General features: G+C 70.9%; 52 protein-coding genes (1 of these 52 running past the window's edge). 33 read left to right on the forward strand and 19 right to left on the reverse strand.

Translation table 11 applies throughout. The features are described from left to right. The 11 genes from EV139_RS06030 to EV139_RS06080 form a co-directional block, all read left to right on the forward strand. Positions 1 to 868 (forward strand): SdrD B-like domain-containing protein (locus EV139_RS06030; RefSeq protein WP_198677467.1); only part of this gene is annotated, 868 nt, incomplete at its 5' end. A gap of 277 nt (positions 869 to 1,145) precedes the next feature. Further along, a complete protein-coding gene (locus tag EV139_RS06035) occupies positions 1,146 to 8,501 on the forward strand; it encodes a DUF5979 domain-containing protein (RefSeq protein ID WP_130453398.1) in 7,356 nt (2,451 codons plus the stop codon). A 314-nt stretch (positions 8,502 to 8,815) separates the two neighbouring features. Beyond that, positions 8,816 to 8,905 (forward strand): potassium-transporting ATPase subunit F, encoded by a 90-nt coding sequence (locus EV139_RS06040; protein ID WP_130453399.1) that lies wholly within the window; start codon positions 8,816 to 8,818, stop codon positions 8,903 to 8,905. Beyond that, the gene (gene kdpA, locus EV139_RS06045; protein ID WP_130453400.1) at positions 8,905 to 10,578 is read left to right on the forward strand and encodes a potassium-transporting ATPase subunit KdpA; all 1,674 of its coding nucleotides are present in this window, start codon (positions 8,905 to 8,907) and stop codon (positions 10,576 to 10,578) included. Before EV139_RS06040 ends, kdpA begins: the two co-directional genes overlap by 1 nt. A 2-nt stretch (positions 10,579 to 10,580) precedes the next feature. Further along, a complete protein-coding gene (gene kdpB, locus EV139_RS06050) occupies positions 10,581 to 12,761 on the forward strand; it encodes a potassium-transporting ATPase subunit KdpB (protein ID WP_130453401.1) in 2,181 nt (726 codons plus the stop codon). 71 nt (positions 12,762 to 12,832) lie between these two features. Next, complete coding sequence (gene kdpC / locus EV139_RS06055) at positions 12,833 to 13,453, forward strand: potassium-transporting ATPase subunit KdpC (RefSeq protein WP_130453402.1); 621 nt, start codon at positions 12,833 to 12,835, stop codon at positions 13,451 to 13,453. Further along, positions 13,450 to 16,005 (forward strand): sensor histidine kinase, encoded by a 2,556-nt coding sequence (locus EV139_RS06060; RefSeq protein WP_130453403.1) that lies wholly within the window; start codon positions 13,450 to 13,452, stop codon positions 16,003 to 16,005. Before kdpC ends, EV139_RS06060 begins: the two co-directional genes overlap by 4 nt. Next, on the forward strand, positions 16,002 to 16,718 hold the full coding sequence (locus tag EV139_RS06065; RefSeq protein ID WP_130453404.1) for a response regulator: 717 nt from the start codon (positions 16,002 to 16,004) through the stop codon (positions 16,716 to 16,718). The genes EV139_RS06060 and EV139_RS06065 overlap by 4 nt, the downstream gene beginning before the upstream one ends. Before the next feature lie 192 nt (positions 16,719 to 16,910). Beyond that, on the forward strand, positions 16,911 to 17,804 hold the full coding sequence (locus tag EV139_RS06070; RefSeq protein WP_130453405.1) for an ABC transporter substrate-binding protein: 894 nt from the start codon (positions 16,911 to 16,913) through the stop codon (positions 17,802 to 17,804). An 18-nt stretch (positions 17,805 to 17,822) separates the two neighbouring features. Next, complete coding sequence (locus EV139_RS06075; RefSeq protein ID WP_130453406.1) at positions 17,823 to 18,833, forward strand: amino acid ABC transporter permease; 1,011 nt, start codon at positions 17,823 to 17,825, stop codon at positions 18,831 to 18,833. After that, positions 18,830 to 19,603 (forward strand): amino acid ABC transporter ATP-binding protein, encoded by a 774-nt coding sequence (locus tag EV139_RS06080; RefSeq protein WP_130453407.1) that lies wholly within the window; start codon positions 18,830 to 18,832, stop codon positions 19,601 to 19,603. Before EV139_RS06075 ends, EV139_RS06080 begins: the two co-directional genes overlap by 4 nt. Positions 19,604 to 19,678: 75 nt before the next feature. On the opposite strand, the gene tagD is transcribed toward EV139_RS06080, so the two are convergent. Further along, entirely contained in the window at positions 19,679 to 20,077 is a 399-nt protein-coding gene (tagD, locus tag EV139_RS06085) for a glycerol-3-phosphate cytidylyltransferase (protein WP_130453408.1), read from the reverse strand. Between the two features lie 141 nt (positions 20,078 to 20,218). Here tagD and EV139_RS06090 point away from each other — a divergent pair, with 141 nt between their 5' ends. Beyond that, the gene (locus EV139_RS06090; protein WP_130453409.1) at positions 20,219 to 20,422 is read left to right on the forward strand and encodes a hypothetical protein; all 204 of its coding nucleotides are present in this window, start codon (positions 20,219 to 20,221) and stop codon (positions 20,420 to 20,422) included. Positions 20,423 to 20,565: 143 nt separating this feature from the next. Here EV139_RS06090 and EV139_RS06095 read toward each other — a convergent pair whose 3' ends face one another. The 3 genes from EV139_RS06095 to EV139_RS06105 are packed head-to-tail and all read right to left on the reverse strand — an operon-like array spanning position 20,566 to position 22,648. After that, positions 20,566 to 20,784 (reverse strand): SCO4848 family membrane protein, encoded by a 219-nt coding sequence (locus EV139_RS06095; RefSeq protein ID WP_130453410.1) that lies wholly within the window; start codon positions 20,782 to 20,784, stop codon positions 20,566 to 20,568. 9 nt (positions 20,785 to 20,793) lie between these two features. Continuing rightward, positions 20,794 to 21,975 carry an MFS transporter gene (locus tag EV139_RS06100; RefSeq protein ID WP_130453411.1) on the reverse strand — a complete coding sequence of 394 codons (1,182 nt, stop codon included), beginning with the start codon at positions 21,973 to 21,975 and terminating at the stop codon, positions 20,794 to 20,796. Further along, the gene (locus EV139_RS06105; protein WP_198677468.1) at positions 21,962 to 22,648 is read right to left on the reverse strand and encodes a FadR/GntR family transcriptional regulator; all 687 of its coding nucleotides are present in this window, start codon (positions 22,646 to 22,648) and stop codon (positions 21,962 to 21,964) included. Before EV139_RS06105 ends, EV139_RS06100 begins: the two co-directional genes overlap by 14 nt. A 113-nt stretch (positions 22,649 to 22,761) precedes the next feature. On the opposite strand from EV139_RS06105, the gene EV139_RS06110 reads away from it, so the two are divergent. The 7 genes from EV139_RS06110 (at position 22,762) to EV139_RS06140 (ending at position 30,822) form a co-directional block, all read left to right on the forward strand. Continuing rightward, on the forward strand, positions 22,762 to 23,820 hold the full coding sequence (locus EV139_RS06110) for an amidohydrolase family protein (RefSeq protein ID WP_130453413.1): 1,059 nt from the start codon (positions 22,762 to 22,764) through the stop codon (positions 23,818 to 23,820). A gap of 154 nt (positions 23,821 to 23,974) precedes the next feature. Continuing rightward, positions 23,975 to 25,624 carry an ABC transporter substrate-binding protein gene (locus EV139_RS06115; protein WP_130453414.1) on the forward strand — a complete coding sequence of 550 codons (1,650 nt, stop codon included), beginning with the start codon at positions 23,975 to 23,977 and terminating at the stop codon, positions 25,622 to 25,624. A 3-nt stretch (positions 25,625 to 25,627) separates the two neighbouring features. Continuing rightward, complete coding sequence (locus EV139_RS06120) at positions 25,628 to 26,578, forward strand: ABC transporter permease (RefSeq protein ID WP_241988975.1); 951 nt, start codon at positions 25,628 to 25,630, stop codon at positions 26,576 to 26,578. Further along, complete coding sequence (locus EV139_RS06125) at positions 26,575 to 27,459, forward strand: ABC transporter permease (protein ID WP_130453415.1); 885 nt, start codon at positions 26,575 to 26,577, stop codon at positions 27,457 to 27,459. Before EV139_RS06120 ends, EV139_RS06125 begins: the two co-directional genes overlap by 4 nt. Next, positions 27,456 to 28,313 (forward strand): ABC transporter ATP-binding protein, encoded by an 858-nt coding sequence (locus EV139_RS06130; protein WP_237464583.1) that lies wholly within the window; start codon positions 27,456 to 27,458, stop codon positions 28,311 to 28,313. Before EV139_RS06125 ends, EV139_RS06130 begins: the two co-directional genes overlap by 4 nt. Then, positions 28,310 to 29,236: an ATP-binding cassette domain-containing protein gene (locus tag EV139_RS06135; protein ID WP_241988976.1), complete on the forward strand. Its 927-nt coding sequence runs from the start codon at positions 28,310 to 28,312 to the stop codon at positions 29,234 to 29,236. Before EV139_RS06130 ends, EV139_RS06135 begins: the two co-directional genes overlap by 4 nt. Positions 29,237 to 29,250: 14 nt before the next feature. Next, the gene (locus tag EV139_RS06140; protein ID WP_241988977.1) at positions 29,251 to 30,822 is read left to right on the forward strand and encodes a chlorohydrolase family protein; all 1,572 of its coding nucleotides are present in this window, start codon (positions 29,251 to 29,253) and stop codon (positions 30,820 to 30,822) included. Between the two features lie 250 nt (positions 30,823 to 31,072). Here EV139_RS06140 and EV139_RS06145 read toward each other — a convergent pair whose 3' ends face one another. Next, positions 31,073 to 32,458 (reverse strand): APC family permease, encoded by a 1,386-nt coding sequence (locus tag EV139_RS06145; protein ID WP_130453416.1) that lies wholly within the window; start codon positions 32,456 to 32,458, stop codon positions 31,073 to 31,075. Between the two features lie 244 nt (positions 32,459 to 32,702). Here EV139_RS06145 and EV139_RS06150 point away from each other — a divergent pair, with 244 nt between their 5' ends. After that, positions 32,703 to 33,437, forward strand: a complete 735-nt coding sequence (locus EV139_RS06150; protein ID WP_130453417.1) for a GntR family transcriptional regulator — start codon at positions 32,703 to 32,705, stop codon at positions 33,435 to 33,437. A 95-nt stretch (positions 33,438 to 33,532) separates the two neighbouring features. Then, positions 33,533 to 33,931 carry an acyl-CoA thioesterase gene (locus tag EV139_RS06155; protein WP_130453418.1) on the forward strand — a complete coding sequence of 133 codons (399 nt, stop codon included), beginning with the start codon at positions 33,533 to 33,535 and terminating at the stop codon, positions 33,929 to 33,931. A 240-nt stretch (positions 33,932 to 34,171) separates the two neighbouring features. On the opposite strand, the gene EV139_RS06160 is transcribed toward EV139_RS06155, so the two are convergent. Both EV139_RS06160 and EV139_RS06165 read right to left on the reverse strand, forming a co-directional pair. Beyond that, positions 34,172 to 34,624 carry a GNAT family N-acetyltransferase gene (locus EV139_RS06160; protein WP_130453419.1) on the reverse strand — a complete coding sequence of 151 codons (453 nt, stop codon included), beginning with the start codon at positions 34,622 to 34,624 and terminating at the stop codon, positions 34,172 to 34,174. After that, positions 34,621 to 34,911, reverse strand: a complete 291-nt coding sequence (locus EV139_RS06165) for a cupin domain-containing protein (protein ID WP_130453420.1) — start codon at positions 34,909 to 34,911, stop codon at positions 34,621 to 34,623. The genes EV139_RS06160 and EV139_RS06165 overlap by 4 nt, the downstream gene beginning before the upstream one ends. Before the next feature lie 204 nt (positions 34,912 to 35,115). Here EV139_RS06165 and EV139_RS06170 point away from each other — a divergent pair, with 204 nt between their 5' ends. Then, on the forward strand, positions 35,116 to 35,721 hold the full coding sequence (locus tag EV139_RS06170) for an HdeD family acid-resistance protein (RefSeq protein WP_130453421.1): 606 nt from the start codon (positions 35,116 to 35,118) through the stop codon (positions 35,719 to 35,721). Between the two features lie 146 nt (positions 35,722 to 35,867). Here the strand turns inward: EV139_RS06170 and EV139_RS06175 are convergent, their stop codons facing one another. Genes EV139_RS06175 through EV139_RS06190 form a run of 4 tightly spaced genes read right to left on the reverse strand, consistent with a single transcriptional unit; the run spans position 35,868 to position 38,537 of the window. Continuing rightward, complete coding sequence (locus tag EV139_RS06175) at positions 35,868 to 36,326, reverse strand: SseB family protein (protein WP_130453422.1); 459 nt, start codon at positions 36,324 to 36,326, stop codon at positions 35,868 to 35,870. A gap of 10 nt (positions 36,327 to 36,336) precedes the next feature. Next, entirely contained in the window at positions 36,337 to 36,993 is a 657-nt protein-coding gene (locus EV139_RS06180; RefSeq protein WP_130453423.1) for an energy-coupling factor transporter transmembrane component T family protein, read from the reverse strand. Further along, positions 36,990 to 37,838, reverse strand: a complete 849-nt coding sequence (locus EV139_RS06185) for an energy-coupling factor ABC transporter ATP-binding protein (protein WP_130453424.1) — start codon at positions 37,836 to 37,838, stop codon at positions 36,990 to 36,992. The genes EV139_RS06180 and EV139_RS06185 overlap by 4 nt, the downstream gene beginning before the upstream one ends. A gap of 9 nt (positions 37,839 to 37,847) precedes the next feature. Further along, on the reverse strand, positions 37,848 to 38,537 hold the full coding sequence (locus EV139_RS06190; protein WP_130453425.1) for a biotin transporter BioY: 690 nt from the start codon (positions 38,535 to 38,537) through the stop codon (positions 37,848 to 37,850). A gap of 88 nt (positions 38,538 to 38,625) precedes the next feature. On the opposite strand from EV139_RS06190, the gene EV139_RS06195 reads away from it, so the two are divergent. Next, complete coding sequence (locus tag EV139_RS06195; RefSeq protein WP_130453426.1) at positions 38,626 to 39,279, forward strand: TetR/AcrR family transcriptional regulator; 654 nt, start codon at positions 38,626 to 38,628, stop codon at positions 39,277 to 39,279. A gap of 101 nt (positions 39,280 to 39,380) precedes the next feature. Continuing rightward, the gene (locus EV139_RS06200; RefSeq protein ID WP_130453427.1) at positions 39,381 to 39,578 is read left to right on the forward strand and encodes a hypothetical protein; all 198 of its coding nucleotides are present in this window, start codon (positions 39,381 to 39,383) and stop codon (positions 39,576 to 39,578) included. Between the two features lie 78 nt (positions 39,579 to 39,656). Here EV139_RS06200 and nucS read toward each other — a convergent pair whose 3' ends face one another. The 3 genes from nucS to EV139_RS06215 all read right to left on the reverse strand — a co-directional run bounded on the left by nucS (position 39,657) and on the right by EV139_RS06215 (position 43,409). Next, positions 39,657 to 40,349, reverse strand: coding sequence for an endonuclease NucS (gene nucS, locus EV139_RS06205; protein WP_130453428.1), 693 nt, complete (start codon positions 40,347 to 40,349; stop codon positions 39,657 to 39,659). A gap of 175 nt (positions 40,350 to 40,524) precedes the next feature. Then, on the reverse strand, positions 40,525 to 41,802 hold the full coding sequence (locus EV139_RS06210) for an MFS transporter (protein WP_130453429.1): 1,278 nt from the start codon (positions 41,800 to 41,802) through the stop codon (positions 40,525 to 40,527). A 200-nt stretch (positions 41,803 to 42,002) separates the two neighbouring features. Further along, on the reverse strand, positions 42,003 to 43,409 hold the full coding sequence (locus tag EV139_RS06215; RefSeq protein ID WP_130453430.1) for an MATE family efflux transporter: 1,407 nt from the start codon (positions 43,407 to 43,409) through the stop codon (positions 42,003 to 42,005). Between the two features lie 81 nt (positions 43,410 to 43,490). Between EV139_RS06215 and EV139_RS06220 the strand changes: the two genes are divergently transcribed. Next, on the forward strand, positions 43,491 to 45,467 hold the full coding sequence (locus EV139_RS06220; RefSeq protein WP_130453431.1) for a M13 family metallopeptidase: 1,977 nt from the start codon (positions 43,491 to 43,493) through the stop codon (positions 45,465 to 45,467). Between the two features lie 13 nt (positions 45,468 to 45,480). Next, positions 45,481 to 46,881: a CoA transferase gene (locus EV139_RS06225; protein WP_130453432.1), complete on the forward strand. Its 1,401-nt coding sequence runs from the start codon at positions 45,481 to 45,483 to the stop codon at positions 46,879 to 46,881. On the opposite strand, the gene EV139_RS06230 is transcribed toward EV139_RS06225, so the two are convergent. Next, positions 46,878 to 47,771, reverse strand: a complete 894-nt coding sequence (locus EV139_RS06230) for a hypothetical protein (protein ID WP_130453433.1) — start codon at positions 47,769 to 47,771, stop codon at positions 46,878 to 46,880. The genes EV139_RS06225 and EV139_RS06230 overlap by 4 nt on opposite strands. A 144-nt stretch (positions 47,772 to 47,915) precedes the next feature. Beyond that, entirely contained in the window at positions 47,916 to 48,560 is a 645-nt protein-coding gene (locus EV139_RS06235; RefSeq protein WP_130453434.1) for an NAD(P)H-dependent oxidoreductase, read from the reverse strand. 65 nt (positions 48,561 to 48,625) lie between these two features. Here EV139_RS06235 and EV139_RS06240 point away from each other — a divergent pair, with 65 nt between their 5' ends. Further along, positions 48,626 to 49,195: a TetR/AcrR family transcriptional regulator gene (locus EV139_RS06240; RefSeq protein WP_130453435.1), complete on the forward strand. Its 570-nt coding sequence runs from the start codon at positions 48,626 to 48,628 to the stop codon at positions 49,193 to 49,195. Positions 49,196 to 49,201: 6 nt separating this feature from the next. Here EV139_RS06240 and EV139_RS06245 read toward each other — a convergent pair whose 3' ends face one another. Beyond that, positions 49,202 to 50,140: a tRNA uridine(34) hydroxylase gene (locus EV139_RS06245; protein ID WP_130453436.1), complete on the reverse strand. Its 939-nt coding sequence runs from the start codon at positions 50,138 to 50,140 to the stop codon at positions 49,202 to 49,204. 117 nt (positions 50,141 to 50,257) lie between these two features. Between EV139_RS06245 and EV139_RS06250 the strand changes: the two genes are divergently transcribed. Next, complete coding sequence (locus tag EV139_RS06250; RefSeq protein ID WP_130453437.1) at positions 50,258 to 51,076, forward strand: MerR family transcriptional regulator; 819 nt, start codon at positions 50,258 to 50,260, stop codon at positions 51,074 to 51,076. A gap of 70 nt (positions 51,077 to 51,146) precedes the next feature. Here EV139_RS06250 and EV139_RS06255 read toward each other — a convergent pair whose 3' ends face one another. Further along, on the reverse strand, positions 51,147 to 51,926 hold the full coding sequence (locus tag EV139_RS06255) for a FadR/GntR family transcriptional regulator (RefSeq protein WP_130453438.1): 780 nt from the start codon (positions 51,924 to 51,926) through the stop codon (positions 51,147 to 51,149). 169 nt (positions 51,927 to 52,095) lie between these two features. Here EV139_RS06255 and EV139_RS06260 point away from each other — a divergent pair, with 169 nt between their 5' ends. Beyond that, positions 52,096 to 52,665, forward strand: coding sequence for a YbhB/YbcL family Raf kinase inhibitor-like protein (locus EV139_RS06260; protein WP_130453439.1), 570 nt, complete (start codon positions 52,096 to 52,098; stop codon positions 52,663 to 52,665). A gap of 67 nt (positions 52,666 to 52,732) precedes the next feature. On the opposite strand, the gene EV139_RS06265 is transcribed toward EV139_RS06260, so the two are convergent. Then, a complete protein-coding gene (locus tag EV139_RS06265) occupies positions 52,733 to 53,239 on the reverse strand; it encodes an Lrp/AsnC family transcriptional regulator (RefSeq protein WP_130453440.1) in 507 nt (168 codons plus the stop codon). Between the two features lie 198 nt (positions 53,240 to 53,437). Here EV139_RS06265 and hisC point away from each other — a divergent pair, with 198 nt between their 5' ends. The 4 genes from hisC to EV139_RS06285 form a co-directional block, all read left to right on the forward strand. Next, positions 53,438 to 54,532 (forward strand): histidinol-phosphate transaminase, encoded by a 1,095-nt coding sequence (gene hisC / locus EV139_RS06270; protein WP_130453441.1) that lies wholly within the window; start codon positions 53,438 to 53,440, stop codon positions 54,530 to 54,532. Positions 54,533 to 54,822: 290 nt separating this feature from the next. After that, positions 54,823 to 55,779, forward strand: a complete 957-nt coding sequence (locus EV139_RS06275) for an ABC transporter permease (protein WP_130453442.1) — start codon at positions 54,823 to 54,825, stop codon at positions 55,777 to 55,779. A 9-nt stretch (positions 55,780 to 55,788) separates the two neighbouring features. After that, complete coding sequence (locus EV139_RS06280; protein ID WP_130453443.1) at positions 55,789 to 56,580, forward strand: ABC transporter ATP-binding protein; 792 nt, start codon at positions 55,789 to 55,791, stop codon at positions 56,578 to 56,580. Between the two features lie 205 nt (positions 56,581 to 56,785). Next, positions 56,786 to 57,233, forward strand: partial view of an ABC transporter substrate-binding protein gene (locus tag EV139_RS06285; RefSeq protein ID WP_130453444.1) — the beginning only. It continues 575 nt past the right edge of the window; 448 of the gene's 1,023 nt are visible here — the first part of the coding sequence; the start codon lies at positions 56,786 to 56,788; its stop codon lies off the right edge, out of view.

Consider the following 57,233-nt stretch of genomic DNA (forward strand, 5'->3'; position numbering starts at 1 on the left):
CGATCTGCCGGCGCTCCAGCCGGGCGAGACCTACACGGTGTCGATCGATCGCGAGGACGAGGGCACGCTTGCAGCGCTTGAGGGCCTGATCCCCACGACGACCGAGGCCGGCGATGACCGTGCAACTGACTCTTCGGAGTGGGTGGCGGTGTCGCGTGACGATCTCGTCAATGACGGGGATCGCGACCCGACGCTCGACTTCGGGTTCACCCCGAAGACGTACGCGATCGGCGACGTGGTGTGGATCGACACGAACAAGGACGGGCTCCAGGGCGACACCGAGTACACGCTGAAGGGCGTGATCGTGCGACTCTTCGACGCGAACGGCACGCAGATCGCGGAGACGAAGACCGATGCGAACGGCCTCTACGTGTTCGACGAGCTGCGCGCAGGCACGTACCGCGTACAGTTCGAGCTCACCCCGGCGCAGGCGAAGATCTACAGCTTCACCAAGACGGGCGGCGGCAACACCGCACTCGACTCGAACGCCGGGAAGAACGGCTTCAGCACCTGGATCACCCTCGACGACACCAACCCCGATCTGACGCTCGACTACGAGTACTCGGATCTGGTCGGTGGCATCACGGCGACCCAGGGGATCGACCCGACGTGGGACGCCGGCGTGATCGTGCTCGATACGCCGGTCGACCCGGGCCCCAAGCCCGAGAAGCCGACCCCGGGCACGCCCGGCAGCCCGGATCCGGAGGGTACGCCGGGGCACCCGACCGACGCCGTGACCCTGGGCGGCCTGCCCGTCACGGGCGGCTCGTTCGAGTGGGGCTTCGCCGCTGGCGGCGTCGCGCTGCTGCTGCTCGGCGCTGGCGCGCTGCTGCTGCAGGGCCGCCGCCGGAAGGCGCGGCACGCCTAACCGCGAACCGCGGGGCGCGCGGGTGACACACACCCGCCGCTGACCGAGGGGGTCCACGCCGAGCGCGTGGGCCCCCTCGCGTGCGTGTGGGCGCCAGTCGCGGCGCCTCGCCACGCGCCGCGGCGCGCCGCGCCGCGTGCCAGCCGCCCTGATGCCAAAGTGTGACGGAAGAAACACACAGGTGATGCGCAACACGTGCACATCGCATATCCTTGGAGCACATCGCACTGCCGCGTTTAGCATGTGGGGGTGTGCGACACCGATGATGGGATGTAGCGTGGGGCGCTTTCGGGATGTAAAGAAGTCAGGACTGCGGGGGATCGCGCTGGCGCTGGGGGCTGCCCTCGCGCTCGGCTTGGCGGTTGCTGCGCCTCAGGCGGCTGTGGCCGCGGAGGACACCGCGCTCCTTGAGGTGCACAAGTTTGCCTCCGAGGAGACGCTCGCCCCCGGCGAGACCATGGAGTATCGCATCGAGGTGGGCTGTTCCTCCATCAGCGACCTCGGGTGCCGCGGCGCCACGCTCTCAGACCTCATCCCGGCCGAGTTCGAGATCGTGCCGGGCAGCGTGACGGTCACGAACGCGACCTCACTCCCGCCCACCGTTGACGGCAACCAGGTCACCATCGAGTTCACCGACGACCTCGGGGACGGCACCGTCGGCCTGCTCGAGAACGCCGACGCGGTCATCACGATCCAGGTGCGGCTCCGCGAGGACCTGCCGCACGAGGCGAACGGCACGCCGATCGTCAACACCGCGGTCGCCAATGCGGAGAACGCGGGCGAGGTCTCTGACCAGGTCGCCGTGACCCCAAACGTCGAGCTCAAGCTCGGCACTGAGGTGACCAAGGAGTACAGCCCCAAGGTAGGCCAGGCGAACCCCGGCACCCCGGTGCAGCTCACCGTTGACGGCTCGAACGCATCAAACGCGGGCGTCGACACGCTGACCCTCACGGATCCGGCAGACCCGAACGCGAGCCCAAATCCGTTCGAGTGGCTCGAGATCACGGGCTTCGACGCGCTCACCTTCCCCGACGGCGCCGACACCGCGACCGTTGAGTACTTCATCGACGGCGCCTGGGTCGCGGTCGAGGTTCCCGCCGGCTCCGTCCCGCCCGCCCCGAGCGGCGACGCGAAGGGCGTGCGGGTCACGTTCACCGCCGCAGATGGGTCGAAGATTCCCGCCGGCGCCGGCGGCGGCTTCGTGCTCAACCTCGAGCAGCGGCCCGGTGTCGCCGACCTCGAGGAGAGCGTCACCGTGCACAACACCGTCGAGAGCGAGGTCGCGCTCGGCGAGGAGACTGACACCGCGGGCGACTCCGACGACTACACGATCGTCACCGAGCCGATTTCGGTCGGAGCGACGAAACAGTTCGATCCGAACGTGCTGATTGAGGGCCAGGAAACCACGGTCACGCTCACGGGCACGAACAACAGCCTCACCGATCTCGACACGCTCAGCGTGCGCGAGCCGGTTGCGCCGAACACCTTCGCGGAGGAGCTCGACTTCACGGGCTTCACCGGAAGCGTGCAGTTCCCGAACGCGGCCACCGCCGGCACAATCACCATCGTCTACCTCGACACGAACGGGGCCGAGCAGACGTTCGGCCCGGTCACGCTGACCGATGGCGGCGCCTACCCCGCGCTGCCGGGCGACTTCGGCTCGCTGCAGTATTTCACCGCCGACTTCACCGGACCGATCACGCCGGGTGGCTCAACGGAGATCCAGTTCACCGCCGAGGCGAACGATCAGGCCACGGCCGGGTCCTCGCACACGAACGTGGTGGGGGTCGAGGGCGTCAAGGACGGCGACAGCGCGACCGACGAGGCCGACGACACCGTCTCCTTCGACGAGAAGAAGCTCGAGATCGTCACCGAGAAGAAGCTGAGTCCGGAGGAGATCTGGGGCTTCGAGGGTGAGGGCGTGCTCGTGCAGCTGCCGACCACCGTCGTGAAGCCCGGGTCAAACGTTCCCGCCACGGAGATCGTGGTGAGCGACCCCGAGCTGAGCGACCCGGCGAACCCGGACAGCGCCCCCGCGAATTCCGGTTTCTGGGACGCGTTCACGCCGCAGGCGATCACCAACACCGACGTGCCCGCGGGCGCCACGCTCACCGTCCGCTACTGGGACACCGAGGCGAACGAGTGGAAGGTGATCCCCGGCTTCGACGGGCTGACCGGCACCGTGAACCAGGAACTCCCCGCCGACATTCTCGACAAGATCGGCGGCATTCAGTTCGTATTCGAGAACCCGAACCCCGGCTTCGAGCCGCACGAGGTTGGCGAGTTCAACGTGAACCCCAGCTTCACCGCGACGCTTACCGAGAGCCGCCCGGTCGGGTCCGACCCGATCGACATCGCCAACTGCGCCTCGGCGTCCGGCGTGGCAGAGATCGGGGGCACCCCCGTCGCCGACGACCAGACCGATGCTCCGGCCTGCGACAGCGTCACGGTGAAGGCCCCCACCCCCGGTGAGTACGACCTGTTCTGGAAGTCGTGGGAGGGTGCGGGGAACCCCGCGCAGATCGTGCAGCGCTCGGGCGACCACGCCACCACGCGCCTCCACTGGGCCACCGATGGCCTCACCTTCGACCGCATGACGATCGCGGACACGCGCCTGGGAACGAACGTGGCCGCGGGCCCGATCGACCCGGTCGCGCAGACCAGCTTCGAGGCCTTCGATCTCGTCGCGATCAAGGCGGTCACCGAGGACGCGGCGTTCGTTGCCGGCTGGGACCGCATCGCGGCAATTGACCTGTGGATCGGCGGCGCCTGGGTGCCGGCGACCAACGCGACGGGCCTGCCCTACACGCAGACGATGACCGACATTGCGCTCACCGCATCCGAGCAGCGCGACGCCACCGCCGTGCGGCTCGTGTTCGAGGAGAACCCGGCCGGCCGCACCGGCGCCGGGGCCCCCGCGATCGGCAGCGGTATCACCAAGTCGGCGAACCGCGACCGCAAGATCGACCTCGAGTGGGAGCTGCGCGATGTGCGCCGCAGCGACCCGGGCACCGCGGTGATCGCCAGCGAGGTGTTCAACGTTGCGGGCCAGGAGGGCCTGGTGAAGAACTGGGGCAGCGCGACGGGCTCCCAGCCCGGCGGTGATGTGCAGAACGATCAGGACGACGACGACATTACGATTGTTCCGCGCCCGCTCGGCGTGAGCGTGAACAAGGGCTGGACCGGTGGCCCGCTGGGCGTCCCCCCGGCCGACGTTCCCGAGACCTCGTACCCCACGAGCCGCGCCACCATCACGGCGACGAATACCTCGCTGCAGAAGGTGGACGAGCTGTCGATCGCTGAACCGGGCGACGGCAAGGCGAGCCCGTTCGAGATCTTCAACCTGTACCGAATCGTGAGCGTGCCGAACGCCGTGGCCGGGGCCGATCCGGCCAGCACGACCGTGGTACTCACCAAGAGCGACGGCACGAGCGCCACCGTGACGCCGAGCGCCGCGACGGCGCTCAGCGCGAGCGAGCTCGCCGACGTGGTGAAGGTCGAGCTCCACCACTTCGGCCGCATCGAGTCGGACGCGAAGGCAACGCTGCAGCTCGACTTCCAGCTGCGCAAGACTCACCGCAGCGACCCGAGCACGGCCGTCTCGGTCGTCGACTCGCCGATCAAGAACGAGGCGACCGGCACCGTGTCCGACCTGGTGGGGCTCGCGCAAGAGCACTCCGTCGACGAGGACGCCGGCGCGCAGATCCAGCTCGACACGTTCGACCTCGCGGTTGCGACCACAAAGAGCTTCACTCCCGACCATCAGCGCGTCGAGTGGCTGCCCGGTGACGCGGAGCACACGGCCGAGCAGTGGGAGCCGATCCGCATGGATCTCACCGCGCGCCCGTCCGGGACCGCGCGCAGCTCGAAGCTCGTGGTCACCGACTCCGGTGAGAACCGGGTCGCGGGAGAGGCCTCGGCGAAGAGCTTCTGGAACGCGTACCGCTTCGTCGGGTTCTCCGAGGACACCCTCGCGGTCGCCACTCCGATCAACCGGGTGCAGGCAGAGGTGCTGTACGGCGATTTCACTGGCAACCTGCCCGGGAACCGGCTCGATTTCACCCCGGACGCCAGCACGCCGGACGGGGACGGGTGGGTGCCGGGAACGGCCGCGCCGGTCGCCGTGAGCGGCGGCAAGATCGAGAACGCTGCGGCGACGCTGCTCGCGCTCATCCCCGCGGGTGACTACGACAAGATCCGTGGCATTCGTCTCACGTACACCCGCGTGGACGGCTCCGGCGGGGAGCTCGCGTTCGAGAACCCCGCGAACCCACAGGCGAAGATCTCGCTTGATGTGAAGCGCCGTGCGTACCTCGTCTCAGACCCGAGCGAGCCGGTCCCCGACTCGAACGCCGCGATTAGCGCGCCGGGAGAGTCAGTGCTGGCGCCCGGCGGCCTGTTCACGAACACCGTCGATGCCGATGCCGAGAGCTTCGTGAAGCTGCCCGTCGAGGGCTCCGACGATCCGCTGCCGCTCGTGGTCTCCGACGACGCGAGCGCGCGCGTGACCTACCTGGCCGAGGGCATCGAGGTGGCGGTCGAGAAGACGCCCGTCGGCGCGCAGCAGCCGGGCGCGGTGATCCCGTTCAAGCTGAAGACCACGAACACGGCCAAGCGCTCGACGGTCGCGAGCGAGAACGAGGAGCTGGCGATCGCCGATCCGGTGATTCTTGACTACCTGCCCATGGCGAACGGCAAGCCGCAGCTGGTGTTCGACCCGGACATGGACGTGGACAAGCGTTTCAGCTACGAGCTCAGCAATGAGCTGAGCGACAACCTGAGCCCGATGCCCATCGACCCCAGCAAGGTCACGGTCACCTACCTCGACGAGAGCATGAACCCGATCACCGACGGCTCGGACCCGGCCGCGATTGAGTTCCGGTTCCCGGACAACACGGTGCTGTACCCGCAGGAGTCGTACACCGTCACGGTGAACATGATGTTCCGGCCCGGCGTGCTCGCCGGTTCGGAGAACGAGCTCACGAACCGCTTCGGCGTGACGAGCGACCAGGTGTTCAACGGCTGCAACTTCGAGGCAGACGTTGAGGTGCGCGACTGCTTCGCGGACACCTCCGTGTACCCCACCGAGTCGGGAGCCCTGCGCGGCAAGAAGTACGTGCGCGCCAACGACACCGAGCTGGGGCTCGCCGACGTGCCCAACCCGAACTCGGGCCGCACCTGCGTGCCGCAGTTTGGCGACGCGGCCTCCGGCTACTCCGTGAGCAACTGCGTGCCGATCACGAAGCCGCTCGGCGTCGAGACCTGGCGCGAGGAGCTGCAGAACACCGGAACGCTCGCCATGGAGAAGGTCGTGACGATCGACTCGCTCCCGAAGGTCGACGACCAGGGCGCGCTTGTGCTCCTGCCCCGGCAGTCGCAGTGGCAGCCCAGCTGGATCGGCAACACCGAGCTCGTCACGGCCACCGGGCCGGACGGCGAGGCGTACCGCGACAGCGTGCCGTTCGAGCTGTTCTACTCGAGCTCGGACGGGGCCGCGTGCACCGCTGACCTCAAGCCGACGGAGCAGCAGTGCGCCGGCTTCTGGCTCCCGCTGACCGCCGATGTGGATCCGACCACGGTGCGCCACGTAAAGACGGTGTTCGACTTCTCCGCGGCGCCGCTGGCGCCGGGCGAGCGGCTTGCGTACACCTTCGAGACGCGTACCCCCGCGCAGTCGAGCAAGATGACCGCCGACACGGTTGCGTGGAACTCGGTCGCTGTGGGGGCCCAGACGGTCACGTCCGACGGCCGCACGAAGTCGAGCGTGATCCCCACCGAGGGGCTCCGCGTCGGCGTCGCGCTCGCGACCGGTCCGCTGGCCGTGCAGAAGACGGTCGCTGGCTCCGGCGCAGAGTTCGCGCCGGACGAGTTTGAGCTCGAGGTGCTCTGCACCGTTGAGGCGCCCGACGGCTCGGGCCTGAGCGAGCAGCTCGATCCCGTCACCGTGACGGTGCCCGCCGGCGAACCGGTGACGCTCGACGAGCAGTTCCCGTGGGGCGCGAAGTGCACCGTGGCTGACGTTGCCGGTGCCAACGGCGAGACGAGCTCCGTCTCCGGTGATCCGGTGACGATCGGGCGCGACGGGGATCCGGTGCCCCTGGCGACACTGACGAACACCTACGAGGTGGGGTCGTTCCAGGTGGCGAAGGCCGTGACCGGTGCGACGAACCAGGACGGTGACCCGGTCGACTACGGGTCGTTCCCCGTCTCTGCGGTCTGCACGTTCCTCGGTGAGGAGCTCCCGCTCGACCCGGCGCAGGCGGAGCTCACCGCGGGCGGCACCGCCTGGCTGGTTGACCAGCTGCCGGTGGGCGCTGAGTGCACGCTGACCGAGGATGACGCGAAGGGCGCGCGTGCTTCACTGACGCTCGACGGCAGCGCGCTCGCCCCCAACGAAGATGGGTCGTGGTCGTTCACGCTCGTCTCGGACGAGTCTGACCTGTCGCTCGTGCTGCAGAACGATTTCCCGCTTGGTGCGATCAGCATTGAGAAGCAGGTGACCGGAGACGGCGCGGCCGCGGTGTCCGACGACACCGTGTTCACGTTCTCGGTGCTCTGCATCCTCGACGGCGCGCCCGTGTGGGACGGCACGGTTGAGCTCACCAAGGGCGACGCGGTCGCGGGCACCTCGAAGCTGATCGACACGCTGCCGTACGGCGCAAGCTGCTCCGTAACCGAGACGGGGACGGGTGGGGCGACCAGCTCCACGCTCACCCCCGACACTTCGGAGGAGCCCATCGCGGTGGGCCCGCAGGAGTTCCCGGTGGCGTTCACCGCAGTCAACACGTACGACGCTGGCGCGCTGCACGTGACCAAGGAGATCACGGGCGCTGGCGCCGAGCTTTGGGGCGCCGGTCCGTTCGAGGTGAGCCTCGCCTGCACCATCGGCGGCGCCCCGGTCGACGTACCGGGCGGCGCGGAGCGCGCGCTCACGAGCGCCGGCGGCCTCGAAGCTGACTACACCGGCCTGCCGGCCGGTGCCGAGTGCGAGCTCACGGAGACGACCACCGGTGGCGCAACCGCCAGTGAGATCGTCGACGCGGCGGGCGACCCGGTCTCCGGGCCGGTTACCGTGGGAGCGGGCGACACGGTCGCGCTGCGCGTGATCAACACCTTCGACATCGGGGCCATCACGGTGACGAAGGAGATCACGGGCGCCGGCGCGAGCCTCGCGGCTGACCGGGTGTTCACGGTGGCGCTTGCCTGCTCGATCGACCGCGACGGCACCCCCACCGAGATCGAGGTCCCGGGCGGCGCAACCCGCGAGCTCTCTCGGGCGGACGGGCTCACCGCGAGCTACGAGCAGCTGCCCGTTGGCGCGGCCTGCGAGCTGCGTGAGACGAAGACCGGCGGCGCCGAGAGCGTCACGATCACGCCGAACACCGGAGACGCCACGGTCGGCACCGTGACCGTTGCGGCCGGGGCTGCGGCCCAGGTCACCGTGGTCAACGAGTTCGCCGCGACGCCGCCCGGGCCGGGTACCCCCGGCACTCCGGGAACGCCGGGCGGCACGGGCCTCCCGACCACCGGCGGCGCGGCCCCCACGGCCTGGCTGCTGGGAGCTGGCGCGCTCGCGCTGCTCGGCGCTGCGCTCCTCGTGCTGCGCGCGCGCCGCCGCGGCGACGCGGCCTAGCCCGGATCTGGTCACGCCAGCGGGCGGCGCTCCCTCGGGGGCGCCGCCCGCTGGCGTTGGTGCGCGCGGCGCTGGTGTGAGCAAACCGTAAGGATTGCGGCTCGCAGCGCCGCCGCCCGCACGGATCCCGTGAGGGGCCCTCCCGCCCGGGTACCCCGCGTGGTGCACTTGCTGCGGTGCCCCTCCCGGGCGCCCCGCGGCAGCCCCGCGGTGGTTCTCTGAACGGAGCTCCTCGTGCTCGACGTCGCCTACATCCTCGGCGCGCTCGCCCTCTTCGCCATCGTCGCGCTGATCGGGAAGGCGGTGGAGCGGCTGTGATCGTCTTCGAAACCGCCGCCGCGCTGCTCGGCCTCGCCGCCGTCGCGTACCTGGTGTTCGCGCTCGTGAAGCCGGAGCGCTTCTGATGCCCTGGGTCAGCTTTCTCGTCACGCTGGCCACCATCGTGCTCGTTCTCGCCGTGACGCACCGCCCGCTCGGCGACTACATCGCCTGGGTCTACACCAGCCGCCGGGACTGGGCCGCTGAGCGCGCGCTGTACCGCGTGATCGGGGTCGATCCGCAGCGCGAGCAGTCCTGGCAGGCGTACCTGCGCGCGGTGCTCGCCTTCTCGCTCGTCGGCGTGCTCGTCCTCTACCTGCTGCAGCGCACGCAGCAGTGGCTGCCCGGCGCGCTCGGGCTCCCCGCGGTGCCGGAGGGGGTCGCGTTCAACACCGCGATCTCGTTCGTGGCGAACACGAACTGGCAGGCGTACGCGCCGGAGGCGACCGTGGGTGCCACGGTGCAGCTCGCGGGCCTCGCGGTGCAGAACTTCGTGTCGGCGGCGGTCGGCATCGCGGTCGCGATCGCGCTCGTGCGCGGCATCGCCGCCCGGCGGTCCGCCACGATCGGCAACTTCTGGGTCGACCTGATCCGCGGCTCATTTCGGATCCTGCTCCCCATCTCGCTCCTCGGCGCGGTCGTGCTGATCGCCGGGGGCGCGGTGCAGAACTTCGCGGGGTTCACTGAGCTGCGCACGCTGGCCGGCGGGACGCAGGTGATCCCCGGCGGGCCCGTGGCGTCGCAGGAGGCGATCAAGCTGCTCGGCACGAACGGCGGCGGCTTCTTCAACGCCAACTCCGCGCACCCGTTCGAGAACCCGACCGGCTGGACCAACGCGGTGCAGATCCTGCTGATCCTGCTCATCCCGTTCGCCCTGCCACGCACCCTCGGCCGCATGGTGGGGGACCGGCGGCAGGGGTACGCGGTGCTCGCCGTGATGGCCCTCATCGCCCTCGTCTCGGTGACCGCGCTCACCGCGATCGAGCTCGCGGGCGCCGGCACGGCGCCGGAACTCGCCGGCGGAGCGCTCGAGGGCAAGGAGCTGCGCTTCGGCGTGGTCGGCTCCGCGATCTTCGGCTCGGCTTCGACACTCACCTCGACGGGCGCGGTCAATTCAATGCACGACTCGTTCACCGCGCTTGGCGGGATGGTGCCGATGCTCAACATGATGCTCGGTGAGATCGCGCCGGGCGGCGTGGGCTCGGGACTGTACGGCATGCTCATCATCGCGATTATCGCGGTGTTTATCGCCGGACTCCTGGTGGGCCGCACGCCCGAATACCTGGGGAAAAAGATCGGACCGCGCGAGATGAAGCTGGCGAGCCTCTATATTCTCGTCATGCCCGTGCTGGTGCTCGTCGGTGTGGCGCTGAGCTTCGCGCTCCCCGGCGTGCGCGAGAGCGTGGCGACTGAATCGATCCTGAACCCCGGGGCGCACGGGCTCTCCGAGGTGATCTATGCGTTCGCCTCGGGCGCGAACAACAACGGGTCCGCGTTCGCGGGGCTCACCGCGAGCACGCCGTGGTTTACGGCGGCGATCGGCGTCGCCATGCTGCTCGGGCGCTTTGTCCCGATCGCGCTCGTGCTCGCGCTTGCGGGCTCCCTCGCCGCCCAGGAGCCGGTACCGGCGACTGCGGGCACCCTGCAGACGCACCGGCCGCTGTTCGTCGGGCTCATGGCGGGTACCGCGGTGCTCGTCACCGCGCTGGTGTTCTTTCCAATTCTCACGCTGGGTCCACTGGCGGAAGGGCTCGTGTAACCATGTCCACCCTCACTCACACCCCCGAGCAGGCGCGCCGCGAGGCCGCGGAGCAGGCGGCAGCCGTGCGCTCGGCGGCGAAGCCGCGCAAAACACTCACCGCAGCCCAGGTGCGCGCCGCGCTCCCGGACGCGTTGCGCAAGCTGCACCCGCGCGCGCAGTGGCGCAATCCGGTGATGCTCATTGTCTGGGTCGGCGCCGCGCTGACCACCGCGCTCGCCGTCGCCGAACCGTTCCTCGGCGGACCGCAGGCGTCTGGTGGCTCCGCGGTGCCCGTATCGTTCACGGCGGCGATCGCCGTGTGGCTGTGGCTCACGGTGGTGTTCGCGAACCTCGCCGAGTCGATCGCCGAGGGCCGGGGGAAGGCGCAGGCTGACTCGCTGCGGCAAACCCGCACGAGCACGACCGCGCACCTGGTCGCCGACTACGACCCGGCCGGCGACCCCGCGGCCGAACGGGCGACGCTCAGGGCAGTGTCCTCGGCGGAGCTGACCCTCGGCGACGTGGTGGTCGTGACCGCGGGGGAGCCGATCCCGGGCGACGGCGACATCGTGTGGGGGATCGCCTCGGTCGACGAGTCGGCGATCACGGGAGAGTCAGCGCCCGTGGTGCGCGAGTCGGGCGGTGATCGCTCGGCGGTGACGGGCGGCACGCGCGTGCTCTCGGACCGGGTCGTGGTGCGAATCACGGCGAAGCCGGGCGAGACGTTCGTGGACCGCATGATCGCGCTCGTCGAGGGCGCAGCGCGCCAGCGCACGCCAAACGAGGTCGCGCTGAACATTCTGCTTGCCGCGCTGTCGATCGTGTTCGTCACGGTGGCGCTCACGCTCGGACCGATCGCGTCGTTCGCCGGGGCGCCCGTGAGCATCACCGTGCTCGTTGCGCTGCTCGTCTGCCTCATCCCGACCACGATCGGCGCGCTGCTGTCGGCAATCGGGATCGCCGGGATGGACCGGCTCGTGCAGCGCAACGTGCTCGCGATGTCTGGCCGCGCGGTTGAGGCCGCCGGTGATGTCACCACGCTGCTGCTCGACAAGACGGGCACCATCACCCACGGCAACCGCCGCGCCAGCGCGTTCGTACCGCTGGGCGGGGTGCCCGAGGCCGAGTTCGCCGCGGCCGCGGCCCGGTCGTCACTCGCCGATCCCACTCCGGAGGGCACCTCGATCGTCGATTTCGCCCGCCTCGCCGGCGTGCAGCTCGAGGCGGACCCCACCGCCGTGGTCGTGCCGTTCACCGCACAGACCCGCATGTCGGGACTCGACCTCCCCGACGGGACGCAGCTGCGCAAGGGAGCCGGTTCGGCCGTGGCTGCCTGGCTCGAGGAGGGTGGGGCGCAGCTCCCCGCCGGCGCCGCTGCGGAGTTGCGCGAGGTGGTGGAGCGGATCTCGCAGTCGGGCGGCACGCCGCTCGTGGTGGCGGAGAAGCGGGCCGCCGGCGCCGCGCGGCTGCTCGGCGTGATCCACCTGAAAGACGTGGTGAAGGAGGGGCTCACCGAGCGCTTCCGCGAGCTGCGCGCGATGGGGATCCGAACCGTCATGGTCACGGGGGACAACCCGCTCACCGCCGCCGCGATCGCCCGGGAAGCGGGCGTCGACGACTTCCTCGCCGAGGCGACGCCCGAGGACAAGCTCGGGTACATCCGGCGCGAACAGGACGGCGGACGGCTCGTCGCAATGACCGGTGACGGCACGAACGACGCCCCGGCGCTCGCGCAGGCGGACGTGGGGGTGGCGATGAACACTGGCACCTCGGCGGCGAAGGAGGCCGGCAACATGGTCGACCTCGACTCGGACCCGACCAAGCTCATCGACATCGTCGCGATCGGCAAGCAACTGCTCATCACCCGCGGCGCGCTCACCACGTTCTCAATCGCCAACGACATCGCCAAGTACTTCGCCATCATCCCGGCGCTGTTCATGGGGGCGTTCCCCGGCCTGGCCGTGCTCAACGTCATGGGGCTGCACTCCCCGGCCTCCGCGGTGCTCTCCGCGGTGATCTTCAACGCGATCGTGATCGTGTTCCTGGTGCCGCTCGCGCTGCGCGGGGTCCGCTACCGCCCGGCGAGCGCCGCCCAGCTGCTGGGCCGAAACCTCGCGATCTACGGTCTCGGCGGAATCGTCACGCCGTTCATCGGGATCTGGCTGATCGACCTCCTCGTGCGCCTGATCCCGGGGTTCTAACTGCCCGCCCGGCCTCGCTCGGCCACCCGCTCGCTCACTCACTCACTCACTCACTCACCAAGGAACACACCATGACCGCAGTTTCGCGCACCGCCGGCCGGCCCCTCTGGGTCGCGGCCCGGGCGCTCCTCGCTTGCACGCTCCTGCTCGGCGTCGGCTACACGGCGCTGGTCACCGGGATCGGCCAGCTGCTGCTCCCCGCGCAGGCGAACGGCTCGCTCGTCGCCGCGGCGTCCGGGGAGCCCGTCGGCTCCGCCCTGATCGGGCAGTCGTTCGCGGCCGGCGACGGGGCCGCGCTGCCCGAGTACTTCCAGCCGCGCCCGTCCGCCGCCGGGGCCGGTTACGACGGGGCCGCGTCCTCCGGCACCAATTGGGGGCCTGAGCACCCCGAGCTCGTCGCGGCAATCGCCGAGCGCCGCGCCGAGATCGCCGCGCGCGAGGGGGTGCCGGAGGACGCGGTGCCCGCCGACGCGGTCACCGCCTCGGCCTCCGGCCTCGACCCGCACATCAGCCCCGCGTACGCCCGGCTGCAGGCGGCGCGGGTCGCCGAGGCGCGCGGCCTGCCGCTCGCCGTGGTCAGCGAGCTTGTCGCCGCTCGCACGGAGGCCCCAGACCTCGGGGTGCTCGGCGAGGCGCGCGTCAACGTTCTACGGCTTAACCTTGAGCTTGACGAACTAGAGGAGACGGCATGACCGTGCGGGGGCGACTGCGAGTGCTGCTCGGCGCCGCCCCCGGCGTGGGCAAAACCTACGCCATGCTGGAGGAGGGGCGCCGGCTCGCCGACGCCGGCACCGACGTGGTGATCGGGATCGTTGAGACGCACGGCCGGGCCGCCACGGCCGCGATGACGGCCGGTCTCCCCGAACTGCCGCGCCGCGCCGTCGGCCACCGCGGCGTCGAGCTCGACGAGCTCGACCTCGCCGGGCTGCTCGCGCGCCGCCCGGCGCTCGCGCTCGTCGACGAGCTGGCGCACACCAACGCGCCGGGCTCGCGCAACGAGAAGCGGTGGCAGGACGTCGCTGAGCTGCTCGAGGCGGGCATCGACGTGTACTCGACCCTCAACGTGCAGCACATCGCCTCGGTGAACGACGTGGTGGAGCAGATCACCGGGGTGCCGCAGCGCGAGACCGTGCCGGACGCGTTCTTGCGCGGCGCCGACCAGATCGAGGTGATCGACCTCGCCCCGCAGGCGCTGCGCGATCGTCTGGCCGGCGGGGTCGTGTACCCGGCCGAGCGAATCGACGCGGCGCTGTCGAACTACTTCCGGCTGGGCAACCTCACGGCGCTGCGGGAGCTCGCGCTGCTGTGGCTGGCCGACGAGGTGGACCAGGCCCTCACCAGCTACCGCAGCGAGCACGGGATTCAGCGCACCTGGGAGGCCAGGGAGCGCGTGGTCGTGGCGCTCACGGGCGGCCCCGAGGGGGAGACCCTGCTGCGCCGCGGCGCTCGGATCGCGGCGCGCGCGGCGGGCGGCGCGCTCGTCGCCGTGCACGTCACCAGCCCCGACGGGCTCCGCAGCGGCAGCCCCGCGGCCCTCGCGCAGCAGCGCGCGCTCGCCGAGCAGCTCGGCGGCAGCTACCACCAGGTGCTCGGCTCCGACGTCCCGGACGCGCTCGTCGACTTCGCGCGCTCGCACAACGCGACGCAGCTCGTGCTCGGCGCGAGCCGCCGCGGCAGGATTGCGACCGCGCTCACGGGGCCCGGGATCGGCGCGACGGTGATTCGGGAGTCCGGCGACATCGACGTGCACATCGTCACGCACGCCGCCGCGGGGTCGAGCCGGTCGCTGCCGCGGCTCGGGGGCGGTCTCACGGCGCGGCGCCGCCTCGCCGGCCTCGGCATCGCCCTCGTCGGCGGCCCGCTCCTCACCTGGCTGCTCTACGCGCTGCGCAGCCCAGAATCGATCACGGGCGACGTGCTCAGCTACCAGCTCCTCGTCGTGCTCGTCGCGCTCGTCGGCGGGCTCTGGCCAGCACTGTTTGCCGCGGTCCTGTCGGGGATCACGCTCGACTACCTCTTCATTGCGCCGCTGTTCACCGTGACCATCACCGATCCGCTGCACGTGGTGGCGCTGCTGCTCTACATGACCATCGCGGCGCTCGTGAGCTTCGTCGTCGACCGGGCCGCGCGCACCGCGCGCGCCGCCAGGCGGGCCGCCGCGGAGTCCGAGCTCATTCAGACCGTCGCCGGGAGCGTGCTGCGCGGCGACAGCGCCGTGCAGGCGCTCGTCGACCGGGTGCGCGAGGCGTTCTCGCTCGCCGGCGCGCGCCTCGTGGAGGACGGCGCCACGATCGCGGCGGCCGGCAGCTGCGACGCCGAGGCCGCGCAGCGCCTTCCGGTGGGCGAGCGCGCCGAGCTGGAACTCTACGGCGCGCACCTCCCCGCGTCGGAGCAGCGGCTGCTCGCGGTGATCACGGCGCAGCTCGACGCGGCGCTGCAGCACCAGCACCTCGCGGAGACGGCGAGCGAGATCGCTCCGATCGCGGCGTCAGATCGGGTGCGCGGGGCGCTCCTGTCGGCGCTCAGCCACGATCTGCGGCGCCCGCTCGCCGCCGCAACGACCGCCGTGGGCGGGCTGCGCACCGCCGGTGCCGCGCTGAGCCAGGACGATCGCCGCGCGCTCCTGGAGACCGCCGACGAGAGCCTGAGTGCGCTGACCGCGCTCGTCACCGACCTGCTCGACGTGAGTCGGCTGCAGGCCGGTGCGCTCGCGATCGCGACCGCACCGCTCGATCCGGCGGACGCGGTGGGGCCGGCCCTCGATGAGCTCGCGCTCGGACCGGCGGAGGTGTCGCTCGCGCTCGCGCACGGCGAGCGGCAGGCGGTCGCGGATCCGGTACTGCTTCAGCGCGTGCTCGTGAACCTGCTCGCGAACGCGCGGCGCTTCTCCCCGCCCGAGCGCACCGTGCTGATCGCCACCAGCACGTTCGCCGATCGTGTCGAACTGCGCGTCGTCGATCACGGGCCAGGGATCCCGCCGGATCGGCGCGACGAGGTGTTCGTGCCGTTCCAGCGGCTGGGCGATACCGCCAACGGCACCGGACTCGGTCTCGGACTCGCGCTGTCGAAGGGCTTCGTCGAGGCGATGGGTGGCACCCTTGAACCGGAGGACACCCCGGGCGGCGGCCTCACCATGGTCGTCTCGCTGCCCGCGGCGCCCGCTCCGGGGCCGGTCCCGCCGGGCTCCGCGGCGTCGCGGCGCCCGTCACCCAGTACCCCGACCGCCGAGGAGGCCCGCCCGTGAAGATCCTCATCGCCGACGACGACCCGCAGCTCCTGCGCGCCCTGCGCATCACGCTCACCTCCCAGGGGTACGAGATCCTCACCGCGATCGACGGCGCGACCGCGATTACCGCCGCGATCACCCACCACCCCGAGCTGCTGGTGCTCGACCTCGGGATGCCAAACCTCGACGGGGTCGAGGTGATCCACGCCGTTCGCGGATGGTCGCAGGCGCCCATCCTCGTGGTGTCCGGCCGCGCGGGGACCGCCGACAAGGTTGAGGCGCTCGATGCCGGCGCCGACGATTACCTCACGAAGCCGTTCTCGGTGGAGGAGCTGCTCGCCCGTGTCCGGGCGCTCACGCGGCGGCTGCCGCGCGGCGTGGCCGAGGCGGTGCCCGAGCTCACGGTCGCGCTCGGCGAAGTCACGATCGACCTCGCGGCGCGCAGCGTCGTCGACACCGCGCACGGCGGCCGTCGCCAGATCCGGCTCACCCCCACCGAGTGGCAGATGATCGACCTGCTGATCCGCAACGCCGGCCGGCTGGTGACCCGGCAGACACTGCTCACGCACATCTGGGGCACCGATCACGTCACTGACACCGGGTACCTGCGGCTCTACATTTCGCAGCTGCGCAAGAAGCTTGAGCGCGACGCGAGCGCCCCGCGCTTCCTCATCACCGAGCCCGGGATGGGCTATCGGCTGGAGCTCGACGCCCCCCAGCCGGCGACGTGACGCGCGCTTAACCGGAACGTTATCTGTGTGGGGCACGCGGTCCACCGCGCAATTCCGCGGCTTTTCTGCACCGGCGGCAGTCCCAGTATGGAGGCGGGTAGAGACTCTGTAACAGAACCGCCGCTTGCGGGCAGTACACTCAGAGCGACATGCCGCACCGAAGCCGTGTCTGGCTTCACCAAGGAGAGATCAATGAAGATTCGATACGCGATTCCAGCGTTCGCCGCAGCAGCGCTGCTCACCCTGACCGGATGCACGAACACCGACGGCGCGACGGACGACGCGGCCAAGGAGACCCCCTCGGCGAGCATCACCGCCGACGACGCGGCCGTGGCGCTGCTTCCCGCCGAGCTGAAGGACTCCGGGGTGCTGCGCATCGGCACCGACGCCGAGTACCCGCCGAACGAGTACAAGGACACCGACGGCAACCCGGTCGGCTGGGGCGTCGACCTCGCCGAGGCGGTCTCCGCGAAGCTGGGCCTCACGCCCGAGTGGGAGATCCTCGGCTTCGACAGCATCATCCCCCGCATCCAGGAGGGCGCGCTCGACATGGGATCGTCGTCGTTCACCGACACGGTGGAGCGGCAGAAGTCGGTCGACTTTGTCAACTTCCTCAACGCCGGCAGCCTGTGGGCCGCGCCGGTCGGCTCGGACGTCGACCCGGACAACGCATGTGGCCTCACGGTCGCGGTGCAGGCCGGCACCGTGCAGCACACGGACGAGCTCCCCGCGAAGACGAAGGCGTGCACCGACGCCGGCAAGGAAGCGATCGAGATCCTGCCGTTCGACGGGCAGCCCGAGGTCACGAACGCCGTGGTCCAGGGTCAGGCCGACGCGTTCTCCGCTGACCTCCCCGTCACCGGCGACGCGGTGAGTAAGCTCGACGGCCAGATCGAGGTCGTCGGCGAGGTTTTCGACGCCGCACCGTACGGCTTCGCCACGCAGAAGGGCAGCGACACCACGAAGGCCGTGGAGGCTGCCCTGCAGTCGCTCATCGACGACGGCACCTACCTTGAGATCCTCACCGGTGCGGGCATCGAGTCGGGCGCGCTGACCGCGGCCACCGTGAACGCCGGCGAAAACTAACGGGGACACGGCAGACAGATGTCCGAAGCATCCTCCGGCGCTGCGGGGCGAGTCGCCCCGCAGCCCGAGGCCCCGCTCGATCCGCGAGCGATCGAGGCGATTAAGCTGCGCCACCCGTGGCGCACCGTCCTCGCCGTCGTCCTCGTCATTATCGCGGGGCTCTTCATCTACGACGCGGCCTTCAACCGCCCCGTCTACAACTGGGCCGAAGTGGGCAAGTACCTCTTCGACACCCGCGTCATCTCGGCGATCGGCTACACGCTGCAGCTCACCGTGTACTCGATGATCATCGCCGTCGTCCTCGGCGTCGTGCTCGCGATCATGCGGCTCTCGCCGAACCCCGTGGTGCGGGCCGTGGCCTGGGTGTACCTCTGGGTGTTCCGCGGCACCCCGGTGTACGTGCAGCTCGTGTTCTGGGGCATGGTGCCGGTCGTCTACAAGACGATCGAGCTCGGGATCCCGTTCACCGAGGCGGTCATGACGATCACCACGAAGGACTTCCTGAGCTACTTCACGCTCGCCGTGATCGGCCTCGCACTGAACGAGGCCGCCTACATGGCCGAGATCGTGCGCGCCGGCCTGCTCTCGGTGGACAAGGGGCAGGACGAGGCAGCCGTTGCCCTCGGTCTCGGCTGGTGGCACACGATGACCCGCGTGGTGCTGCCACAGGCGATGCGCGTCATCATCCCACCCACCGGCAACGAGGTGATCTCGATGCTGAAGACCACCTCGCTCGTGACGGCCGTGCCGTTCACCCTTGAGCTGTACACGCGCACCCGAGACATCGCCTCGGTCACGTACCAGCCAGTCCCGATGCTCATCGTCGCCTCGTTCTGGTACCTCGTGATCACGTCGATCCTCATGGTGGGCCAGTACTACGTGGAGAAGCACTTCGCCAAGGGTGTCGCCCAGCGGCCCGACGTCATGAAGCCGAGTGTCGAGACCGGCGTCGTTGGCGTGGTCGGCCTTGACGATCCTGAGCTCACTGACGACGGCACGTCGTCGCGTCGACCGGGGGGAACCTCATGACCGCAACCGCAACCCCGATGGTGCTCGCCGAGGGCGTCTCGAAGTCGTACGGCTCCAACCTCGTGCTGAAGTCGATCTCGCTCGAGGTGAAGCGCGGTGAGGTGCTCTGCCTCGTTGGGCCCTCCGGCTCGGGCAAATCGACCTTCCTGCGCTGCATCAACCACCTCGAGACCGTGAACGCGGGCCGGCTGTCGGTCGACGGCGAGCTCGTCGGGTACCGGCAGCAGGGCGACAAGATCTACGAGATGCACCCGCGTGACGCGGCGAAGCAGCGCCGTGACATCGGCATGGTGTTTCAGCGCTTCAACCTGTTCCCGCACATGACGGCGCTCGAAAACGTGATGCTCGCCCCAGCGCTGCTCAAGAAGGGAAACAAGGCGGCGCTCAAGGCGCGCGCGCTCGAACTGCTCGCGCGGGTGGGCCTCGCGGATCGGCACGACTACTACCCGGCGCACCTGTCCGGCGGGCAGCAGCAGCGCGTCGCGATCGCCCGGGCGCTCGCGATGGACCCCAAGCTGATGCTGTTCGACGAGCCCACCTCGGCGCTCGACCCCGAACTCGTCGGCGAGGTGCTCGACGTGATGAAGGGCCTCGCCAAGAGCGGCATGACGATGATCGTGGTCACCCACGAGATGGGCTTTGCCCGCGAGGTGGCCGACGAGCTGGTGTTCATGGACGGCGGCGTCGTGGTCGAGTCGGGCGTCCCCGCAGAGGTGCTCGCGAACCCGCAGCGGGAGCGCACCAAGGCCTTCCTCTCGAAGGTGCTGTAGCCGCGCTGCGGCGACACGCGAACGGCCCCCGCCCCAGCTCTGGGACGGGGGCCGTTCGCGTGCGCGCGGCGTGCGCTAGGCGTTGACGCCCAGGTCGCGCTTGATCTTGGTGGTGGAGACACCCTCCGTGCGGTCGAGGTAGATGACCTCGCAGTAGTCGCGGAGGATCTCGAAGCGCGGGTCACCCTCCCAGTCGCCGCCCATCACCACGGCGTCGATCTCGTATTTCTGCACGTCACCGATCTTCTGGTCCCAGGCGTTCTCGGGGATCACGAGGTCGACGTAGCGGACGGCCTCCAGCATGTTCTTGCGCGTCTCGAAGTCGTGGTAGGTCTTCTTGCCCTTGCCCGCGTTGAACTCTTCGGTCGAGGCGGCCACAACGAGGTAGTCGCCGAGGGCCCGTGCGCGCCGCAGCAGTCGAATATGACCCCAGTGCAGGAGGTCGAACGTGCCGTAGGTGAGGATCCGCTTCATGCCCCCATCCTAAACGCCGCGCCCCGGCGTTGCTGGGCGCGGGCCGCGCGTGATTCCCGGTGACTGTTCGGCCTCGGCGGCGTAAGCTGGGAAGAGGTTCCCGCGCGGCGGTGCCGCGCGTCGACGGAGATGGAGGGCACAATGTCCGAGCACCCAGATCAAAGAGTTCCCGATCACGACTCAGACCCCGCGCGCACGCCCGGCGACGGCTGGGTCGGTGAGGGCGGGGCATCCCACCTCGGGCCGGCAACGCACGTGCGCGCCGGCAGGCCCGAAGACGAGGACGAGGCCGCCGAAGACGACGCGGCGGACACCGCGAGCGCCGCGGACTCCGCGGCGGAGTAGCCCCGGCTGCGCGGGCGGGGGCGCGAGCTGCGCACCGCCCGCGTTCCGGGCCGCCCGCATTCCGCGCCGCCCCGGTCAGCCCTGGCCCGGGCGCTGGCCGTGCGTGGGCCGTTCCGCGCCCGAGGCCGCGAGCGGCGGCGCGACTACGCCTGCAGCAGCGCGATGACGCCGGCGACGGCGGACACCACCGCGAGCAGCAGTGCGATCCCGATCAGGATCGCGTGCACCGTGAGGAAGCGGGTCGCGCGGCCCTGCTCGTCGCGTGCACGCGGGTCCTTCGCGACGCGGGTCCAGAATCTGGGCCACACCACGATGTTGTACAGGGCGTTCACGAGCAGCAGGATTCCGGCGAAGACGAGCATGCGCCCAGTCTACGGTCGCTGCGATGCGCGCGAGCTCGCGACGCCGAAGCACAGCTCTGCCACGGCCACGGCCACGAGCAGCAGGAGCGCCGCGGACCAGGCGATTCCCGCGTCAGCGAACAGCCCGAGCAGGAGCGGCCCGGTTGCGGCGAACGCGTACCCCACACCCTGGCTCACGGCGGAGAAGGTGGCGGTCTGCGCAACGCTCGGGGTCGTGAACACGATGAGCGCGATCGCGAGACCGAAGGCGCCGCTCTGCGCGATCCCGAGCAGGGCGACCACGAGCGGGGCGAACTCGATCGGGCCGTAGGCGAGGCCGAGGAGCCCGACGATCGAGAGCAGGGCAACCCCAACGATGAGCGGGGTGCGCAGTCGCGGCCGCCCCGCGAGGGTGGGCGCCACGAGTGAAGCGGGCAGGCCGGCGACGCTGAGCCAGGCGAGCAGGAGCCCCGACTCGCTCGGCGTCATGCCGCGGGAGAGCGCGATTGTGGGCAGCCACGCGGTGAGCGAGAAGTAGATGAGTGCCTGGCAGCCGAAGAACCCGGTCACGGCCCAGATCCCGCGCGTCCGAAGGATCGCGGTCCACGGCTGCGCCGGTGCGTGTCCGCCCGGGGTGCCGCGCTCACCGAGCGCGGAGCCGAGGCCGAGCGCGAGCGCCACGGCGACGAGCAGCGGGATTCCCCACACCATGAGTGCCGCGCTGACGCTGTCGCCGAGCAGGTGGAGGATCGGCACGGCGAGGGCCGCCCCCGCAGCCGCGCTCACGCCGAACGACGTGGTGTAGACGCCCGTCCAGAACCCGCCGCGCTCGGGGAGCGCCTGCCGGATCACCTGCGGGGCGAGGATACCGAGCAGCGCGATCGTTGCGCCGCCGAGCACCACGCCGGCGAAGAGCAGCGGTGCCGAGAGCGGGCGCAGCAGCGTGGCGAGGGCGAGCAGCGCGAGGAGGACCGTGATTGCGCGTGAGAGCCCGAGCCGGCGCACGAGCACCGGCGCGAACGGCGATGCGAGGCCGAACATGAGCACGGGGAGCGAGCTCAGCACCGCGAGCCCGCTCGCGGGGAGTGCGTACGCGGCACCGATGTCGCTGAGCAGCGGCGACACCGAGGTGATCGGGAAGCGAACGCTCAGACCGATCGCGAGCAGCAGGATTCCGGCCGAGGCGCCGCGCCGGCGCTCAGCCGCGTTCATCGAGGAGGCGCTCCTGCTGCTGCTCGAGCACGCCGAGCGCCGCTGCTGCCGCGCGGTCTGGATCCTGGGCAGCGATCGCCTGGAAGAGCGAGTCGTGCATGTCTGCCCGGTCGGGGTCGCTGCGCTGCGCGAGGCAGGAGGCGTCCGAGACCGATTCGCGCAGCGAGGTGTCGAAGCTCGAGTAGATGTCGGCGAGCAGCGCGTTGCCCGAGGCGACGGCGATCCCCAGGTGGTACGCCACGTCGGCGTCTGCGAACGCCTCGGTGTCGCCAGAAGCGATCGCCGCGGCGCGCTCGCGGAGCCGGGCGGCGAGCTCGGTGAGCTGCGCGTCGGTGCGGAACTCGGCGGCCTCCCGGGCGGCGAGCGCGTCGAGGGCCCGGCGCACGCGGATCACTTCGAGGCTGTCGGCCGAGTGGATGGCGCGCCGCAGCGCCACCTGCGTGGGGTCGGTGGCGATGAGATAGGTGCCGTCGCCCTGGCGGGTTTCAAGGAGCCCGAGCTGCACGAGCGCGCGCACGGCCTCGCGCACCGAGGGGCGGCTCACGCCGAGCGCGGCGGTGAGTTCTGCTTCGGACGGGATCCGGTCACCGATCGTCCAGCGGCCGTCGGATATTTCGCGCTTGAGCTCGTCGACGACGGTGTCGACCAGTGAACGCCGGTGAATTGGTTGCACAAGCACATCCTTGCAGATTTGAGAGGTTGTATGGTTATCATATGTCTGACGAGTTGCTTCGCGCTATCCCGACCCGGGGAATGCGCTGGCGGCCCATTTGAGAAAGGCCTCACATGACGGTGCCACCGAACCTCCCGCTGCTCGCCACCCCGGGCTTCGTTGACAGCCACATCCACCCGGATAAGACGAGCTGGGGGGAGCCCTGGCTCTCGCGCCGCCCGGCGCACACGCTCGAAGAACTCATCGCGAACGATCGCGACTCGCAGTTCGACTTCGCATCGAGCACCGAGGAGCGTGCGTACGCGCTGCTCTCGAACGCGCTCCGCAACGGGACGCTTGGAATGCGGGCCCACGTGGACGTCTCCACCGAGCTTGGGCTCCGCAACATCGAGGGCGTGCGCGCCGCGGCCGAGCGCCTCGCCCCGCACCTCACCGTGCAGATCGTCGCGTTCCCGCAGTTCGGCCTGCTCACCAACCCGGGCACGCTCGACCTCATGGCCGCCTCGCTCGGTGCCGGGGCCGACCTCGTGGGCGGCATCGACCCGATCGGTGTCGAGGGTGACCTGCACGGCCATCTTGACGCAGTGTTCGGGCTCGCGGATCGGGCCGGGCGCGATATCGACATCCACCTGCACGACGGCGGCGAGGAGGGCCTCGCCGAGATCCGCGAGATCGCGGCGCGCACCATTGCCGGTGGGCGGCAGGGGCGCGTCACGATCGGCCACGCATTCGCGCTGTGCGACGAAACGCTGCCGAGCCTCGGCGACACGCTCGACCGGGTGGCCGAGGCCGGGATCTGGATCGCGAGCTGCGCGCTCGGCCCCGACCCGGTGCCAAACATCGACCGCTTCGAGCGGCACGGGGTGCGCCTCGTCGCGGGCTCCGACGGCGTGCGCGACACCTGGAGCCCGTTCGGCACCGGCAGCATGGTCGACCGCGCCCACCTGCTCGCGTACCGCACCGGGGCGATGACCGACGCCGAGCTCGAGCGCGTGTTCCGGATCGCCACGACCGCGGGCGGCGCAATGCTCGGGGTCCCGGACCTCGCCGAGTGGGCCGGACCAGCGGCCGAGACCCGGCTTGAGTTCGCGGCAGAAAACCTGGCGCAGCTCGTCGTCGACCGACCGGCGCCGGTCAGGGTGCGGCGCGCCGGCGCGGACATCACCGGCTAGCGCGCCACCGCGGAGCGCCCAGGCACGGCCCCGTGCCTGGGCGCTGTCCTGGCGTCCCATCCGACCGATTCTCAGCGCACGACACGCACGACACGCACGACCATTACGACTTGCACGACCCGCACGACCCACACCTCGGAACAAAGGAGTCCCCGTGACGAAACGACCATTGATGCTGACCGGCGCGCTCGCCGCCGCAGCGCTCGCCCTCACCGCCTGCTCGAGCGGCGGCGCGTCGGGCGGGGGAGGTGAGGCCGCCGCGGCGCAGTTCAACATCGACACCGCGAGTCTCGCCACCACCACGGAGCCCGGCACGAACCCCGTCGCCGAGGTGACCTGGAACCTGCCGTACGAGCCAATGTCGCTCGACCCGATGCTCTCGTTCAACTACGCGGAGAACACGGTCGACTCAAACACCTGCGAGGGGCTCACGCGGATCACCCCGGACCTGTCGATCGAGAACGCGCTCGCCGAGAAGGTCGAGTCCCCGAACGACACTACCTACGTCTACACGCTGCGCTCGGACGTCACGTTCTGGGACGGCTCACCGCTCACCGCGGCAGACGTGGTCTACTCGCTCGGCCGCCAGGTCGGCCCGGACACCGCGAGCTACTGGACCGACTACTTCCAGAACGTTGCCTCGGTCGAAGAAACCGGCGAGAACCAGGTCACGGTGACGCTCACCCAGCCAGACGCCCTCTTCGCGCAGGGAATGTCGAGCGCCGCCGGCGCCATTGTGCAGCAGGCGGCAGCAGAGGCCGCCGGTGAGCAGTTCGGCACGCCCAAGGGCGGCATGATGTGCACGGGCCCGTTCAAGCTCGACAGCTGGGAGCCGGGCAAGGCGATCACGCTCGTGAAGAACGAGAACTACTGGGACGAGACGCTGATCCCCAAGGTTGAGAAGCTCTCATTCAGCTTCATCGCCGACGAGTCGACGGCGGTCAACGCGCTGCGCACCGGCGACGTTGACGGCCAGTTCTTCTACCTCCCGCCCGCCGGCCTCGGCCAGCTGGAAGACAGCGACGCGAGCATCACCTTCGGCAAGTCCTACATTTTCTGGTCGCTTCGCGCGATCCAGGAGACCGGCACGTTCTCGAACCCGAAGGTGCGCGAGGCGCTGCTCGCCGCGATCGACAGCCGCGCCATCGCCGACGTCGTGTTCCAGGGCGCGGCGATCCCGTCGCCCGTGCTCACGGGTCCGGCGTACTACGCCGACGACGAGGCCGGCGCGCTGTTCCAGGAGGCGTTCGACAGCTACGAGATCAAGCCGGACATCGAGAAGGCGAAGGCGCTGCTAGCTGAGGCCGGCGACGTGTCCGCACCGATCGTGCTCGGCGTGCAGGGCTCCTCCGCAGTGCACGAGCAGACCGCGAACCTGATCCAGGCGGCCGGCCAGGCGATCGGCCTCACGATCGAGACCAAGGTGATCCCGGTCGAGCAGTTCGGCAACCTCTACTTCGACCCGAAGGCGCGCGAGGGCCTCGACGGGTTCTTCACCACCTACTACGGCAACGTGACCGACCCGCTCGACGTGTACACGACGTTCATGCCGGAGAGCACGAACAACTTCATCAAGTACGACGGCGCCGCCAAAGAGCTCGCCGACGCACGGAAGACGCTCGACCCGGTCGAGCGCGCCGAGTACACGATCGCGGCGCAGGAGAAGATCACGCGCGACCTGCCCTGGCTCCCCATGGGTGATCTGCCCGTGATCCTGGTGCAGAACAACGCGATCTCGGGCGCCACCGCGTCCTCGGCCTACCTCGGGTACCCGTGGGCGGCCACCATCGGGGGCGTGGAGTAACGCGTGTCGATCCCCTCGTTCCTGCTCCGCAGGTCGGGCAGCCTCGTGCTCGTCCTGCTCGTGACCTCATTCGTGGTCTTCGGCATGCTGTATCTCGCCCCCGGGAGCCCGCTGAGCTTCGTGCTCGGGCCCCGGGGCGGGACCCCCGAGCAGATCGCTCGGGTCACTGCCCAGTACCACCTCGACGACCCGTTCTTCGTGCGCTATTTCGCGTGGATCGGCGACCTGTTCCGCGGCGACCTCGGTGACTCGGTGGTCTACCGCCAGCCAGTCGCCGATCTCATCGGCGGGCGCATCGGCACCACCGTCGCGCTCATCGCGCTCGCCACCCTGATCATCGCGGTGGTCGGGATCGGGCTCGGGCTGCTCGGCTCGCTCAAGGGCGGCTGGGTGGACCAGGTCGTTACGACGCTCGCCACCCTCGGCCTCGCCACCCCGGCGTTCGTCATCGGTGTGGCCCTCATCAGCGTCTTCGCGGTGGGGCTCGGGTGGTTCCCCACGAACGGGAGCGGGAGCGGGGGCTTCGACACCCTCGTGCACCTGATCCTTCCGGCCGCGGCGCTCGCCGTCGCGAGCACCGCGTACCAGGCCCGCATCACCCGGGCTTCGGTGCTCGAGGAGGAGGGGCGCGAGCACGTGCAGACCGCGGTCGCCCGCGGCCTGCGGCCCCGGATCATCATCCGGCGGCACATCCTGCGCAACGCGCTGATCCCGATCACCACCGTGCTCGGCCTCACGATCGCCACGCTCATCGCCGGCGCCGTGGTGATCGAGAACGTGTTCGCGCTCGACGGGCTCGGCTCGCTGCTGGTGCGCGCGATCCTGCAGCGCGACTTCGCCGTGGTGCAGGCGGTGATTCTCGTGCTCGTCGTCGCGTTCGTGGTCATCAACGCCGTCGTCGACTTCCTGTACACGATCATCGATCCGCGCATCCAGCTGGGGAGTAAGCAATGACCGCACCGAGCACCACTCAGATCGCGCTGCGGCGCGCCGCCAGTCAGGATCCCGGGCGGCTCACGCTCCTCGGACGCAAGCTCGGCCCCACCGGCATCGTCGCCGCCGCGGTGCTCACCGTGTTCGTGGTCGCCGCGCTGCTCGCCCCGTGGCTCGCGCCGTACGATCCCGACTACCCCGACCTGCTCGCCGCGCTCTCCGGACCGAGCGCGCAGCACCTCCTCGGCGCCGACGCGCTCGGGCGGGACCTGCTCTCGCGCCTCATGTACGGCGCGCGGATCACGCTGCTCGGGCCCACGCTCGTGATCCTCATCGCCACGGTGGTGGGCACCACGCTCGCGCTGATCGCGGCCTGGAACCGCGGCCGCGTGGACACCGCGATCTCGTGGATCCTCGACGTGCTGTTCTCGGTGCCCGGCATCGTGTTCGCGCTCATCGCCGTCGCGATCTTCGGTCCAAACCTGCCCACCGTGGTCGTCGGCCTCTCGATCGGGTACATCCCGTACGTCGCCCGCGTGGTGCGCGGGGCGGCGCTCCGCGAGCGCGGCATGCCCTACGTGCAGGCCGCCTGGCTCCAGGGCCAGTCCGGCGTGGGGGTCAGCCTCACACAGATCCTCCCGAACGTGCAGCCGATCGTGGTCGCGCAGGCGGTCTCGTCGCTCGGCTTCGCCGTGATCGACCTCGCAGCCGTGTCGTTCCTCGGCCTCGGCGTGCAGCCGCCCACCGCGGACCTCGGACTCATGGTGAAGAGTGGCTTCGACTCACTGCTCCGCGGGCAGGCGAACGAGGCAATCTTTGCCGGCCTTGCGATCGTGCTGATCGTGTGGAGCATCACCGTCATCGGCGACCGTCTCGCCTCGAACACCAGGAGCTTCAGATGAGCGCACCACTGCTCGAAATCGAGGATCTGCACGCCAGCCTCGTCACGAAGTATCGCAACCTCGACCTGCTCAGCGGGGTGAGCCTCACGCTCGACCGCGGCGAGGCGCTCGGCCTCGTCGGCGAATCTGGATCGGGCAAATCGCTCACCACCCGTGCGGTCATGCGGATGCTCGCCACCGGGTTCAAGACCCTCGGGGAGATCCGCTTCGACGGGGAGTCGGTGCTCGGCATGGGGCGCGAGCGCCTGCGCCAGTACCGGGCACGCGACGTCGGCATGATCTTCCAAGACCCGCGCGCTCACGTGAACCCCGTGCACACGGTGGGGGACTTCCTCACCGAGGCCCTCGTGCGCGATCGAGGGCTGCCGCGCGCCGACGTGGAGCGGCGCGCCGTGCAGATCCTCGACGAGGTGGGGGTGCGGCACCCCGAACGCCGGCTGAGCCAGTACCCGCACGAGCTCTCGGGCGGGCTGCTCCAGCGCGTCATGATCGCGAGCGTGCTCCTCGCCGAGCCGCAGCTCATCCTCGCCGACGAGCCCACCACCGCGCTCGACGTGACCGCCCAGTCGGACGTGATGGCGATCCTCGACGAACAGCGCCGCGCCCGCGGCCTCGCCCTGCTGTTCATCACGCACGACCTCGAACTCGCGAACGCCTGCTGCGACCGGCTCGCCGTGATGTACGCGGGCGAGATCGTGGAGCAGGGCGCGCACGTCTACGACGCGCCCACTCACCCATACACGATCGAGCTGCTGGGCGCTCGCCCCAGCATCGAGGAGCGGCTCGACCGGCTCCCGGTGCTCGAGTACAACCTTGAATTCCACCAGGAGCTGAAAGCGAGGGCCGCGCTGTGAGCACGACTCCCACCACCCCGCCGGCCGCGTCGGCTGCGTCGGCTGCGTCGGGGGCCCCGGGCGCCCCGGCCAGCGCCCCGCTCGAACCGGGCCTGCCGCTCGAACCGGGCGCGCCGCTCGTGCGCGTCACCGAGCTCTCAAAGCGGTTCCCCGCACCCCGCGGCACGAAGGGCGAGGGCGTGCTCGCCGTCGACGGGGTCAGCTTCGATCTCCACCGCGACGAGTGCCTCGCGATCGTCGGCGAGTCCGGATCTGGCAAAACCACGGTCGCCCGCATGATCGTCGGCCTCGAGACCGTCACCTCTGGCACGGTCGCGATCTCGGGCACCGACCGCACGCGCGCCCCCAGGTCGCTCCGCGAGCGCCGGGCGCGCGCCCGCGAGGTGCAGTACGTGTTCCAGGATCCGTACTCCTCGCTCAACGGGCGGCAGCGGATCGGGGACGTCATCGCCTCGAACCTGCGGCTCCACGGGGCCGGTGCGCGCGACGCAACCGCCCGCGCGCAGGGCATCCTCGACGCGGTGGGGCTGCCCAAGCGGTTCTTCGACCGCTTCCCGCGCGAGCTCTCCGGGGGCCAGCGGCAGCGCGTCGCCATCGCGCGCGCGCTCGCCGCCGACCCGGAAGTGATCGTGCTCGACGAGGCCGTCGCCGCGCTCGACGTGTCGATCCAGGCGCAGATCCTGAACCTGCTGGCCGACATCAAGGCGGAGCGTCGGGTGAGCTACCTCTTCATCTCGCACGACCTCGCGGTGGTCAACCAGATCTCCGACCGCATGATCGTCATGGAAAACGGGCGCGTGGTGGATCAGGGCGACACCGCCGCGCTGCTCGCGCACCCGACCCACCCGTACACGCGCGCGCTCCGCGCGGCGGTGCCGGGGCCGGGCTGGAAGCCGAAGCGGCGAGAGCAGCTGGCGTCGTGAGTGCGGGTGTGGGCGTGACCGCGGGGGGCGCTGTGGACGTGGCCGCCAGCGGCGTGGGGGCCGGGGGCGCTGCGCGCTCGGTCGCGCTCCGCGCCTCGCACGTGATCGCCGCGGACCCGGCCGGGCCCACCGGCGCGGTGACCCCGGGGCTCGTGGAGCTGCGCGACGCCGTGGTGCTCGTGCGGGGCGACCGGATTGCCGGCGTCGGCGCCGGGGCGGCCGGCGCCGCGCTCGCCGCCGCGGCCGACGAGGTGATTGACCTGGGGGAGAGCCTGCTCATGCCCGGGCTGATCGACCTCGAGGGCCTCGTCGACATCGACCACCTGCTGCTCGACTCGTGGTGGAGCCCCGAGCACGAGGCGCGGCTCGAGTGGTCGGAAGCGTACGCGCGCGATCCGCGCGAGGTGCTCACCCCCGACGAGCGCGCCACGCTGCGGCGCTACGGCCTCGCGCAGCTGCTGCTGCACGGGATCACCACGGCGATGCCCATCGCGACCGAGGTGCACGGGGCGTGGGCCGAAACGCACGACGATCTCCTGGACACGGCGCGCACCGCGAGCGAGCTCGGGATCCGCGTGTTTCTCGGGCCGTCGTACCGCTCGGGGGTGCACGTGACCCGCGCAGACGGCACGCACGGGATCCACTGGGACGAAGCGCGGGGCGAGGCGGCGTTCGCCGGGGCCGCGCGCTTCCTCGACACGGTGGCGCAGCTCGCCGACCCGCTCGTCACGGGCGTGCTCGTGCCGTGCCGCGTCGAGACCGTCAGTGATGAGCTGCTGCGCCGCACCGCTGAGCTGTCGGCCGCGCGCAACGCCCTCGTGCGCGTGCACGCCACGCAGGGCCTCGACTCAGAGATCGGGGTCCTCGCGCGCGAGCGCGGCACCACCCCGCTCGGCCTACTCGAACGGACCGGGCTCCTGAACGAGCGGCTGATCCTGGCCCACGGGGTGTACCTCGACGTGCACCCGGACGTGCACGGGGAGGACCGCGGCGACCTCGCAACGCTCGCCGCTGCCGGTGCCGCGATCGTGCACTGCCCGGTCACGAACGCGCGCTACGCGTTCTGGCTTGAGCGGCTCTCGCAGTACCTCGACGCCGGGGTCACGGTTGCGCTCGGCACCGACTCGTTCCCGCCCGACCTGATCCGCGCGATCGACACGGGCGTGCAGCTCGCGAAGGCGCAGCACGGCGACCTGGGGCGCGGCATGCTCGCGGAGTACGTGGCCGCGGCGACGCTGGGCGGCGCTGCCGCGCTGCGCCGCACCGACCTGGGGCGGATCGAGCCGGGCGCGCAGGCTGACGTCGTGGCGTTCTCGCTCGCCGACCTGCGGATGGGCGCGATCGACGATCCGATCCGCACCCTGACGCTCGCCGGCACCGGCCGCGACGCGCACTTCAGCATGGTCGCCGGCAGGGTGGTGCTTCGCGACGGGGCGCTGCCGGGCGTCGACGCCGCAGCGCTGCGCGCCGCCGGTCAGCGCGTGTTCGAGAAGCTGCGCGCCGCCTACCCCGAGCGCGACGCCCTCGCGCCGGCCGGGGGTTCGACCGAGGCCGAGCTCTTCCCGCCGGTGTTCCCGCGCGGGTAGCGGGCAGGCGGCGGCCCGGCTGCCCCGCGCGGCCGGCTCGGCCGCTCCGCCGCGCCGCCGCGCCTCGCTGCCCCCGCAAATCCGACCCGCTTGCCCACATCCGCCCCGCTCCTCGGGCGCAACCGGCCTGTCTCGCGGGTCGGATGTGTGGTTTCGGGTCGGATCTGCGGGGGCGGCGGGCCCGCCCGGCGGCCGGTGAGCCGGTCGGGCCGGGGACCGGCCGGTCCGACCGGCCGACCGGCCCGCGCGCTCAGTCCTGGTACTGCAGTGTGGGCATCGCCTCGGTCGCGGCCCCGTCGAGCTGGAGCGCGAGCGGGCCGTCGCTCTTGCGGCGCCGCACGAGGTACACCGTCACCCCGATCGCGAGCCACACCCCGCCGAGCACATACGTGAACGGTGCGAGCGAGGTCCACAGCCACGCGATCGACGCGAAGCCGATCACGGGCATGATCAGGTGCCGCAGGATGCCCCACCCGCTGCGCAGGCGCAGGTCGAAGAAGAGCACCTTGATGGTGGCGAGGTTCACGACCGCGAACGCGACGAGCGCGCCGAAGTTGATCATGTACACGGCCTGATCGAGCGTGATGAACAGCGCGACCAGCGCCACCACCGATACAAGCGACGCCGCAACGTACGGCGTGCGGAAGCGCCGGTGCAGACGAGCGAGCACGGGCGGCAGGATCCCGTCGCGGCCCATCGCGAAGAGCACGCGGCTCACGCTCATCTGCGCAGCGGTGCCGCAGAGCACGATTCCGACCACGTTCACGACCACGAAGACGACCATGAGCACGTCGCCACCGGCCTGCTGCATGAGCTCGGTGCCCGCGGCGTCGAGGTTCTCGAGCGTGGTCCAGTCGGGCACGATCAGGCTGCCCGCGATCGAGAACGCGAGGTAGCCGAGGCCGGCGAAGAGTGTGGCGAGCACGATCCCCTTCGGGACGCGTCGCCGCGGGTCCTTGGTCTCTTCCGCGAGCGTGGAGACCCCGTCGAAGCCGAGGAACGCGAAGGCGACGATGGCGGCGGCGGCGAGGATGGGTCCGATCCCGCCCTCGCCGATTGACAGCGGCGTCATGACCGCCTCGATGCTGAGGTCGGGCGCGTTCATGATCGCGAGCGTGAGGAACACGACGATCACGAGCACCGAGGCGATGATCACCACCGAGTTCATGCGCTTGATCCAGTTCACGCCGATGATGCTGAGGAGCGCGACGATCGCGATACAGATCAGTGTGCCCACCCAGGCTGGCACGCCGGTGAACAGGCTGTTGAAGTAGAGGCCAAAGAGCAGGAAGTTGACCATCGGGAGGAACAGGTAGTCGAGCAGCATGACCCAGCCGGTGAGGAAGCCGGTGGCCGAGCCGAACGCGCGCGAAGCGTAGGCGTAGGCGCCGCCGGTGATGGGCACGTGCGCGGCCATGCGCCCGTAGCTGTGCGCGGTGAACAGCATGATGATGATCGCCGCGACGTACGCGGCGGGGAGGTGGCCATCGCTCAGAGCGGTCGCGGGACCGTACACCGACACGACCGAGAGCACGCCCATTGACGTGAGGCCGTAGGCGATGAGCGCGGGCAGTCCGAGCTCGCGCTTCAGCGTGCGCGGCCGCGCGGTTTCGGCGCTGGGGGTGGGATCGGTCATGCACAGACTCCTTTGCTCGTGTGGCCGGTTCTCGAAGCTGCACCCGCACAGGGGGAGGACTCGAGCCCGGGTAGATTGTATGCCAAAGCCTGCGTATTCTCGAAATCTAGTGCCAATCGCCCTGGTATTCGTGCTTTTGGAATGCCAGAATGTGTGAAATTGGTGCCGCGGGACTCCGCGGGCATCATAGAGAGAACACGCCGCCGGGGTGCCCGGCCGGCGTGACGGAACTGGATCGGTGCGAATGTCAGCGAAGAACGTCAGCGACCCTGCCGAGGCGGCCCCCGGCGACGCCGGGCAGCAGACCCGCGGCGAAGCGGTGTACGAGTGGGTGCGCGATCGCATCATCGACGGCACGCTCCCCACGGGCAGCCGGATCCGGGAGCGCGACCTCGCCGAGGCGATCAACGTGTCTCGCGTGCCGATCCGCGAGGCGTTCCCGCGGCTCGAGGCCGAGGGGTACATTCGGACGCTGCCCCGGCGCGGGGCAGTGGTCGCCCCGATGGCGCTCGCCGATGTGATCGAGCTGTTCGACGTGCGCGCCTCGCTCGAGGTGCTCGCCGCTCGGCTGGCCGCCGCGCGCTGCGCCGCCGGGGCCTCCGGGGACGGGCTGGTTCGGGCGCTCGCCGCGGCCGAGGGGACGATCACGGGCGACGACAGCCACGCGATCGCGCGCGCCACCTCCGACTTCCACGACGCCGTGGTCGATCTCGCCGGCAACGCCCTGCTGCGCGACCTCATGCTGCCGATCCGGGGCCGCGTGAAGCGACTCTTCAACATCGCGAACGAGCGCGATGACGTTGACCTGCACCGGGAGCACCGCGACCTCTGCGACGCGATCGTGCGCGGTCAGGTGGAGCGTGCCGCCGCGCTCGCGCTCGCGCACGTTGAGCACAGTCGCGCCGACACGGTCCCGATCATCGAGCGCGCCGCCGAGCTCGCGGTGGACGCTGGCGTGGGAGGCGCGGCGACGCGGTGAACTCGGTGGTTGCCGGTGTCTCCGGTACCGACGGTGTCGCCTGAGTCTCTGGCGGCGTCTCCGGCGGCGCATGGGCTCAGCAGTAAGCTTGCGCCATGAGCGACTACCGGCACCTCGTGCGCAAGTGGGTCAAGCCCGAGGACCTCAACCAGCACGGCGCCCTCTTCGGGGGCAGGCTCCTTGAGTGGGTCGACGAGGAGGCCGCAATCGTCGCGGTGACTCAGCTCGGCACGACCGACGTGGTGACCCGGCACATGTCTGCGATCGACTTCGCGGCCCGCGCCGATCGCGGCGATCTGCTTGAGCTCGACTACCGGGTCTCAAAGTTTGGCCGCACCTCGATCACGCTGAGCTGCCGCGTTGAGAACGCGGTCACGGGGCAGGAGGTGCTCACGCTCGACAGCATCGTCTTCGTCGCCGTCGACGCCGAGGGGCACACCGTGGTGCACGGCCGCACCGAGCCGACCCCGGGCACGGAGCGCCTCCGCGAGTAGCGCGCGCCCTGCCCGCGCCCTGCCGCGTGTGGCGCTTTCCCCCGCGTGTGGCGCCCCCCACGAGTGGCGCTTTCCCCCACGAGTGGCGCCCTCGGCGACGAGTGTGCGGCTTCGCTGCCGGCGCGGAGCCGCACACTCGTGGTGGAGCCGCACGCTCGTGTGCGAGGGTGCGAGGGTGCGGGGGTGCGCGGGACGAGGGCGCGGGACAACGCGAGGCGAGCGGCTCAAACCGCCCGGCGCCTAGCTCGCGGGGGCGAGGTCGTAGGTGACCCAGGGCGTCTGCGCCGCGACCCGGTCGTACAGCCGCCGCGCGGTCGCGTTGCTCTCCGCCGTGATCCAGCGCACGAGCGACGCGCCCTCGTCGCGGGCGATCTCCGCCAGTCGGGTCAGGATTGCGCCACCGGCCCCGCTCCCGCGTGCGGCCTCCGCCGTGAACAGGTCGTCGAGATACAGCCCGTGCGCGGCGTCGATGGGGCGCGCGAAGCGCCGGAAGTGCCCGATCCCCACCGGCGTGCCCGCGACCTCCGCGATGAGCCCGCGGGTCTCGTGCGCCGGGTCCATGAGCCAGCCCCACACGGTCTCGAAGATCGCGGGATCGTGGGGTTTGCCGTAGAAGTCGCGATACCCGCGGTACAGCGCCTCCCAGGCGGCGCGATCGGTCGGCGCGACCGGGCGGACAGCAGCCGCGGTCACGACAGCCGTTCCACCTCGACGAACACCACGTTGGCGCTCGACGTGCGGTTCTCGACCTGGTGCTCAGACCCCGCGGGGCGGGTGTAGCTGCGCCCGGTGACCAGCTCGGCGACGATCTCGCTGCCGTCGGCGTTCGTGACGTGCATGGTGTCGGTGACGAGCGGGACCACGACGTACTCGTACTCGTGGCGGTGCAAGGGGATCACGCCGCCAGGCTCGATCGTCCACTGTGTGACGCGGAAGTGCTCGTTTTCAAGCTGCACTTCGCCGTGTGATCCGGTGCTCATGATCCTCCTTGATACGCGAGTTCCGGGCCTGGCCCGGGTCGCCGCCGCGGCGACGCCCTCAGCCTATGTGATGCCAGCGCGGCCGCGTGAGGCACGCCGCATCGCCGGCTGCGCGGCGCGGAGCCTAGAGAATTTGTCCGGGATGCGGTAGAGATGAAGCATAGCTGCTCCCGAAGGGGAGCACACCGACCATGAGGGGGACTCATGACCACGCAAACGCCGGAGAACAGCACCACCGCCCCGGAGACGGGTGAGCCAGACATCGCAACGCGCCTTACCGACGGGGTACGCACGGCGTTCGGCATCGGCGGCCTCATCGCCGTGGTGCTCGGCCTGCTCATCATCTTTAACCCGGCCAAGTCGGGCGTCGTCGCGATGCAGGTGCTCGCGGTCGTCATGGCGGCCTACGCGCTCGTCGTGGGCGTCGTCTACGTTGGCTCCTCGATCTTCAGCAAGGCGATGACCGGCTGGTCGCGCGTGGGGCACATCCTGCTCGGCCTGCTCTACATCGCGGGCGGCATTGTGATGATGCTCAACCTCGGCGCCACCAGCGTCGTGCTCGCCCTGTTCCTCACCTTCACGATCGGCATCCTCTGGATGATCGAGGGCATCATGGCCTTCACGGTCGCCGGCAAGAGCCCCAACAAGGTGTGGTCGATCATCTACGGCGTGATCAGCGTCATTGCTGGCATCGTCCTCCTGGTGTCGCCGATGCTCGGCGCCGTGACCCTGTGGCTGCTGCTCGGCATCTCGATGGTCGTCATGGGCATCGTCCAGGTGATCCGGGTGTTCACCGGCCGCTCGGCGTAGCCAGTACCGCACCGAAACGCCGAATCTCCGAACGGAGTGCGAGCGGCCCGCCCGTCTGGGTGGGCCGCTCGCGGCGTTTGTGGGGCGCGGCACGACCTCGAGCGCTGGCCGGGGCGCGGCCCGGTGCGGTCCCGCGGGGAGACTCGCTACCGCATCGCCTCGAGCGACTCGGCCGTGATCGGGTCGGTGCCTGCCGCGAGGGTCACGTACTTGCGGAGCAGCACGAGGGCGGCGGAGCCCTTGTCGAACTCGGCCGCGACGAAGCGATCCGACGCGATGAGGGCGAGCGCGTCGCGGGCGGGCAGCACGGCGCCCTGCAGCTCGGCCCTGCGCTCGGCGGGAACGATCTCGCGCAGCTCGGCCAGCGAGGTGAAGATGGGCAGCACGAGCTTGCCCGAGGTTGAGCGGATCGTGCGGACCCGCGCGCCCCGCTTTTTCCCCGAGGTGCCGCTCACGTCGACGACCAGGTAGCCCTCGCGCAGCGCGGTGAGGAACGCGGCGAGGTGCGGGTAGTCGGGCGTCGCGGTGAACGCCGCGAGCGCCGCCCGCACGTCCTCGTTCGCGTAGTCCGCGTGCACACCCTCGGGAAGCTGCTCCTCATCCATGCCGTCTAGCCTATGGGGTGGTGCGCGTGCGGCGTCGCGGCCGTGGCTCCGGTTCCTCGTCGCCGATCCCACGCGCGGTCATCGCCTCGCCGGTGAGTTGCGCTTGCGCGACGGTGCGCAACACGAGCGGCACAACGCGGGCGCGGAGGCTGCGTTCGAGCCCGCGGGCTCGGGCCGCCGCCCGCGTCTCGTGCGCCACCTCGAGGATGCTGGGGATCGCGCGGATCACGAGGGAGAACGCGAACGCGACGCGCTCGGGGTCGACCCCGAGCGGCCGGAGGGGGCGCAGCGCCCAGGCGACGGTGTCGAGCATGTCGTCGACGGCGGTGCTCGCGGTGACCGCGCTCGCCGCAATGATCAGCGCGAACAGGTCGCCGACCACCTCGAAGCCGCGCTCCCAGCCGTGCTGCCAGGCCTGAAACGCGAACAGTGGGACGGCGATGATGGTGAAGCCGCGCACGACCCGCCAGAAGTCCCGGCCGCGCAGCCCGGCCAGGAGGGCGAGCGCAATCGCCGCGGCGAGCAGCACGCCAGTGCTCGCGGCGCCGCGGAGCGCCACGACGGCGGTGGCGAAGACGAAGAGCCCGAGCAGCTTCGCGCCGGGACGCAGCCGATGGAGCGGCCCGGTGCCGGGGATGTAGGCGCCGAGCGGGCTGACGGTGCTCACGAGCCCGGTTCCGGATCGCGGCCAGCGCTCGGCGCTGCCGCCGGGGCACTCGGTGCACCCGGGGCCGTCGGTGCCTCCGCCGCTGCGGGCGCTCCCGGCTCGAGCGCGACGCTCTCCCGATAGTGGGCGATCGCGGCCGCGGGGGCGCCGTCGAACGCGATGCGGCCGTCCGCGACCACCAGCGTGCGATCCGCGCGCGCGGCGAGTTCGAGGTCGTGGGTGACCACGACGAGCTGCTGTGACAGGCCGAACAGGAACTCGCCGATCCGCAGGGCGTTGCGCAGGTCGAGCAGCGTGGTCGGCTCGTCGGCGACGAGGATCGCGGGCTCGGTCGCGAGCACCGATGCGATGGCGAGCAGCTGCTTCTGGCCGCCGGAGAGCGTGTGCACGCTGCGATCGGCGAGCGCGCGCAGCCCGAAGCGGTCGAGCGCGCTCAGGGCTGCCGCGCGCCGCTCAGCCTTGCCGCGGACGCGGCGGCGGAGCGAGAGCGCGATGTCCTCGGCGACCGTCGGCATGATGAGCTGCGCTGCCGGATCGGTAAAGACGAAGCCCACCGCGCGGCGCACGGCGGCGCCGTCGCGACGGGTGTCGAGGAGCGGGGTCGCGGTGTCGGCGGGATTGCCAGACCCCGGCGCGTGCGGGCCCACGGCCGAGCCAATCCCGACGCTGCCGGAGCTCGGCTCGACCAGGCCGTTGATGAGGCGCGCGAGCGTTGATTTGCCGGAGCCGTTCGCGCCGATGATCGACACGCGTCGCTCGGTCAGCGTGAGGGTGGTCGGGTGCAGCACCGTCGTGTCGCCCTCGGGGCCGGGGACAACAACGGCGGCGCTGCGAAACTCGATCACTCGGCGATCCTACTCGGCGCGGCGCGCGGCGGGGGAGGTCGCGGACGGCGCCGCGGGGGCCGCCGGTGCCGTGGCGGCTGAGGCGCGCGCGCGGCGGCGCTGGGGCAGGATCGTGGGGAACGCGCGGTGCACGGCGGTGGCCACCACGCCCATGAGGAGGTTCTTCACCACGTCGCCCGGCCAGAACGCGAGGTCCGCGAGGAACGCCTGGCTCAGCGTGAGGTCGGCGCGCCACGCCATGCCGAGGATCCCGAGCGGGTGGATGAAGATGAAGCTCGCGGCAAGGCCGGCGAGGAAGATGAGCGGGATGCTCGTCGCGATCTTCGCGCGGGGGAGCCGCTCGACGAAGAAGCCGGTCGCGAGCGCGGCGAACGGGAACCCGACGAGGTAGCCGACGGACGGGCCGGCGAACGGTGCGAGTCCGGCGGCGCCGCCGGAGAACACGGGGATGCCGATCGCGCCCACGGCGAGGTAGAGCAGCACGGCGAGGAAGCCGCGGCGCGCGCCGAGCACGGCTCCGGCGAGCATTACGGCGAAGGTCTGGAGCGTGATGGACACGGCGCCGCCGACGCTGATTGCGGGGAGGAGCGCGCAGACCGCGATGAGGGCCGCGAACGCGGCGATCAGGGCGATGTCGGTGGCCGGGCGGGTGCGGCGGTGTGCGGGCTGTGCCGGGGTGGTGGCTGCGGATTCGGTCATGCGTGTCCTCCTGCTGGTGGGTCAAGATGCAACCCAACCTGAACGGTGTTCTGGTGAATGGTGTTCAGGTTAGCGGTAGGATCAGAATATGCGCAACTCACTCGCCGATGTGGTCGCCGCGGGCCTCCGCGTGCTCGACGCGCAGGGTCTTGAGAACTGCTCCATGCGGCGGGTCGCGGCCGAGCTCGGCGTGCAGCCGAGCGCGCTCTATCACCACGTCCCCAACAAGCAGAGTCTGCTCGCGCTCATGGCGGACGAGATCGTGCTCGGCGTCGGGCCGCGGGTCACCGCCGCCGGGGCTGCCGCGGGGGATCCGCGCCGGCTCTGTGTTGACCTGCGCGAGGCGATGCTCGCGGTGCGCGACGGGGCCGACGTGGTCGCCACGGCCACGGCGTTTCGGCTCGGCCGCTCGCGCGTCGAGGATTCGCTGGCCCAGCTCGTCGGCTTCGACGGCGCGCGCACGCTGCTGCTCTTCACCTTCGGCCACGCGCAGTCCACGCAGACGCACCGGCAGGCGGCGGCGCTCGGGGCGCTTGTCGATATCGCCGACCCGGCGGTGGCTGCGGACGCTGGCCCCGCGGCCCCCGGCGAACCCGAGGGTGTCGACGTGACGCGACCGGTCGCGCCGATCAGCGATCCGGCAGCAGATCTGGACGCCTCGTTTGGGCGCGGCCTCGACATCATTCTGGCCGGTCTCGCGGCGGCGGCCCGGCCCGCGCGCACGGCGCTCCCGGTCAGGTGACACGCCCGGGAATCGCTGGGGCGTTCAGCAAGCACTCCTCGTCCTCACAGATTCCCGCGAAACACTGGTGTTCCACCAACGGTTAACGAAGGGGGAAACCAATGGGATTTCTTGAAGACGCAAAGCACAACGCTGAGGACGCGGTCAAGAAGGCCGGCCAGGCCGTCGAAGACACGGTCGACAAAGCGAAGGACAAGGTCGACGAGCTGCGCGCCGAGGCCGATGTGAAGCGCGCGGAGGCCGAGCGCGACGCCGTGAAGGCCCGCAACGACGTCAAGGACGAGCTGCGCGACAAGTAGCTCGCGCCACGAGAACGAACGGCAGATGCCCGCCGTCAGCAGTCACGCTGGCGGCGGGCATCGCTGCGTCAGCGCGGATCAGAACAGCGTGTTCTGATCCTCCATGCCGCGCATCGCGTCGTAGTCGAGCACCAGGCAGCGGATCCCGCGGTCCTCGGCAAGCGTGCGCGCCTGCGGCTTGATCTCCTGCGCGGCGAAGACGCCCTGGACGGGGGCGAGCTTCGGGTCGCGGTTCATGAGCTCGAGGTAGCGGGTGAGCTGCTCGACGCCGTCGATCCCGCCGCGGCGCTTGATCTCGATCGCGACCGATCCGCCGTTCGCATCGCGCGCGAGGATGTCGACCGGGCCAATCGCGGTCATGTACTCGCGCCGCACGAGCGTGTGGCCCTCGCCCGCGAGCTCGATCTGATCGGCGAGCAGCTCCTGGAGGTGCGCTTCAACCCCGTCCTTGATGAGGCCGGGGTCCACGCCGAGGTCGTGGGAGCTGTCGTGGAAGATCTCGAACAGCGAGACGATGAGCTTGTCGGCGGTCTTCTTGTGCGTGACCTGCCACGCCTCCACGATGCCGGCCTCTTCCTGCTCGGCGTCGAGCTCGAGCGTGGCGAGCGAGCACGGCGGGCTCATCCAGTTCAGGGGCTTGTACGAGCCGCCGTCCGAGTGGACGAGGATGCTGCCGTCGTTTTTGAGCATGAGCACCCGCTTCGCACGGGGCAGGTGGGCCGACAGCCGGCCGGCATAGTCGACAGAGCAGTCAGCAACAACGATTCGCACCTGAGGAAGTTTACCCGCACTTTCGTGGCGCCGGGTGTGCCCGGCCTGCGCGGCGAGCCGCCCCGCCCGCAGCCGGCAGCCCGAGGCGCCGCGCCCCGACGCCCCGCGCCCCCGACGCCCCGCGCCCCCGACGCCCCGCGCGCCCGATACCCCGGGCGACGCGAGCGCTCGCGGGTCAGCGGGCGTCGGCGCCGGTGGCGGCTGGCTCGCGCGCGGTCCCCGCGAAGATAAACGCGATGATCGCGAACACTACGATCGGCCAGAACGCCTGCAGGAGGCCGAAGTGCTCGCCGAGGAAGCCGATCAGCATGGGCCCGAGCAGGTAGGCGGTGTAGGCGATTGCGGAGACCGCCGCTACGTCGCGCACCGCCGTCCGCGGGTTGTCGGCGGCGGCGGACACGCCAACGGGGAACCCGAACGCGCAGCCGATGCCCCAGAGCACGGCGCCCGCGATGCTGGCCCAGGTGTCCGGAACGAGGATCGTGAGGACCACGCCGAGGATCACGAGCAGCGCCCCACCGCGCAGCACGACGACGCGGCCGAACCGGGTGAGGAGCCAGGACCCGGCCACGCGAGTGGCCGTCATCGAGATGAAGAACGCGCCGAGCAGGAGCGCGGCGGTCTCGTTGGCGAAGCCGCGGCCGTCGGTGAGTGCCAGCGGCAGCCAATCGCTCGCGGTGCCCTCGGCGAGGCTCATGCTCATGGCGATGAGCCCGATGATCAGGATCCGCGGATCGCGCCACGGCGTGTACGCGCGGGGCGCGGGGCCGGTGGACTCGGCGGGCGCGGCGGGCTGTGGCACGATCTGGATCGGCCCGGTGTGCACGCTCGTGGGCGGCAGCTGCTCGGCGTCCCCGGAGTGCGCGACGTTGGGGACGACGCGCAGCGCGAGCAGCACCCCGATCGCGAGGATCACGAACAGCACCGAGAGGTGCAGCGGGACCGGGATCTTGAGCGCCTCGGCGAGCGCGCCGAGGCCCATCGAGCTCACGCTCCCCAGGCTGTACGCGGCGTGAAACAGCGGCATTCGCGGCTTGCCGAGGGCCCGCTCGGCCGCCGCGCCGCTCACGTTCATCGCGACGTCCGAGGTGGCGAACATGATGCCGAACAGGGCGAGGAACGCCGCGGCCGCGACGGGCAGGTGTGCCCAGAACAGCGCCGCCGCGGTGGGCATCGCGATCGCCTGGCCGATGATGCCGATTGCGAGGGTGAGCTGCGGCCCGAGCCGCGTCACGGTGCGCCCCGAGAAGATGAGGCCGGTGAGCGAACCGAGCGCGAGCGTGAGGCCGAAGACGCTCATCTCAAGCGTGCTCGCGCCCAGGTGATCGCGCACCGCGGGCAGCCGACTCAACCAGCTGCCAAAACCTGCTCCGAGCAGGGCAAAAACGGCGAGCACGCCGATCGTCCAGCGCTGGGCGCTGCGCGCATTCTGTGCGGCGTCAGAGGTGGTCACCAGGTGAGTCTACGGGGCGCGTCGCGCGTGCGCACCGGTGTTCGGCGCGGCGCCGACTGCGTGCCCCGCGGCCGCCGCTACCGGGCCCGGCTCAGACCCCGGTCAGGCCAGCTCGGACCCCGCTCGGACCCCGCTCAGACCCTGATCAGGCCAGCTCAGACCCCGGTCAGGCCAGCTCAGCCCCCGACTCAGCCACCGATTCAAACACCGAGCCGCACCCAGCGCCCGCCGCGCGCCCGCAGCCCGAGGGTCACCGCGCGGGCCAGCATGAACACGATCGTGAATCCGGCGGTGAGCGCCACGAGGCCGGCGGTGCCGCTCGGAACGAGCACGGTGAGTGCCCAGAGGATGGGCAGGTAGACCGCCAGGTTCACGAGGCTCGTCCAGGCGAGGTAGCGCGCGTCGCCCGCGCCCATCAGCACGCCGTCGAGCACGAACACGAGCCCCCCGAGCGGCAGCGAGATGCCGAGCACGAGGAGCGCCGGGGGCAGGATCCCGAGCACCGCGTCGTCGCTCGTGAAGACACGGCCGAGCACGGGGCTCGTGGCGGCGAGCAGCGCGCCGATCACCACGCCGCAGCCGACGCCCCAGAAGATGCTGCGCCGGGTGACGAGTCTGGCCCGCGCCGCGTCGCGCGCGCCCAGCGCGTCGCCGATGAGCGCCTGGGCGGCGATCGCGAGCGCGTCGAGCGCGAACGCCGCGGTCGAGAAGATCGTGAACACGATCTGGTAGCCGGCGGTCGCCGCCGTGCCGTGGCTCGTGGCGGCGAACACCGTCGCGAGCAGTGCGGCCCGCAGGCCGAGCGTGCGGATGAAGAGCCACCCGCCGCTCCGCCCGGCGTGCCCCAGGCCCGCCCGGTGCGGGAGCGCGCCGGCGCCCGCACGCTTCGCGTGGCGCGCGATCACCGCGAGATACACGGCAACCATTCCCCACTGCGCGATCACGGTGCCCCACGCGCTGCCGCCGATCCCGAGGCCGAGCCCGTAAATAAACCACCAGTTCAAGAGCGCGTTCACCGCGAACCCGATGGTGGCGACCGCGAGCGGGGTGCGCGTGTCCTGCAGCCCGCGCAGCAGCCCGCTCGCCGCGAACACGACGAGCATCGCCGGGATCCCGAGGCACGAGATTGAGAGGAAGGTGCGCGCCTGCTGCGCGGTGGCCGGATCAACACCGAAGGCCGACACGAGGGGGCCGCAAAGCGCCCAGATCGCGGCGCCGACAACCGCGCCGATGGCGAGCGCGAGCCACAGCCCGTCGATGCCGGCCTGCACGGCGCCGCGCAGGTCTCCGGCGCCGCGCCGCCGCGCGACGAGCGGGGTCGTGGAATACGCGAGGAAGATCATGAGACCAACAGCGGTCTGGAGGATCGCGCTCGCGACGGCGAGCCCGGCGAGCGGGGCCATCCCGAGGTGCCCGATGAGTGCCGAATCGACCACGAGGAAGAGCGGCTCGGCGATCAGCGCGCCGAGTGCTGGGATCGCGAGGCTCGCGATTCCGCGGTCGATTCGTCGCCGCGCGGTGCGGGGCGTGGGCGGCGGGGCTGCCTCCGGGACGATGCGCCCCGCGCCGGATCTCGGAACGTGGTCGTCAGCGGGTTCCGGGGGCATGAGCAACACCGTAGCGGGTGCCGCGGACACCGGCGACAATTTCCAGTATCGAGTGTCAGGGGCCCCGGATAGGCTGGGCGCATGAGCACAGCAGCGTCAGCCTCCGGTATCGATCTCGCCGAACTTGATCCGGCGATCCGCCCGCAAGACGACCTCTTCAGGCACGTCAACGGGAAGTGGATCGCGCGCACGGAGATCCCGGCTGACAAGGCGCGCTACGGCTCGTTTGCGGTGCTCGCCGAGAACGCCGAGGAGGCGGTCCGCGACATCATCACCGGCACCCCGTCCCCGGCCGCGGGCGCCCCGGCCACCACCGAGGCCGACAAGGTTGCGGCGCTGTACGCGAGCTTCATGGACACCGACCGCGTTGACGCGCTCGGGGCCCAGCCGATCGCGGCCGAGCTTGAGCGGGCGCTCGCGGTCTCGTCGATCGCGGAGCTCGTGGCGCTGCAGGCGCGGCTCGAGCGCCAGGGGACCGGCGGGTTCTTCGGCATGTTCGTGGACAACGATCCGGGTGATCCGGCGCGCTACATCGTCTTCGTGATGCAGGGTGGGCTCGGCCTTCCCGACGAGTCGTACTACCGTGAGGAGCAGTTCGAGAAGGTCCGGGAGCAGTACCGGGCGCACATCGCGCGCATGCTCGGCCTGGCCGGGGTGGCCGACGCGGAGCGGCTCGCTGGCCTCACCTACGAGCTCGAGCGGCGCATCGCGGCCTCGCACTGGGACAAGGTCGCGAGCCGCGACATTCAGAAGCTCTACAACCTGCGCACGCTCGCCGAGCTCGGTGAGATCACGCCGCAGCTCGATTGGACCGCGTACCTCGCCGAGATGGGGGCCCCGGAGGCCGCCTTCGCCGAGGTGGTCGCCGCGCAGCCCGACGCGCTCGCCGGGCTCGCTGAACTGCTCGTCGAGGACGAGCTCGACGCGTGGCGCGCCTGGACGGTCTGGGGGATCGTGCGCAGCTCCGCGTCGCTGCTCTCTCAGGAGATCTCGCGCGCGAACTTCGATTTCTACGGCACGGCGCTCACCGGCGCCCCCGAGCAGCGCGATCGCTGGCGCCGCGGCGTCTCGTTCGTCGAGGGCGCCATGGGTGAGGCGGTGGGCCGCATTTACGTGGAGCGGCACTTCGACGAGGACGCGAAGGCCGCGATGGACGGGCTCGTCGACCACCTCATTGAGGCATATCGCGACTCGATCGAGCGGCTCGAGTGGATGGGCGCTGACACGCGCACGCGCGCGCTCGAGAAGCTCGACCGCTTTACCCCGAAGATCGGCTACCCGGTGAAGTGGCGCGACTACTCGGGACTCACGGTCGATTCGGGCGATCTGGTGGGCAACTCGCGCGCGGTGTCCGAGGCGGAGTTTGTGCGCGAACTCGGCAAGGTGGGCAAGCCGATTGACCGCGACGAGTGGTTCATGACGCCGCAGACGGTCAACGCGTACTACAACCCGGGCTTCAACGAGATCGTGTTCCCGGCAGCGATTCTGCAGCCGCCGTTCTTCGACAAGCGCGTTGACGGCGCGGCAAACTTCGGCGCGATCGGCGCAGTGATTGGCCACGAGATCGGGCACGGCTTCGACGACCAGGGCTCGCGTTACGACGGCGACGGCAAGCTCACCGACTGGTGGACCGAGTCTGACCGCGCCGCGTTCGAGGAGCGCACGAGCGCGCTCATTGGGCAGTACAACGCGCTGTCTCCCGAGGGGGCGGACGGCCAGACGGTCAATGGCGAGCTCACGATTGGTGAGAACATCGGCGACCTCTCCGGGCTTGAGATCGCCTGGAAGGCCTACCTGCGCTCGCTTGCGGGCGCGGAGCCGCCAGTGATCGACGGGCTCTCCGGCGCGGAGCGTTTCTTCCTCTCGTGGGCGCAGGCCTGGCAGCAGAAGTCGCGCCCGGAAGAAACGGTGCGCCTGCTCACGATCGATCCGCACTCGCCCAACGAGTTCCGGTGCAACCAGATCCTGCGCAACCTCGCGCCGTTCCACGAGGCGTACGCGACGCAGCCCGGCGACGCGCTCTGGCTTGATCCGGCCGAGCGCGTGAGCATCTGGTAGTCCGGATCGCGTGATGGGCCGATTCGTGGGCGGGTTTCTTTCCGCGTTCGGCCTGCCACCGGCGGACGCCGCGCGGCTTCACCTCGCCCGGCCGGTCCCGCTCGGCGGGCACCTGCCCACCGCGGAGCTTGCGGCCGATGCGGTGGGCGCCATGGCGCTGGCCGCGGACGCCGCACACGCCGCGCGCACGGGCAGCGCCCCGGAGGGGCGCATCAGCCTCGACCCGGATCGGATCGCCGCCTCGTTTCGCAGCGATCAGCTGGGGCGGCTCGGCGGCGAGCCGTTTCCGGCCTGGGCGCCGCTGTCGGGGTTCTTCCCGGCCGCGGACGGCTGGGTGCGCACTCACGCAAACTACGCGTGGCACGCCGCGGCGCTGGCCCGCGTGCTCGGCGTCGTTGGTTCCGATCGGGCCGGTGCGGCCGCAGCGATCCGAGAGAGATCGGCACGGCACCTCGAGGACGAGGTCTACGCGGCCGGCGGTCTCGCGGTGGCGATGCGCAGCGTGCCTGAGTGGGCGGCGGAGCGCCGCGGTGCGGCGGGGGCGGTCGGCGACCGTGCACCCGTGCCCGTGCCCGTGCGCGTGCGCGCCCGCGACGCGGCGAAGACCGGTCGCGGCCGGGGCGGGGAGCGCGCCGGAACGCGCGCCGCACCGCTCGCGGGTGTCCGGGTCCTCGACCTCACTCGCGTGATCGCGGGGCCGGTGGGCACCCGCGCGCTCGCGGCCCTCGGAGCGGACGTGCTGCGCGTCGACGCGCCGGGGCGCCCCGAGCCGCTCTGGCAGTGGCTCGACACCGGCCGAGGGAAGCGCTCCACGCTGCTCGACCTCGCGGCCACCCCAGACTTTGCCCGGCTGCGCGAGCTGCTCGCCGCAGCCGACGTGGTGGTGTGTAGCTCTCGCCCGGGCGCGCTGCGCCGGTTTGGTCTCGAACCCGAGCAGATTGCGGCCGATTTTCCGGGCGTCGTCAACGCCCGCGTGGTCGCCTGGGGCGCCGGCGGGGAGTGGGGCGACCGCCGCGGCTTCGACAGTCTGGTGCAGGCGGCGACCGGGATCGCGCTGCGCGAGTCGCCCGACGGCGTGGTCCCGGGGAAGCTGCCGGCCCAGGCGCTCGACCACTCGGCGGGCGCACTGCTCGCCGGCGGCGTCATGTCGCTGCTCGCCCGGGGCACGGGCGGGGAGGTCGAGACGGTGCTTGAGGGGATCGCGCAGCTGCTGGGGTCCGGGACCGCGGTGGCGGATCGGGCACCCATCCCGCCCGGCCCGGACGCCGTCCCGCCCGCTCTCGCGACGGCCCCGAGCCAGTGGGGCGCGCTCGCGATCGCGGGCCCCGCGTACTGGCCGAGCTGGCGGCCGACACCCGGTCCGTGGGCGGGGCGCCCCTGGGGCGAGGATCCGCCGGTCTGGCTGGGGGCCTAGGGCCCCGGCGGGGTCTTGCCTGCCGCGGTCGCGTGCGCGCCTCCCGCCGCGTCCGTGCCGAGGGCGACGGCGTGTGCCGACGGGTCGGTGCGGCCCGCACGCGCACCCGCACGCTCCACCGAGCGCGCGGCGCGTCGGGTGCGGGTGCGCTCGCGGACCGTGGGTTTCGCGGCGGTCTGCGCGCGCAGCTCGGCGAGCTCCAGCGTGAACGCGTGCGGCGCGGGGCCAAAGGCGGTGCGGGAGCGCGCCACGACGCGGCGGGCCATCACGTAGTTTCCGGATCCGCCGAGCACCGCGCCGATCCCGTAGGGCAACACCTTGCTCACCACCGATGCGCCACCCGCCTTCGCGGCCCGGCGGATGAACATGTCTTTGAGCTGCCCGGCGAGCGGCCCCACCAGCTGCCGCGGGAGCGAGGAGGAGACGAGCTCTCCCCAGAACGAGGTGCGTGAAGCGCCGCCGGTGGCCTGCCGGGTGACCTGGGTGAGCAGGCTCAGGCCCTCGTCGCCGAGCAGCAGCGTGAGCACGAGGATGCGGGCGCGATCCGGATCCCGGATTGTGATGCCGTGCAGCTCGGCGAGCGAGTGCGCGTAGAGCGCGGTTGCTTCGAGGAAGCCGACGGTCTCGGCGCTCGCGATACCGAGCGCGGCGACCGTGCCCACGCCCGGGAACGCTGCGGCGGCACCGACCCCGCTGCCGCCGGCGGTGACCGCCGCGATGTAGCGCCGCTCGAGTGCGCGCGTGAGCGCGAGCGGCCCCACGTCTGGGTTGCGTGCCCCCACACGGCGGAGGTGCGCCAGGACGAGGGGGCGCTGGATCGAGAGCACCCGGTCCACCGCGCGCTCGATGAGCGAGGCCGCGGCGGCGGGAGCACCGGTGGCGTGTGCCACTGGTGTCGAGTCCTGGGGCACAGCTACGACTGCGGCAGCCGCGCCGGGGTATGGCTCCCACCGGGGACCGTCCGGCGCGGCAGGGGGAGCCGCTGGGGGCTCGGCCGCGGCGGCTGGGTCTGATTCTCGGTGCACCCCAGCAGACTAGGCGACGGCGCTGAGATCTGGGGTATGCGATCGCTCAGGGTGTGCGCTCGGTCCGCCGCGCCGCGCGCGCCGGGCGTCGTGCTGCCCGTCGCCCGCGCCGAGCCGGGCGGCGCGCTCGATCCAGCGCTCACGGCGCGCCGGGCTGGCCGCTCCGACACCGAGGAAGCGGTGCACGCGAAACGGCCGTACCCCGACGAAGCGCATGGTGTGGCGCGCGACCTGGCCGGCGGCGGCGTTCCCGGTGAACGGGAGCCCGAGCGCCGGGGTGTCCGCGAGCATGAAGAACCGGCCGTTGCGCCCGCGGAGCAGCCCGACGGGGAGGCCGGCCGTCGACATGCGGTACTCCTGCCCGGGGAGCAGCGCCCGGTCGAAGAACCCCTTGAGCAGCGCCGGTACCCCGCCCCACCACATGGGGGCGACGATGACGATGCGGCGCGCGCTATGGAGAGCGTCGCGGGCGTCCTGAAGCTCAGGCTCGATCGGGATTCGCTGGCGGTAGCCGAAGCGCATGTGGGGGTCGAAGTCGAGGTCGCGCAGCGCCAGGACACGGGCGTCGCCGTGCGCCTCGGCGTAGCTGCGGGCGAGCGCCGCGCTGAGCGAGTCTGGGTTCGGGTGGCCGTCAATGACGAGGGCAGTGGGCACGAAGGATCCTATCTTGACAGTGTCAACCCATGTGGTCAGTGTCAAGATAGGGGACAATGTTGCGCATGTCAAGTTCACGCGGCACGTACCATCACGGGCAGCTCGCCGCGGCGCTCGAGGACGCCGCGATGCAGCTGCTTGAGCGGTTGCCGGCCACGGAGATCAGCCTGCGCGAGGTCGCGCGGGCCGCGAACGTGAGCCACAACGCCCCGTACCACCACTTCACGGATCGGCTCGGGCTGCTCCGGGTGCTCGCCGAGCGCAGCATGCGCGAGCTCACCGAGGCCGTGGAGTCGGCGATCGCCAGTGCGGCCGGTCCGGCGCAGCGGCTGCGGGCGGGCGGGGCCGCGTACATTAGCTTCGCGGTGGCGCATCCGCACGCGTTCAACGTGGTCTACGATCCCCTCGTGTGCATTCCCTCGCAGCCGAGCGCGGCGATGGCACCGCTCATCGAGCGCCTTGAGCGGGCGCTCGGAGAGACTGCCCACGCGGCAGGACTCGGCGATGCGGCCGAGGTGCGGGCGCTGTGGGGCATGGTCCACGGGCTCGGCACGCTGTGCGCGGCCGGCCACTTCACCGAGCCCGAGGCGCTCGCCGCGAGCGACGCCGCGCTCGCCCGCCTGCGCTCCGACTGACGCGGGCTAGACCGCGGCGGCGGCGTGCTCGGGGCAGCGCGCGTCCGCGTGTGATTCGCACGCTACGAAGCGTGCGCGGCAGTCAGTGTCCGCACAGTTGGCGAGCCGCGCCGTGGGGGTCCCGCACGCGGTGCAGCGCCCGATCGTTGCAGCGCCGGGCGCGAAGTCGAGCGACTCGCGGCCGTCGAACACCGCGAGCGAGCCCTCCCAGAGCCCGTCGTTGCCGAACGCCTCGCCGTAGCGGACGATCCCGCCGTCGATCTGGTACACCTCACTGAAGCCGCGCTCGGTCATCGCCGCCGAGAGAATCTCGCACCGGATGCCGCCGGTGCAGTACGTGACGACCGGGCGATCCTTGATCGCGTCGAACGCACCGCTCTCGATCTGGGCGATGAAGTCGTGCGTGGTGCGGGTGTCGGGCACCACCGCCCCCTTGAAGCGGCCGATCTCGGCCTCCCACGCGTTGCGACCGTCGAAGAAGACCACGTCGTCGCCCCGTTCGGCGACGAGCTCGTTCACCGCGGCGGGGGAGAGATGGGTGCCGCCGCCGACCACGCCGGTGGCGTCGACCACGGTCTCGTCGGGGATGCCAAAGGCGACGAGCTCGTCGCGCACCTTCACGCTGAGCTTGGGAAAGTCTGCGGTGCGGCGCCACGGCGCGCTGCGGTCGACGCCGTGGAGCAGCGCGGGAGCGGTCTCCTCGAACCGGGTGCCGTCGCTCCACTTCACCTCGAGGCCGGCGAACGGCGCGTACTCGCGTGTGCGCCGCGCGTACTGTTTGCAGGCGTCGAGCTCACCACCAACGGTGCCGTTGATGCCGTGCTTTGAAATGATGATCCTGCCGCGCAGCCCGAGCGACTCGCAGAGCTCGCGCTGCCAGAGCCGCACCGCCTCCGGGTCGGCGACCGGGGCGAACACGTAGTACAGGAGAATCTTGGGGGTCACGGCTCCATGGTACGCGGGCGGTGGTGAGCCCCCGCGCAGGCTGCGCTTGACATTGACGCGACGTCAACTTTTAGAGTGTGAGTGAGGGGCCGCCGCGGCCTCGGAAGGAGTGTCCGGATGGAGCGATCAATCCAGGAGGTGGCGCGCGCCGCGGGAACCACCTCGCGCGCGCTGCGCCACTACCACCACCTCGGCCTGGTCACTCCGAGCCGGGTCGCCGCCACCGGCACCCGCTACTACGACGAGCGCGCGCTCGTGCGGATCCAGCGGGTCCTGCTGCTGCGCGAGCTGGGGCTCGGCCTCGGCGCGATCGCCGAGGTGCTCAGTGCGCAGGACGCTCAAGCGGCGGCCGACAGCGACCCCGCGGCGGCCGAGGCGCGCATCCTGGGCACCCACCTTGAGCTGCTGCGCGCCGAGCGCGAGCGCGTGTCCACGCAGATCGGGGCGGTCGAGCGCACCATCGCGGCGCTCGTGCGAGCTGGCGCCGCACCACACCACACTGAAGGAGACCTGATGTCCGAGAACATGTTTGCAGGATTTGACCACGCACGGCACCGCACCGAGGTCGCCGAGCGCTGGGGCGAGCCAGCCGCGGCCGCGAGCGAGCGCTGGTGGAGCGACCTCGCCCCGGACGAGCGCGGCGACTGGGAAGCGCGCGTCGCCGCGCTCAACGCCGACTGGAGCGCCGCCGCCGCGGCGGGCGCGGATCCGGACGGGCCCGAGGCGCGGGCGCTCGCTGAGCGCCACGTCGCCTGGCTGTGCAGCGTCCCCGGCACGCCAGCGCACGCGCCGGGCGGCGACCTCGCTGGCTGCCTCCGCGGGCTCGGGGAGATGTACGTCGCCGACGAGCGCTTCGCCGCGAACTATGGCGGGCAGCTCGGTGCCACACTGGTGCGCGACGCGCTCGCCGCATACGTCGCGCGCGAGCTCGGGTAGCTCAACCGCCGGGCGCGGGCGTGGCCGCTGGATCCCAGCGCGGGGCCGGCCCCGGCGGGCCGGCGGCGAGCTACGCCTGTGCCTTGTCCTGCGCCTCGCGCGCGGTGTCGATGCGCTGCTGCTGCTCAGGCGTGCGCGTGAGCGGCGGCACGACCTCGTGCTGGTCGTTCACGATCACCACGTCGTGGTCGACGTGGTCGACCATCGCGTGCACGGCGTCGATGAAGTCGCGGCGGCGGATCGCGTCGAGCACGCGCGCGTGGTCCCGCTCCATCTCGGCCCCGGTGGCCACGTTCGCGAGGCGGCCGCGGTGCTCGGGGGTGCGCAGTCGGTCGTTGATCCCGGCGTACAGCGCCGCGAGCAGCCGGTTCTTCGCCGAGTCGAAAATGAGGCGGTGGAACTTGCTGTCGAAGGCGGAGTCCTCGCCGCCGGCGAAGCCGAGCACGGGGCACCGGGTGCAGCCGATCTCCTCGGTCGCCGCGCGCTCAAGGGCCGCCAGGTCCTCATCGGTGCGGTGCATCGCTGCCTGCTGCGCGGCCTCGACCTCGAGTGCGCGGCGGTAGCTGAGGATCTCCTCGAGCGTGAAGTCGGTGAGGAACTCGTTGAGGAGCGTGCTCGTCGGTGCGGCCGAGCGCACGAACGTGCCCCGCCCCGGAAGCGTCTCGATCATGCCGATACTCGCGAGCGAGCGCACCGCCTCGCGCACGGTTGAGCGGCCCACGCCGGTCTGCTCCGCGAGCTCGGGTTCGATGGGGATTCTGCTCCCGACCGGCCACTCGCCCGTCGTGATCTTGCGGCGCAGGAAGGCGAGCGTTGCGCGTGCCCGATCAGAGCCTGTCGTCACTGCCATGATCACCCCAATTTCATCTCGGCGCCGAAGCGCCCACACTGACTCAACAGTATAGCGAGCGCGGGTCCTGGCCGGTGGGTGCGCGGCACCGTATGCTGAGGCTCAGAGATGACGCGCGGGTGCGCCGCACTCGGTTCAGTGCCGAGGCGCCACCCACGAAGGGAGAGCCATGTCGAACGATCCGCAGGGGCGCGGCGCGATCAACCCGTACGCCGGGATGCGCCAGGTGCCGAGCTTCACGGTCACGAGCAGTGATATCCAGGACGGAGAGCCGCTCCCCGCCGAGCTGTACGCGGCGCACGCGGGCGGCTCAAACCGCTCGCCGCAGCTGCGCTGGTCCGGGTTCCCCGAGGGGACGCGGAGCTTCGCGGTGACCTGCTTTGACCCGGACGCCCCGACCGGCTCCGGTTTCTGGCACTGGGCGGTCGCGAACATCCCCGCCGAGGTCACCGAGCTCGCGGCCGGTGCGGGCGCGCCCGCGGGCACTCCGGGCAGCGAGCTGCTGCCGGCCGGCGCGGTCACGATGCCGAACGAGCAGCGCCAACCGGCGTTCACGGGCGCTGCGCCGCCCGAGGGCACCGGCGTGCACCACTACTGGTTCGTGGTTCACGCGCTCGACGTGCCGCACATCGACGTCGACCCGCAGGCCACCCCGGCGGTGCTCGGCTTCATGATGCGCGACGCGGTGCTGGCGCGCGCGATCATCGTGGCGACCGGCGAGTTTGGGCAGGCCGCGTAACCGAAGCGGGAGCGGGAGTGGCAGCGGAGGGCAGCCTGAGCGCGAGACGAGCGGGCCCGCCGCGGGCTCAGGGCCGGGGCGCACCGCCAGCCGCGCGCACTGCCTGATCCGGCACCGCACTGTGCACGAGCGGCAGCGTGCGGTTCTTGAAGTGGCTCTCGAGCGCGAGCCGCGTCGAGGCGCGTGCGACGCCCTCCGTGTGTGAGATCTGGTCGAGCACCCGCTGGAGGTCGTGCGTCGAGCGCGACACAATCGTGGTCATCATGTCGTAGTCGCCCGTGATCGTGTGCAGTTCGAGCAGCTCCGGGATCTTCGCGAGGCCCTCGGCGACGCGCTGGTGCCCCACGGACTGATGGATCTGGACCGTGCAGAACGTGCGCAGTGGGTATCCGAGCGCCGCGGGATCAATGCTCGGGGCCTCCGAGGCGATGACCCCGGTGCGCCGCAGCCGGTCGAGCCGGCCCTGCGCGGTGGCACGGGCAACGCCGAGGCGCCGCGCGCACTCGACCACCGAGATGCCGGCGTTCTCGCTGATCAGGGTGATCAGCCTGACGTCGAGTGTGTCGATACTCATGGTGCTCCGTTGCTCCGTTGCTCGGTCCCGGGGGCGACCGCGCCCGCCAGAGTGGACAAGCTGTCGCCTTCTTGTGGCTTTAGGCTATACGAACTGAGCACAATGTCGAGTTTCACATGTACCGTTTGACGGGCGCCGGGCGGCAACCCTAGAGTTTCGCGGGTCACCCGAACGGCGGGTGGAACCGAAGGAGCACGCATGTCGGAAGTGACGCAGACGTTTCGGCCGGGCCTGGAGCGGGTCGCCGCGTATCGCGCGGGGAAGCCGGCCCCGGTCGGCCCCGACGGGCGCAGCATCAAGCTCTCATCGAACGAGAACCCGTACCCGCCGCTGCCGGCCGTGGTTGCGCGGCTTGCCGAGGTGCTGCCGCACTCGATCAGTCGCTACCCGAGCATCGCCGCGGAGGAGCTGACCGGCGCGCTCGCGGCCCGCTTCGACGTGGCGGCTGACAACATCGCGCTCGGGGCAGGATCCGTCGAGGTGGCGGCACAGCTGATCCACGCACTCACGGCGCCCGGCGACGAGGTGATGTTTGCGTGGCGCTCGTTCGAGGCGTACCCGATCCTCGTCCGCGTGGCCGGTGCGGTCCCGGTGGAGGTGCCGCTCGACGCCGAGCACCGGCACGACCTGCCGGCAATGGCCGCGGCGATCACCGACCGCACCCGGCTCGTGTTTGTCTGCAACCCAAACAACCCCACGGGCACGGTCGTGACCGCGGCGGAGCTCGAGGCGTTCATGGCGCTCGTGCCGCGCGACGTGCTCGTGGTCGTGGACGAGGCGTACGTGCACTTCGACCGCGCCGCTGAGTCCCCGAGCGGGATCGACTTCTTCCGCCGGTTCCCCAACATCGCCGTGCTGCACACGTTCTCGAAGGCATACGGCCTTGCCGGGCTGCGGGTGGGCTACGCGATCGCGCCGACGGACGTGGCAGAGGCGCTGCGAAAGGTGGCGATCCCATTCGCGGTCTCGCGGCTCGCGCAGGAGGCCGCGGTCGCCTCGCTGGCTGCCGAAGCTGAGCTCGACGCGCGTGTCGAGGACATGGTGGCGGAGCGGGCGCGCCTCACGGCGGCGCTGCTCGCCGCGGGGGTACCGGCGGTGCCGTCGGAGGCAAACTTCGTGTGGCTGCCGGTGGGCGACGGTGCGGCGGGGGTCGCGGCCGCGCTCGAAGAGCGCGGGATCTCGGCGCGCGCATTCGCGGGGGAGGGCGTGCGCGTCTCGATCGGCGACCCCACCGAGAACGACGCGGTGATCGGGGCAGCCGCCGCGATTGCCGCGGCAGCGACGCCCCGCTGATCCCGCACGCCTGCCGGGCGCCCCGCGCGCTGGGCAGGGCGGCGCGGGCTGCACAAACTGTATAGTAATACCGCGCGATCGGGTGTCTACCTGCCACATATGTCTAGCGAATATGTGGCAGGTTTACGGGCAAACCGAAGCTCACTACGATCAATCAACGGACATCGACGTCACGACGGCGTCGAGCGGTACCCTCGGCGCACGGGCGCGCGGGGATCATCACACTGGAGTGAGGAACCACATGGCAGTCATCCGCCTTCGCAACTGGAAGCGCGACAGGGTCTAGGCCAATGATCGGAGCAATCGAACTCGGCCTCATCTATGGCGTCATGGCCCTCGGGGTCTACCTCACCTTCCGGGTGCTGAACTTTCCCGACCTCACGGTGGACGGCAGTTTCACCACCGGCGCCGCGGTCGCGGCGTCGCTCATCACCGCGGGTCAGAGCCCGCTCCTCGCCACGATTGCGGGCGGCGCGGCGGGCCTCGTGGCGGGAACGGTCACGGGGCTGCTGCACACGAAGGGGAAGATCGACGGCCTGCTGGCGGGCATCCTGACGATGATCGCGCTGTGGTCGATCAACCTGCGGATCATGGGCAAAGCGAACCTGCCAATGCTGCGGTCGGAGACCGTGTTCACACCGCTCAAGGACGCCGAGCTGCTCGGCACCTGGGTGGGCATCGCGGTGATCCTCCTCGCCGTGCTCGCGCTGAAGTTCGTGATCGACTGGTTCCTCTCGACCGACCTGGGGCTCTCGATCCAGGCGACGGGCAACAACGAGCAGATGATCCGCAGCTTCGGGGTGTCGACCGACGGGACGAAGATCCTCACGCTCGCGCTCTCGAACGGCCTCGTGGCGCTCTGCGGCGCGCTCGTGGCGCAGTACCAGGGCTTTGCAGACATCAGCATGGGCGTCGGCCTGATCCTGGTGGGCCTCGCGTCGGTGATCCTGGGCCAGGCGATCCTGGGCCAGCGGTTTATCTGGCTCGCGAGCCTCGCCGTGATCCTGGGCGCGGTGCTCTACCGCCTCATCATCTTCTTCGCGCTGCAGGCGGGCCTCAACCCCAACGACATGAAGCTCATCACGGCCGTGCTCGTGATTCTCGCGCTGCTGCTGCCGCGCTGGGGCTTCCTCAAGCGCGTGCCCTCGCTGCGGGATCGCGGCGGACGCCGCCCGGGCGCGAGCGATCCAGCCCCGGATCCGGTCGCGTCCGCGACGACCGGCGTCACCGTCCCGCTGGAAAGGTAGAGGAACAGCATGCTGAATATTGATCGGATCTCAAAGACGTTCTTCGCGGGCACCGTCAACGAGCGCAAGGCGCTCGTTGATCTCAGCCTGAAGCTCGACGAGGGCGACTTCGTCACGGTGATCGGCTCGAACGGCGCGGGCAAGTCCACGCTGCTCAACGCCATCTCGGGCCGCTACACCGTCGACACGGGTGAACTCTCAATCGACGGGGCCCCGGTCTCGAAACTCAAGGAGCATCAGCGCGCTAAGTACGTGGGCCGCGTGTTCCAGGACCCGATGGCGGGCACCGCTCCGGATCTCACGATCGAGCAGAACCTGTCGCTTGCGCTGCAGCGCGGCAAGTCACGCGGCCTGGGGCTCAGCCTCACGCGCGCCAAGCGCGACCTCTTTGTGGAGGAGTTGAAGTCGCTGGAGCTCGGCCTCGAGCGCCGCCTTCCCGCGAAGGTGGGGTTGCTCTCGGGCGGGCAGCGGCAGGCGCTGTCGCTGCTGATGGCCGGGTTTACGCAGCCGCGGATTCTGCTGCTCGACGAGCACACGGCGGCGCTTGATCCGCAGCGCGCGGCGCTCGTGACCGACCTCACTGAGCGGATCGTGGCGCAGGGCGGGCTCACCACGCTGATGGTGACGCACAACATGGAGCAGGCGCTCAAGCTGGGTAACCGGCTGATCATGATGCACGAGGGCCGGATCGTGTTCCAGGCCACCGCCGAGCAGAAGCGTGAATTGACCGTGCCGGACCTGCTCTCAGAGTTCGCGAAGATTAAGGGGGCGACATTCGACGATCGCGCGTTGCTCGCCTAGGGTCGCGTCGAAATCGGCCGCAGCGTCGCGCCGGTTTCGCACACCGCACCCGAAGCACAACTTCCCGATCACAATGGTGCCGCCGACTTGCGTTCGGCGGTGCCGAGCAGTCTACGATTACGATGTCGGCGCTGTTGCGCCGGACCACACAGTTCGCCGTTGCACTGGCCGCGGCGGATCCATATTTGCGAAGGACCTGATACACATGCGACAGATTTCGAATCGCCGCCGCGTGCTCGCGTTCGCGAGCCTCGGCGCAGCCGCAGCTCTCACCCTCAGCGCCTGCTCCGCTCCCTCTGACAGCTCCGGCGGCGACGATGCCGCGGCGCTCGAGAAGGTCAGCATCGGCATTAGCCAGCTTGTTCAGCACCCGGCGCTCGACGCGGCGACCGCCGGCTTCCAGCAGGCGTTCATCGACGCGGGCTACGTCGAGGGCGAGACCGTCGAGTTCGACGTGCAGAACGCCAACGGCGAGCAGGCGACCGCGGTGACCATCGCGCAGACGTTCGCCACCTCGAACGTCGATCTTGTGCTCGCGGTCGCAACGCCTGCGGCCCAGGCCGCCGCGCAGGCGATCACCGACAAGCCCGTGCTGTTCACCGCCGTCACCGACGCGGTCTCGGCCGAGCTCGTCGAGTCGAACGAAGCGCCCG

Origin of the sequence: Leucobacter luti (assembly GCF_004217175.1) — a bacterium.
GTDB classification, from domain to species: Bacteria; Actinomycetota; Actinomycetes; order Actinomycetales; family Microbacteriaceae; genus Leucobacter; species Leucobacter luti.

Bases quoted from the DNA above. Each gene is read 5' to 3' on its own strand.
- kdpA (WP_130453400.1), top strand. From the start codon at position 8,905: ATGCCCTGGGTCAGCTTTCTCGTCACGCTGGCCACCATCGTGCTCGTT.
- kdpB (WP_130453401.1), top strand. From the start codon at position 10,581: ATGTCCACCCTCACTCACACCCCCGAGCAGGCGCGCCGCGAGGCCGCG.
- kdpC (WP_130453402.1), top strand. From the start codon at position 12,833: ATGACCGCAGTTTCGCGCACCGCCGGCCGGCCCCTCTGGGTCGCGGCC.
- EV139_RS06060 (WP_130453403.1), top strand. From the start codon at position 13,450: ATGACCGTGCGGGGGCGACTGCGAGTGCTGCTCGGCGCCGCCCCCGGC.
- EV139_RS06070 (WP_130453405.1), top strand. From the start codon at position 16,911: ATGAAGATTCGATACGCGATTCCAGCGTTCGCCGCAGCAGCGCTGCTC.
- EV139_RS06075 (WP_130453406.1), top strand. From the start codon at position 17,823: ATGTCCGAAGCATCCTCCGGCGCTGCGGGGCGAGTCGCCCCGCAGCCC.
- EV139_RS06080 (WP_130453407.1), top strand. From the start codon at position 18,830: ATGACCGCAACCGCAACCCCGATGGTGCTCGCCGAGGGCGTCTCGAAG.
- tagD (WP_130453408.1), bottom strand. From the start codon at position 20,077: ATGAAGCGGATCCTCACCTACGGCACGTTCGACCTCCTGCACTGGGGT.
- EV139_RS06090 (WP_130453409.1), top strand. From the start codon at position 20,219: ATGTCCGAGCACCCAGATCAAAGAGTTCCCGATCACGACTCAGACCCC.
- EV139_RS06095 (WP_130453410.1), bottom strand. From the start codon at position 20,784: ATGCTCGTCTTCGCCGGAATCCTGCTGCTCGTGAACGCCCTGTACAAC.
- EV139_RS06100 (WP_130453411.1), bottom strand. From the start codon at position 21,975: ATGAACGCGGCTGAGCGCCGGCGCGGCGCCTCGGCCGGAATCCTGCTG.
- EV139_RS06110 (WP_130453413.1), top strand. From the start codon at position 22,762: ATGACGGTGCCACCGAACCTCCCGCTGCTCGCCACCCCGGGCTTCGTT.
- EV139_RS06125 (WP_130453415.1), top strand. From the start codon at position 26,575: ATGACCGCACCGAGCACCACTCAGATCGCGCTGCGGCGCGCCGCCAGT.
- EV139_RS06130 (WP_237464583.1), top strand. From the start codon at position 27,456: ATGAGCGCACCACTGCTCGAAATCGAGGATCTGCACGCCAGCCTCGTC.
- EV139_RS06145 (WP_130453416.1), bottom strand. From the start codon at position 32,458: ATGACCGATCCCACCCCCAGCGCCGAAACCGCGCGGCCGCGCACGCTG.
- EV139_RS06150 (WP_130453417.1), top strand. From the start codon at position 32,703: ATGTCAGCGAAGAACGTCAGCGACCCTGCCGAGGCGGCCCCCGGCGAC.
- EV139_RS06155 (WP_130453418.1), top strand. From the start codon at position 33,533: ATGAGCGACTACCGGCACCTCGTGCGCAAGTGGGTCAAGCCCGAGGAC.
- EV139_RS06165 (WP_130453420.1), bottom strand. From the start codon at position 34,911: ATGAGCACCGGATCACACGGCGAAGTGCAGCTTGAAAACGAGCACTTC.
- EV139_RS06170 (WP_130453421.1), top strand. From the start codon at position 35,116: ATGACCACGCAAACGCCGGAGAACAGCACCACCGCCCCGGAGACGGGT.
- EV139_RS06175 (WP_130453422.1), bottom strand. From the start codon at position 36,326: ATGGATGAGGAGCAGCTTCCCGAGGGTGTGCACGCGGACTACGCGAAC.
- EV139_RS06190 (WP_130453425.1), bottom strand. From the start codon at position 38,537: ATGACCGAATCCGCAGCCACCACCCCGGCACAGCCCGCACACCGCCGC.
- EV139_RS06195 (WP_130453426.1), top strand. From the start codon at position 38,626: ATGCGCAACTCACTCGCCGATGTGGTCGCCGCGGGCCTCCGCGTGCTC.
- EV139_RS06200 (WP_130453427.1), top strand. From the start codon at position 39,381: ATGGGATTTCTTGAAGACGCAAAGCACAACGCTGAGGACGCGGTCAAG.
- EV139_RS06215 (WP_130453430.1), bottom strand. From the start codon at position 43,409: ATGCCCCCGGAACCCGCTGACGACCACGTTCCGAGATCCGGCGCGGGG.
- EV139_RS06220 (WP_130453431.1), top strand. From the start codon at position 43,491: ATGAGCACAGCAGCGTCAGCCTCCGGTATCGATCTCGCCGAACTTGAT.
- EV139_RS06225 (WP_130453432.1), top strand. From the start codon at position 45,481: ATGGGCCGATTCGTGGGCGGGTTTCTTTCCGCGTTCGGCCTGCCACCG.
- EV139_RS06240 (WP_130453435.1), top strand. From the start codon at position 48,626: ATGTCAAGTTCACGCGGCACGTACCATCACGGGCAGCTCGCCGCGGCG.
- EV139_RS06250 (WP_130453437.1), top strand. From the start codon at position 50,258: ATGGAGCGATCAATCCAGGAGGTGGCGCGCGCCGCGGGAACCACCTCG.
- EV139_RS06255 (WP_130453438.1), bottom strand. From the start codon at position 51,926: ATGGCAGTGACGACAGGCTCTGATCGGGCACGCGCAACGCTCGCCTTC.
- EV139_RS06260 (WP_130453439.1), top strand. From the start codon at position 52,096: ATGTCGAACGATCCGCAGGGGCGCGGCGCGATCAACCCGTACGCCGGG.
- EV139_RS06265 (WP_130453440.1), bottom strand. From the start codon at position 53,239: ATGAGTATCGACACACTCGACGTCAGGCTGATCACCCTGATCAGCGAG.
- hisC (WP_130453441.1), top strand. From the start codon at position 53,438: ATGTCGGAAGTGACGCAGACGTTTCGGCCGGGCCTGGAGCGGGTCGCC.
- EV139_RS06275 (WP_130453442.1), top strand. From the start codon at position 54,823: ATGATCGGAGCAATCGAACTCGGCCTCATCTATGGCGTCATGGCCCTC.
- EV139_RS06280 (WP_130453443.1), top strand. From the start codon at position 55,789: ATGCTGAATATTGATCGGATCTCAAAGACGTTCTTCGCGGGCACCGTC.